General features: G+C 64.8%; 37 protein-coding genes (2 of these 37 cut by a window edge). 22 read left to right on the top strand and 15 right to left on the bottom strand.

Going from position 1 to position 57,671, the window contains the following annotated elements:
• Nucleotides 1-143, bottom strand: partial view of an energy transducer TonB gene (locus tag F2P44_RS00500; protein ID WP_167084035.1) — the beginning only. It extends 526 nt beyond the left edge of the window; the window shows 143 of its 669 coding nt (coding positions 1-143); it begins with the start codon at nucleotides 141-143; the stop codon falls past the left edge of the window.
• A 311-nt stretch (nucleotides 144-454) separates the two neighbouring features.
• Here F2P44_RS00500 and F2P44_RS00495 point away from each other — a divergent pair, with 311 nt between their 5' ends.
• The 4 genes from F2P44_RS00495 (at nucleotide 455) to F2P44_RS00480 (ending at nucleotide 5,414) form a co-directional block, all read left to right on the top strand.
• Entirely contained in the window at nucleotides 455-1,111 is a 657-nt protein-coding gene (locus F2P44_RS00495) for a response regulator (protein ID WP_167084034.1), read from the top strand.
• Between the two features lie 134 nt (nucleotides 1,112-1,245).
• The gene (locus F2P44_RS00490) at nucleotides 1,246-2,187 is read left to right on the top strand and encodes a hypothetical protein (protein WP_229423310.1); all 942 of its coding nucleotides are present in this window, start codon (nucleotides 1,246-1,248) and stop codon (nucleotides 2,185-2,187) included.
• Nucleotides 2,184-3,677, top strand: coding sequence for a sensor histidine kinase (locus tag F2P44_RS00485; RefSeq protein WP_167084033.1), 1,494 nt, complete (start codon nucleotides 2,184-2,186; stop codon nucleotides 3,675-3,677). The genes F2P44_RS00490 and F2P44_RS00485 overlap by 4 nt, the downstream gene beginning before the upstream one ends.
• 48 nt (nucleotides 3,678-3,725) lie before the next feature.
• Nucleotides 3,726-5,414 (top strand): M14 family zinc carboxypeptidase, encoded by a 1,689-nt coding sequence (locus tag F2P44_RS00480; protein WP_167084032.1) that lies wholly within the window; start codon nucleotides 3,726-3,728, stop codon nucleotides 5,412-5,414.
• A 234-nt stretch (nucleotides 5,415-5,648) separates the two neighbouring features.
• Here the strand turns inward: F2P44_RS00480 and F2P44_RS00475 are convergent, their stop codons facing one another.
• The 5 genes from F2P44_RS00475 to F2P44_RS00455 form a co-directional block, all read right to left on the bottom strand.
• Nucleotides 5,649-7,163 (bottom strand): DUF6630 family protein, encoded by a 1,515-nt coding sequence (locus F2P44_RS00475; RefSeq protein WP_167084031.1) that lies wholly within the window; start codon nucleotides 7,161-7,163, stop codon nucleotides 5,649-5,651.
• A 136-nt stretch (nucleotides 7,164-7,299) separates the two neighbouring features.
• Entirely contained in the window at nucleotides 7,300-7,674 is a 375-nt protein-coding gene (locus tag F2P44_RS00470) for a hypothetical protein (RefSeq protein ID WP_167084030.1), read from the bottom strand.
• Between the two features lie 130 nt (nucleotides 7,675-7,804).
• Complete coding sequence (locus F2P44_RS00465) at nucleotides 7,805-9,613, bottom strand: DUF885 domain-containing protein (RefSeq protein WP_167084029.1); 1,809 nt, start codon at nucleotides 9,611-9,613, stop codon at nucleotides 7,805-7,807.
• 299 nt (nucleotides 9,614-9,912) lie between these two features.
• Complete coding sequence (locus tag F2P44_RS00460; protein WP_167084028.1) at nucleotides 9,913-10,245, bottom strand: DUF3817 domain-containing protein; 333 nt, start codon at nucleotides 10,243-10,245, stop codon at nucleotides 9,913-9,915.
• Between the two features lie 64 nt (nucleotides 10,246-10,309).
• Nucleotides 10,310-10,966 carry a helix-turn-helix transcriptional regulator gene (locus F2P44_RS00455; RefSeq protein WP_167084027.1) on the bottom strand — a complete coding sequence of 219 codons (657 nt, stop codon included), beginning with the start codon at nucleotides 10,964-10,966 and terminating at the stop codon, nucleotides 10,310-10,312.
• A gap of 82 nt (nucleotides 10,967-11,048) precedes the next feature.
• Between F2P44_RS00455 and F2P44_RS00450 the strand changes: the two genes are divergently transcribed.
• Together F2P44_RS00450 and F2P44_RS00445 are read left to right on the top strand one after the other, a co-directional pair.
• A complete protein-coding gene (locus F2P44_RS00450; RefSeq protein ID WP_167084025.1) occupies nucleotides 11,049-12,455 on the top strand; it encodes an MFS transporter in 1,407 nt (468 codons plus the stop codon).
• A 12-nt stretch (nucleotides 12,456-12,467) separates the two neighbouring features.
• Entirely contained in the window at nucleotides 12,468-12,773 is a 306-nt protein-coding gene (locus F2P44_RS00445; RefSeq protein WP_167084023.1) for a tetratricopeptide repeat protein, read from the top strand.
• A gap of 3 nt (nucleotides 12,774-12,776) precedes the next feature.
• Here the strand turns inward: F2P44_RS00445 and F2P44_RS00440 are convergent, their stop codons facing one another.
• The 3 genes from F2P44_RS00440 to F2P44_RS00430 all read right to left on the bottom strand — a co-directional run bounded on the left by F2P44_RS00440 (nucleotide 12,777) and on the right by F2P44_RS00430 (nucleotide 16,277).
• Nucleotides 12,777-14,591 (bottom strand): DUF885 family protein, encoded by a 1,815-nt coding sequence (locus F2P44_RS00440; protein ID WP_167084021.1) that lies wholly within the window; start codon nucleotides 14,589-14,591, stop codon nucleotides 12,777-12,779.
• Nucleotides 14,591-15,724, bottom strand: a complete 1,134-nt coding sequence (locus F2P44_RS00435; RefSeq protein ID WP_167084019.1) for a branched-chain amino acid ABC transporter substrate-binding protein — start codon at nucleotides 15,722-15,724, stop codon at nucleotides 14,591-14,593. The genes F2P44_RS00440 and F2P44_RS00435 overlap by 1 nt, the downstream gene beginning before the upstream one ends.
• Before the next feature lie 67 nt (nucleotides 15,725-15,791).
• Nucleotides 15,792-16,277 carry an Lrp/AsnC family transcriptional regulator gene (locus F2P44_RS00430; RefSeq protein WP_167084017.1) on the bottom strand — a complete coding sequence of 162 codons (486 nt, stop codon included), beginning with the start codon at nucleotides 16,275-16,277 and terminating at the stop codon, nucleotides 15,792-15,794.
• 150 nt (nucleotides 16,278-16,427) lie between these two features.
• Here F2P44_RS00430 and F2P44_RS00425 point away from each other — a divergent pair, with 150 nt between their 5' ends.
• The 3 genes from F2P44_RS00425 (at nucleotide 16,428) to F2P44_RS35305 (ending at nucleotide 30,602) form a co-directional block, all read left to right on the top strand.
• A complete protein-coding gene (locus tag F2P44_RS00425; RefSeq protein ID WP_167084015.1) occupies nucleotides 16,428-18,527 on the top strand; it encodes an aminotransferase class V-fold PLP-dependent enzyme in 2,100 nt (699 codons plus the stop codon).
• Nucleotides 18,528-18,764: 237 nt separating this feature from the next.
• Nucleotides 18,765-27,512 (top strand): glycoside hydrolase family 94 protein, encoded by an 8,748-nt coding sequence (locus F2P44_RS00420; RefSeq protein WP_370662613.1) that lies wholly within the window; start codon nucleotides 18,765-18,767, stop codon nucleotides 27,510-27,512.
• 318 nt (nucleotides 27,513-27,830) lie between these two features.
• Nucleotides 27,831-30,602 carry an Ig-like domain-containing protein gene (locus F2P44_RS35305; RefSeq protein WP_229423309.1) on the top strand — a complete coding sequence of 924 codons (2,772 nt, stop codon included), beginning with the start codon at nucleotides 27,831-27,833 and terminating at the stop codon, nucleotides 30,600-30,602.
• A 267-nt stretch (nucleotides 30,603-30,869) separates the two neighbouring features.
• Here the strand turns inward: F2P44_RS35305 and F2P44_RS00410 are convergent, their stop codons facing one another.
• Nucleotides 30,870-31,448, bottom strand: a complete 579-nt coding sequence (locus tag F2P44_RS00410; RefSeq protein ID WP_167084013.1) for a TMEM165/GDT1 family protein — start codon at nucleotides 31,446-31,448, stop codon at nucleotides 30,870-30,872.
• Nucleotides 31,449-31,607: 159 nt separating this feature from the next.
• On the opposite strand from F2P44_RS00410, the gene F2P44_RS00405 reads away from it, so the two are divergent.
• Both F2P44_RS00405 and F2P44_RS00400 read left to right on the top strand, forming a co-directional pair.
• Complete coding sequence (locus tag F2P44_RS00405; protein WP_167084011.1) at nucleotides 31,608-33,473, top strand: M1 family metallopeptidase; 1,866 nt, start codon at nucleotides 31,608-31,610, stop codon at nucleotides 33,471-33,473.
• Between the two features lie 21 nt (nucleotides 33,474-33,494).
• Nucleotides 33,495-35,123 carry a serine hydrolase gene (locus F2P44_RS00400; RefSeq protein WP_167084617.1) on the top strand — a complete coding sequence of 543 codons (1,629 nt, stop codon included), beginning with the start codon at nucleotides 33,495-33,497 and terminating at the stop codon, nucleotides 35,121-35,123.
• A 7-nt stretch (nucleotides 35,124-35,130) separates the two neighbouring features.
• On the opposite strand, the gene F2P44_RS00395 is transcribed toward F2P44_RS00400, so the two are convergent.
• From F2P44_RS00395 to F2P44_RS00380, 4 genes are all read right to left on the bottom strand, one after another.
• On the bottom strand, nucleotides 35,131-36,291 hold the full coding sequence (locus tag F2P44_RS00395) for a hemin-degrading factor (RefSeq protein WP_167084009.1): 1,161 nt from the start codon (nucleotides 36,289-36,291) through the stop codon (nucleotides 35,131-35,133).
• Nucleotides 36,292-36,320: 29 nt separating this feature from the next.
• The gene (locus tag F2P44_RS00390) at nucleotides 36,321-38,654 is read right to left on the bottom strand and encodes a TonB-dependent receptor domain-containing protein (RefSeq protein WP_167084007.1); all 2,334 of its coding nucleotides are present in this window, start codon (nucleotides 38,652-38,654) and stop codon (nucleotides 36,321-36,323) included.
• Between the two features lie 148 nt (nucleotides 38,655-38,802).
• Entirely contained in the window at nucleotides 38,803-40,341 is a 1,539-nt protein-coding gene (locus tag F2P44_RS00385; protein WP_167084005.1) for a S1C family serine protease, read from the bottom strand.
• A 128-nt stretch (nucleotides 40,342-40,469) separates the two neighbouring features.
• The gene (locus F2P44_RS00380; protein ID WP_167084003.1) at nucleotides 40,470-41,267 is read right to left on the bottom strand and encodes a class I SAM-dependent methyltransferase; all 798 of its coding nucleotides are present in this window, start codon (nucleotides 41,265-41,267) and stop codon (nucleotides 40,470-40,472) included.
• Nucleotides 41,268-41,643: 376 nt separating this feature from the next.
• Here F2P44_RS00380 and F2P44_RS00375 point away from each other — a divergent pair, with 376 nt between their 5' ends.
• The 11 genes from F2P44_RS00375 to F2P44_RS00325 all read left to right on the top strand — a co-directional run bounded on the left by F2P44_RS00375 (nucleotide 41,644) and on the right by F2P44_RS00325 (nucleotide 55,709).
• Nucleotides 41,644-43,281, top strand: a complete 1,638-nt coding sequence (locus F2P44_RS00375; protein ID WP_167084001.1) for a TldD/PmbA family protein — start codon at nucleotides 41,644-41,646, stop codon at nucleotides 43,279-43,281.
• Nucleotides 43,282-43,296: 15 nt separating this feature from the next.
• A complete protein-coding gene (locus F2P44_RS00370; protein WP_167083999.1) occupies nucleotides 43,297-44,634 on the top strand; it encodes a TldD/PmbA family protein in 1,338 nt (445 codons plus the stop codon).
• A 131-nt stretch (nucleotides 44,635-44,765) separates the two neighbouring features.
• Nucleotides 44,766-46,403 (top strand): TldD/PmbA family protein, encoded by a 1,638-nt coding sequence (locus F2P44_RS00365; protein WP_167083997.1) that lies wholly within the window; start codon nucleotides 44,766-44,768, stop codon nucleotides 46,401-46,403.
• 12 nt (nucleotides 46,404-46,415) lie between these two features.
• A complete protein-coding gene (locus tag F2P44_RS00360) occupies nucleotides 46,416-47,753 on the top strand; it encodes a TldD/PmbA family protein (RefSeq protein WP_167083996.1) in 1,338 nt (445 codons plus the stop codon).
• Between the two features lie 9 nt (nucleotides 47,754-47,762).
• Nucleotides 47,763-48,383: a DUF4159 domain-containing protein gene (locus F2P44_RS00355; RefSeq protein WP_167083994.1), complete on the top strand. Its 621-nt coding sequence runs from the start codon at nucleotides 47,763-47,765 to the stop codon at nucleotides 48,381-48,383.
• Between the two features lie 2 nt (nucleotides 48,384-48,385).
• Nucleotides 48,386-49,396 (top strand): AAA family ATPase, encoded by a 1,011-nt coding sequence (locus F2P44_RS00350; RefSeq protein ID WP_370662612.1) that lies wholly within the window; start codon nucleotides 48,386-48,388, stop codon nucleotides 49,394-49,396.
• A gap of 7 nt (nucleotides 49,397-49,403) precedes the next feature.
• Nucleotides 49,404-50,291, top strand: a complete 888-nt coding sequence (locus F2P44_RS00345) for a DUF58 domain-containing protein (protein WP_167083992.1) — start codon at nucleotides 49,404-49,406, stop codon at nucleotides 50,289-50,291.
• Nucleotides 50,288-51,271, top strand: a complete 984-nt coding sequence (locus tag F2P44_RS00340) for a BatA domain-containing protein (RefSeq protein ID WP_167083990.1) — start codon at nucleotides 50,288-50,290, stop codon at nucleotides 51,269-51,271. Before F2P44_RS00345 ends, F2P44_RS00340 begins: the two co-directional genes overlap by 4 nt.
• Complete coding sequence (locus F2P44_RS00335) at nucleotides 51,255-53,210, top strand: DUF4175 family protein (RefSeq protein ID WP_167083988.1); 1,956 nt, start codon at nucleotides 51,255-51,257, stop codon at nucleotides 53,208-53,210. The genes F2P44_RS00340 and F2P44_RS00335 overlap by 17 nt, the downstream gene beginning before the upstream one ends.
• Nucleotides 53,207-54,736 carry a hypothetical protein gene (locus tag F2P44_RS00330; protein ID WP_167083986.1) on the top strand — a complete coding sequence of 510 codons (1,530 nt, stop codon included), beginning with the start codon at nucleotides 53,207-53,209 and terminating at the stop codon, nucleotides 54,734-54,736. The genes F2P44_RS00335 and F2P44_RS00330 overlap by 4 nt, the downstream gene beginning before the upstream one ends.
• A gap of 94 nt (nucleotides 54,737-54,830) precedes the next feature.
• On the top strand, nucleotides 54,831-55,709 hold the full coding sequence (locus F2P44_RS00325; RefSeq protein WP_167083984.1) for a DUF817 domain-containing protein: 879 nt from the start codon (nucleotides 54,831-54,833) through the stop codon (nucleotides 55,707-55,709).
• 323 nt (nucleotides 55,710-56,032) lie between these two features.
• On the opposite strand, the gene F2P44_RS00320 is transcribed toward F2P44_RS00325, so the two are convergent.
• A protein-coding gene (locus F2P44_RS00320; RefSeq protein ID WP_167083982.1) for a TonB-dependent receptor plug domain-containing protein crosses the window boundary here: on the bottom strand, nucleotides 56,033-57,671 show its 3' portion. The gene runs 839 nt beyond the window's last position; only the last 1,639 of its 2,478 coding nucleotides appear in the window; the start codon falls outside the window, past its right edge; its stop codon occupies nucleotides 56,033-56,035.

The raw sequence follows: 57,671 nt of genomic DNA, 5'->3' as shown, positions 1-57,671 counted from the left end.
GGCCCCGATTCGGTACCCGTAAACGCCGGAACCCGGTTCATATTGTGAATCAGCGCCGCGCCAACGAGGACGTGCAGCGCGGTGACGATGGCCATTTTGCTGAATTTGTTGCCGCTGCCAATATGCTGTTGAGAAAAATGCATGGTGTGCTCCGTATTGTTGTGTTCACGAAATGGCTCGCATGGTGGAAGTCCGCACCGCTATTTCCAGTCCATGGATCAAATATATGCTATGTCATAGCAATTAAGAAGGGTTTTCGTAGTAATTTTATTGCCGTGCTTGCTTCCATGCGGGTGATTCTTCTGGCAAATCCTGCCGGGTGGGCGATGGCTCGCGTCAGGGGCGGATGTGTGAAATAATCTGGTAGGCGCGGCGTGCCTGCGGTCGGGTCGCACATATTGGTGCGATTCAATGGCAAGGCGGGGTAAGTCAACGCAGCCTTTACCCGTGGAGAATGAAAGTGCAGACTGAGCAAAAATCGATTCGGGTCTTGCTGGCGGACGACCATCCGATTGTGATGACCGGTTTCGCCATGTCGCTGGCCGGTGTCGGCATGGATGTGGTGGGGCAGGCCAAGACGCCCGATGAAGCCGAAGAGATGTATGCCGCCCTCGATCCGGACGTGCTGGTGCTCGATATCCGCTTCGGCACCGAGCTGACCGGGCTGGATGCGGCCAAGAGCATCCTGCAAAAGTTTCCGGCGGCGCGCATCGTGTTCCTGAGCCAGTTCGACCAGGATAGCCTGATCAAGGAAACCTACCGCCTGGGCGCGCGCGCCTTCGTCACCAAGGATTGCGACCCGGCCGACCTGGCCACGGCGGTGCGCCACGCGCATGAGGGCAAGCTGTATTTCCTGCCGCAGATCGCCGAGCGCCTGGCCAACCTGTCGGTGCGCGGCGACGCCTCGCCGCAGTCGCAGCTCGACCAGCGCGGCCTGGAGATCTTCAAGCTGATGGCCGAAGGACTGACCAATGCCGAAATCGCCGAAAAGCTCAATCTGTCGACCAAGACGATCAGCAATATCAGCCAGTCGGTCAAGGAAAAGCTGGGCGTGCACCGGCAGGCGTATATCACCAAGCTGGCCGTCAAGTACGGCTTGATCGAGCCGTAGTGGGAGGTCGCGTGTTCGCAGGCTTGAGCAGATGGATCGCGAACGCGCGCTTTCGCCCGACCGTCGTTTCCGCGCCAAGGCGGCAGTTGGCGGGAAGGCAGGTGGCATCTTCAGCCGTTGGCTGCGGCACGAACTTGGGCCCCCGCCGTCGCGGGGGCGACGGCGGTTGGCGTGCGCTGCCGGCCATCGCCCTGGTCCTCGGCCTCACGTTCGCCAGCGCCGCCGGCGCAGCCGGTGTCGCCAGCCCGGCCAACGCTACCGACCCCACCGGCTTTCGCTTCCAGATCGTCACCGCCGACGATTCCGGCGTCACGCGCCGCATCGCCGACGACTTGTACAAGCAGCTGGTCCCCATCTTCGGCGGCTTTCGCACCGAACTGGCCCAGCACCGGCGCATGGTATACGTCGCCATCGGCCCGGTCGCATTGCGCAACGTGGCCGCGCGCAAGTGCGACTGCGTCGTTATCGCCGCCTTCACCTCCAGCCAGGTCTGGCGCTCCGTCACCGAAGGCCTGCTGCCCGCGCGCGCGCTGTCCATGACCGCCATCTACGCCGAGCCGGCCCCGGTCGACCAGCTGCGCCTGATCGAGCTGCTCTACAAGCGCCCCGTGCGCGTGGCCGCCATCGTCAGCAGTAATACGGGCTTTCTGAAACCGACGCTGCAAGGCATCGCCGAAATCGAACATTACGACCCCAGTGAGGATATCAACGTGGTCCTGAACCGCATCGGCAAAACCGAGGTCCTGCTGGCCATGCCCGACCGCAGCGTCTACAACACCGAAAACGTGCGCAACATCCTGCTCTCGACCTACCGCCACAACCAGGCGGTGATCGGCTTTTCGGCCGACATGGTCATGGCCGGCGCACTGGCCACCACCTATTCCACCATCGAGCAGATCAACGCCCAGGTGGCCGACGTGGCCAACGAATTCGTGGCCACGGGCGAACTGGCGCCGCCCCAGTTCCCGCGCTACTTCAGCACCGTCATCAACGAAGGCGTGGCGCGCTCGCTCGACGTGGCGGTCGACGACGCCGCCCGCCATTTCACGCGCCGTCCACCGGTGAGGCGCCGATGAAGCTGCGATTCTGGCAAAGCTGGAGCATCGGCACGCGCATGGCCTTCATCACCATGCTGCCGGTGGTGTTCCTGTTCTCGTCCTTCGTCGGCTACTCCTGGTACTCGCACCGCGCCCAGGTGGCGCTGGAGCTGGAAGAGCGCGGCCGCATCCTGGCCAAGGCCCTGGCCGAAACCAGCGAATACAACGTCATCTCGGGCAACCTGTCCGACCTGCGCCTGACCATCAATGGCCTGGTCCAGTCGGACAAGAGCATCCACCGCATCGAAGTGGTGGACGCCAACCAGAAGGGCGCCATCAGCGTCGTCTCGCAGAACTCCGCCGTCGGCGAAGACCGTTTTTACGAAGCGCCGATCAAGAAGCAGATGATCTGGATTAACCTGTTCTCGGACAACGGCGTGCCGCACGTGTCGGGGTCGAGCGACACCAAGCCGACCACCGTGCCGACCGAAGTGGTGGGCTACGTGCGGGTGACGATGTCGCCCACGAACATGCTGCACAAGCAGGCGCGCCGCTTCCAGGTCGAGCTGGCGATGGCCGCGCTGGCGCTGGTGGTCAGCGGCGCGCTGGCCTACGTGCTGGCGCGCAGCCTGACCATTCCGCTCAAGTCCTCGATCGGCGCGCTGCGCGAAATCCGTGGCGGGAACTACCAGGTGGCGCTGCCCGTCACCACCGGCGGCGAGGTGGGGGAACTGCAGGAATCGATCACCGAAATGTCGGTGGCGCTGGGCCGCTCGCGCCAGGACCTGGAAAACAAGGTCGCCGAACGCACCAAGGACCTGGTCGAATCGCGCAACGAAGCGCTCAAGGCCGATGCCGACAAGCGCAAGCTGATCCAGAAAGTGAACTCGATCGTCGAAGATGAGCGCAAGAGCATCGCCATCGAGATCCACGACGAACTCAATGCCTCGCTGATCGCCGCGCGCCTGGAATCGCAAAGTATTCTGCACCTGGCCGGCAAGGTGGAGCAGGGCCCGATGATCGACGAGATCAAGCAGAAGTCGCAAGCGATCACCAAGCTCACGCTCGACCTGTACGCCAGCGGACGGCGCCTGGTGCGGCGCCTGCGCCCCGAGGTGCTCGACATGCTCGGCCTGCACGGCGCGGTGGAAGAAATGATTCGCCACTACGACACCAGCCATCCGGAATGCCACTTCCAGTTCCACTCCGACGGCGATTTTTCGGGCCTGGAGAGCGAACTGGCCATTTCCGCTTACCGCATCGTGCAGGAAGCGCTGTCGAATGTGCTCAAGCACGCCGGCGCCACGCATGCGCAGGTGGCGATGACCTTGTCCGAGCAGGATGACACGCTGCATATCGAAATCGCCGACGATGGCGCCGGCTTCAGCACCGCCAGCGCCTCGTCCGGCATCGGCATTATCGGCATGCGCGAACGCGTGTACGCGCTGGGCGGCACCATCGACTTCAGCTCCGAGCCTGACAAAGGCACCGTGATCGGCATCGCCCTGCCGATCGCACAAGCGGCCTGACTGCTGTATCGTATTCCCACTGTATTAACCTTCATCGCACAACACATCATGTCGAACGAATTGAAAACGCCCTACGAACAGGGCAACCAGAATCAGACCACGACCTGGGCTGACTGCATCGCATGGTACGAAGAACTGGCGCGCCGCTTCCCCCGCGTGCTGCACTTCGGCGTGGTCGGCACCTCGGACGCCGGCCTGCCGATCCACGCCGGCGTCATCACCGCCGACGGGGTGTTCGACCGCCAGCGCCTGAAAGACGAAGGGCGTCCGGTCTTCTTCAACAATAACGGCATCCATCCGGGCGAGCCGGAAGGCGTGGACGCCTGCATGGCGCTGGTGCGCGACTTCTGCACCGAGCCTGCGCGCCTGGCCGCGCTGGGCAAGACCGTATTCCTGTTCGTCCCACTGTACAACGTCGACGGCAGCATCAACCGCGCCAACACCTCGCGCGTGAACCAGGACGGTCCCGAGCAGTTCGGCTTTCGCGGCAACAGCCGCCACCTCGACCTGAACCGCGATTTCGTCAAGTGCGACAGCCTCACCGCGCAGGTGTTCAACAAGCTGTTCACCGCCTGGGACCCGGATGTGATGGTCGACACCCACACCTCCAACGGCGCCGATTATCCATACACGATGACCCTGATTCACACCCAGGCCGACAAGCTTGGCGGCGCGCTCGGCGAATTTTTGCGCGGCACCATGCTGCCGCATATGTTCGGCGAAATGGCGCGGCGCGGCTGGCCGACCTGCCCGTATGTCAATCCAGTCAAGGACAGCCCGGACCACGGCATTGCCGAATTCCTGGAAACGCCGCGCTTTTCGACCGGCTTCGCGGCGCTGCACCACACCATCGGCTTCATGCCCGAAACGCACATGCTCAAGCCTTATGCCGACCGCTACGACGCGATGCGCGCGCTGGTCGAAACGGCGCTCGATTTCACGGCCGCGCAGGCGGCCACCATCCAGGCACTGCGCCGCGCCGCGCGCGACGAGGGCAAGGCGCGGCGCGAGTGGCCGGTGCACTGGTCCATGGATGCGGACAATCCTTCCACCTTCCCGTTCCGCGGCTATGCGGCCAGGTACACGCCTAGCGTGATCGGCAATTACACGCGCCTGTCGTACGACCGCAACGAGCCGTGGGAGCGCGACATCGCCTACTTCAACAGCTTCCCGGCTGATATCGTGGTGGCGACGCCGCGCGCGTATGTGGTGCCGCAAGCCTGGCGCGAAGTGGTCGAGCGCTTGCAGTGGAACGGCGTGGCGATGCAGCGCATCGAGGCCGACCGCATGCAAGAGGTGCGCTGCTACCGCATCGTGTCGGTCGGCTCGCGCGCGAATGCGTACGAAGGCCATATGTTCCATGACGACATGCAGCTGGAGACGGTCACCCAGGCCGTGACCCTGCGCGCGGGCGACTGGTGGATTGCGCTGGACCAGGACATGGCGCGCTACGTGGTCGAAACGCTGGAGCCGCAGGGCCACGACAGCTTCTTGCGCTGGGGATTTTTCAACAGTGTGCTGGAGAAGAAGGAAGCGTTTTCGGATTACGTGTTCGAGGACCACGCGCTCGAACTGCTGCGCGACGAACCGGCCTTGCAGGCGAAGTTCGAGGCCTGGAAGGCGGCCCATCCGGCCTTGTTGTCGGACCAGTGCGCGGTGCTCGACTTCATCTTCGCCAATTGCGCGCGCTATGTGGAACCGGAGTGGCGGCGCTATCCGGTGCTGTCGGTGATGTAAATGGCGTTCGGCGACTTCAAGATCCGCGATTGGTGCGGATCCACCTAGCGTAAGTTGGCCGTTCGATACAGGGAAATCGGCTGCCGTGGCTTGACTTTAGATTGCCCATGGCCGGCGGTGCAAGGAAGGTGGCTGCCTCCCTCCAGACGCCGGGTATTTTCTTGAACGCCAAGGGGGCGTATGGTGCATTACAGCTTGGCCCATGGGCGATCACGACGCGCGGCGTGCCAGATGTCATGGACGAGCATGACTAAGATACGTGTCCCAAGCCTTATGGAAATCTGTCTGACCACCAAATTCCCTTGCGTAAAGTGCATTGAGGTCCGTAACAAGCTGTCCGACAGGGGCACCCGATGGAATAGATAAATATTTCTCCGTTATCCTCATCAAGTCGTTGTGCGGCAGGCAAAGGCGGCCAATTTCCTTCTCCCGCTTGCGCGCGATAGATAAGATCCATACGGGTAAAAAATCATATCCTGGCGCATGTATTTTACTATCGCCCCGAATGGCAGCATGACACTGGTTGAGGTGCCAGTCACATAAGCCATCAAGCGCTTCCGTAAAATAATCGTCATCAGCCCATGCTCCAAATAATGATCCGAATGGTTCAATTTTGGAAAGTTCATTCAAATCCTCATGCGTCGCACAATCCTTTGCGAGAAAGCGTATCAAGGCCCATTGCATGCGTTCAAAATCTTCCTCGTATGAATTTGTCATTACATTCCGACGTTCAAACATCGTGTAGTAGGCAGCACAGGATTTCCACTCTTCTTCGTATCCAAAATAGTAAAATCCGGCAGCCGCAATCGTTAATCTCCAATATATACATGCATCAAAAAGGCTGACATTTCCCGTCAAATCTTCAACACGTGGAAATTCTGTAAGCGCTTGCAAATAGCTTTGCTCCAGAAAGCCGCGATGTAAAAGATCAAGCCGCCAACTATCCACGATGAATGGCAGGCAAGCTGTTTCTCCATCAATGATTCGCTGGGAAGCACGGCGTGCCGTCCAAGTCGCATATAAGGAGATGGCGGAACTTATTGCCCACGCGTTATTGTCTTCGCCCAGTTTTTCCGGAACGGAAAAACGAGCATACGCAGGGGCAAGTGAATGTTTTTCCTCACCAGGCGCCATCGCCGCTTCATCGTTCAGCAGTTTTCGAAGCGATTTGATCTTTCGTTCTTTTTGCTCATGCTCCAAAATAGCGGCGTCAGGGCTCATTCCCGATTGCGAAAAGCCCGTTTTCTTTAAATGGAGTTTACCTAAGGAATAGTACGCATCAGGTTCAAAATCATTACTAATAGAAATATGATTTTTTTTGAACATGTTATCAATTTTTAAGAAATTCTCATCGCTCAAAATCGAAAATCTGCATGCGTCATCGAAGCGGTTGAAATAGGCCAGATTCAAACCGATTGATTTGAGCTGATCCCTTGTATGGCAAAGGAAATTGTTATTTCTTAGAACCTCCCCTTGATCCATGTCTGCAAGATGGTCGATAAAGGTCCAGTCGAAGTCATGTATGCCGAGGTCGCTCAGCATCCGGTCGATTTCACTGGTAGTTTCATCCGGCCCGGCTCGCCAATCTATGGCCCCGATAGTTCCATTATTTTCAGCGGCTTCAAATAGGCGATATAATGCGTCATCTTTTTTGTCGGCACCATCCAGCTGCGTATTTACGCCGCCGCCTGGCTCCGAAAAGAGGACGGACCGAAGAATTTCAACATCCAGCTTTTTCGTTTTGCTCATGGAGTGCCATTGGTTAAACTAATTCTTGTGACAGTTCGCTGACGATTGCACACGGCTGGCCGTATGGCCTCAACTGCTGCGATTCGCGGGTCTAGCCTGGCGCCTGCATGCCGGTGTCGGCCATGCAGGCGAGCCATCAGCACAGGGAGCCGCCGATGCTCTTTCCGCTTTTCAGATCGAACCCGAAAGCGCAGGAATACACACCCTGCTTGCTGCGGCTGCACCACAGGCGTTCTTGATCTTTCGTGCGCACGCGCGTTCCGCTACCCTCGGTACACGCGTCCTTGACGTCCTTGCCCAGGGCATCGAACATCTCGCGTGCAGCCTTGCCGTCGATGGAAAACATGATCTTGGTGTCAGCAGCGGTGGGGGCGCCGGGATCTCCCATGCCACGCGAATAGGTTCGGTACGCGCCCTTCAATGTGGTGAAGCCGGAAGCGTCTTCCTGGCTGTTTGCTGGCGACGTGCTGGCGAGTGAAAAGAGTAGGCCGAGCAAAACGATGGTTTTCATTGCGTCACTCCCTGGTTTCGTCGTCCGGCGACGAACGCCCCGATTCAGGATCGGGAGGCTGCCGCAAATACGCTGTCAATGACTGGATGGGCCGCCAAAACATGCCACGGGGCGGCAGCCATCCATTCCCTTACTGGTTCTTCTCGATCCAGCGGTTGATCTTCCCTTCCAGCAGCGACAGCGGCAAGGTACCGTCTTCCAGCACGATCTCGTGGAACTTGGGCAGGTTGAATTTATCGCCCAGCGCCGCTTGCGCGCGCTGGCGCAGCTCCGTGATCTTGAGCGCGCCGATCTTGTAGCCGAGCGCCTGTCCCGGCCACACCATGTAGCGCTCCGTTTCGCTGCGGGCCGTCGATTCCGGGTAGCCCAGGGTATCGCGCATGTACTGGATCGATTGCTCGCGGGTCCAGCCTTTCGCGTGCATGCCGGTGTCGACCACCAGCCGCACCGCGCGCAGCATTTCGTCGTTCAGGTGGCCGAAGTAATCCTCCGGCTTGTCGAACAGCCCCATCTCCTTGCCCAGGGTTTCGGCATACAGCGCCCAGCCTTCGGTGTAGGCGGTGTTGCCGCTGAACTGGCGGAACTTGGGCAGGTTCAGCTCTTGCAGCAGGGCGATGTGGAAGTGGTGGCCGGGCTGTCCCTCGTGCAGGAACAGGGTCACCATGCCGGTGCTGCCGTACTGCGTCGGATCGGTCACCACCGACCAGAACACGCCCGGCCGCGAGCCGTCGATGGCCGGCGCCGAGTAGTGGTCCGAGGCCGTCGCGCGCGACAATTCCGGCTCCAGGCGCAGGTCCAGCGGCGCTTTCGGCATCAGCGTAAACAAGGCCGGCAATTTGGTGCGCAGCAGCGCATCGAGCTTGCGGTAGACGTCGATGACTTCCTGGTCGGTCTTGAACGGCTTGTATTTATCCTGCTGCGCTACCCACCCCGGCAGAGCGACCGCCGGCCCGGTGTAGCCCATCTTCGGCCCCACCACGGCATACTCGCCCTGGATGCGCGCCACTTCCTTCAGGCCGATCGCGTGGATCTGCTCCGGCGTCAGGCTGGTAGTGGTCTGGAGCGCCACGCGCTTTTCATACCACTCCTTGCCCTCGGGCAGGGCGCTCCAGCCGGTGCTGGTGCGCGCCGCCGGCAGGTAGTCCTTTTCGATGAAGCTGGCCAGGCGCACCAGCGCCGGCGCCAGCCTGGCGTCGATCGCCTTGCGGTAGCCGGCTGCCAGCGCGGCCTTGTCGGCCGCCGAAAAAGAGGCCGGCATGTTGCGGATCGGGGTGTAGTAAATGCTCTCTTCCGCCTTGGCGCTGACCAGTTTCTGGAATTGCGGCAGCATCGATACCACCGCCGCGCGCGGCAGGGTCACGCCCACGCGCATCCCCTCGCGCATATTGGCGATGGCCTGGTCGATCCATGCCGGCAGCTGCGTCAGGCGGTTCAGGTACGCCTTGTATTGCTTGACCGTGGTCAGGGGCTGGGCGCCGTCGCCGCTGGCGTAGTTGGCGATGGTGACCGGGATGCTGTCCATCTGGTTCACGGGCAGCATCAGTTCCGGCAGGTTGGCGAACGACAGGAGACCGTTCAACTCGAATTCGAGCACGTCGTAGTTGGTCTGCGAGCGCAGGTCGAGCGCGCGCCGGTCCAGCGCGTGCAGGCGGTTGAGGAAGACGTTGTAGTGCGCATTCTGGCGCGCATGCTCCTTGGGACCGATGCTCAGGCCGATCTGGTCGTCGAAGCGGTTGTCGCCACGGTCGGTGGCGTCGACCGGGTCGAAGCGCGCCACCGCTTCGTAATACTCCAGCGCCAGCGCATCAAGCTGTTTCTTGGCCTGGGCCGAGACCACGCCGGACACTTTTCCGGCCGGCGGCGCGGCAAGCGCCGCAGCGGGCGCGAAGGTCACGGCGAGCGCCGCCCACAAGGCGGTCCGGGCAAGACTTTTATGCATGATGTATATCCGGTGGAAAAGTGAAATCGGCCATCAGGATACGCGATTTTCAGATCGCTTACCGCCCGTCAAGTGCGCGATAGATTTGCCATATCGGCCACGTCCGCACGAGTGGGAATTTGTATTGTCGCGCTCGCGCGCTCGCGCGTATGATCGACGCCAGACGACGTGCTTTCGCCGAGCCAGCAAACTGCGAGATGCTGACCGGCCCAGGCAAGCCCGGCTTGCAGCGCCTTGCGCCGAGTCCGTGGCCGCTGCCATTCAAGCCGCTCACCGATTCACGTGAGCGGCTTTTTGTTTTACGATTGCGCGGCTGGCTTCTCGGTGAGAAATCCGCGCCGCTGGAACCAGATTTCCACCGGAATCGTCACCAGTGGCGGCACCGCGGCGAGCACGGCGATGGCGCTGGCCCACCACGGCCAGCGCAGGCGCAGCGCGGACAGCACCGCCACGACCACGTAGAACATGAAGGCGACGCCGTGCAGCCGCCCGAACAGCCATACGCCCAGGTCGGTGGTGTCGGTGACGTACTTGAGGAACATGCCGATCAAGAGGCCGGTCCAGGTCAGGCCTTCGATCAGGCAGGCGACGGCGAACAGTTTTCCGATGCCTGTTGGTGTTTGTGTGGTCATGCCAGCTCCGCAATAGTCAGATGCGCGAAGCATAGTCAATCTGGCTGAGTCTATCAAGCAACTTTCATACAGGAGCGATGCGGTAAGCACAGCGCGTGGCCCCGGCCAGCACATGCTGTTCGCGCGTCACCGTCGTGCCGGGACCGGCGATCTCGGTGAACAGTTGCAGCTCGGAGCGGCAAAAGCCCTGGCAGGTGCGCGCCGCGGCGCAGATGGGGCAGTGGTCTTCGATCAGCAGCCAGCCCTGGGCATCGGCCTCGATGCGCGCCATGTAGCCTTCGCCGGTGCGGATCGCGGCCAGCTGTTCCAGCCGCTCGGCTACGCTGGCGCCGCCGCAGGCCTGTTGGTACAGCGCGCGCGCTTCGCTCTCGCGCTGCGCCACCAGCTTGTCCAGCCCTTCCTCGCCAAACAACTGGCGGATCGATCCGATCAGCTGCACCGTCATTTGCGCATGCGTGTCGGGAAAGCGCCGGTTGCCGGCCTCGGTCAGCACCCAGTGCTGGCGCGGCCGGCCCACGCCCGCCGCATCCTGCTGCCGGCCTTCGATCAAGCCCGCCGCGGCCAGCTTCTGTACCTGCTGGCGCGCCGCCTCGGGCGTCATCTCCAGCATCTGCGCCAGGCTGGCCGTGGCGCTCGGCCCCCTGGACTTGATGAAGAACAAGATGCGGTCGGCCGTCTTGCCATCGGCCGAATTATCCAACGATTTGCTTGCATAAGTCATGCTGCCGCCTTATTATCCACTTATTAATCCAACCAATTGCTTGCATATTAAGCCAATCCAGCCCTCCTGTCGATCACCCGCCATGTCCACTGCCTTCCCTTCCACCGCCTCCTGGGGCGCACTGTTTTCCGGCCAAAACGGTCTGCTGGCCCTGGCCCTGACCGGCGGCGTGGCGCTGCATGCGATCAATGTCCACATCGTCACCACCGTGCTGCCATCGGTGGTGCGGGACATCGGAGGCCTGGACTGGTATGCCTGGAACACCACCCTGTTCGTGGTCGCCTCCATCCTCGGCGCGGCCCTGTCGGTGCGCCTGCTGGCCGCCGCCGGTGCGCGCGGCGCCTGCCTGGCGGCGCTCGGCATCTTTGCGCTGGGGTCAAGCGCCTGCGCCAGCGCGATGTCGATGCCGTGGATGCTGGCCGGACGCAGCGTGCAGGGCCTGGGCGGCGGCGCCCTGGCGGCACTGAGCTATGCGCTGATCCGCGTGGTGTTCCCCGCGCCCCTGTGGCCGCGCGCGGTGGCCCTGGTATCGGGCATGTGGGGCGTGGCCACCTTGTGCGGGCCGGCCGTGGGCGGCCTGTTTGCCCAGGCCGGGCACTGGCGCTGGGCATTCTGGACCCTGCTGCCGGTCGCCTTGCTGCAAGCGCTGCTGGTCGCGGGGCGATTGCGTCCGGCCGCCGCCGCATCCGCGCAGCCGCCGATCCCGGTGCGCCAGATCGCGCTGCTGGCCGCCTCGGTGCTGGCGGTGGCCGCCGGCGGCTTGTCGCGCATGCTCGCCTGGCAGGGCGCGGGCGTCGCGGCCGGGATCGCGCTCGGCGTGGCGGCGATCGCCGTCGAGCGCCGCTCGCCGGTGCGCCTGCTGCCTGCCGGGACCACCGCCCTCAAATCGCCACTGGGCGCGGTGTATGCCAGCGTGGCCTTGCTCCTGGCCGGCACCACCACTGAAATCTACGTACCGTATTTTTTGCAGACGCTGCACGGCTACACGCCGCTGGCCGCTGGCTACCTGAGCGCGGCCATGGCGGCCGGCTGGAGCGCCAGTTCGATGCTGTCGTCAGGGCGCGAAGGTGCGAGTGCGGTGGCGATGCTGCGCGCCGGCCCGGTGCTGGGCGCAGGCAGCCTGCTGGCCCTCGCGCTGCTGGTGCCGGGTGGCGACGTCCTCTCGCCCGCCATGCTGATGCTCCTGTGCGGCCTGGCGCTGGCCGGCGCCGGGGCCGGCGTGGGCCTCGGCTGGCCGCATCTGCTCACGCGCGTGCTGACGCTGGCGCCGGCGGGCGAGGGCGGCCTGGCATCGGCGGCGATCACCACCGTGCAGTTGTACGGCATGGCGATCGGCGCGGCGGTGGCGGGACTGGTGGCCAATGGCGCCGGATTGACCGCGCCGGGAGGCAAGGCGGGCGCGCAGTCGGCGGCCATGTGGCTGTTCGCCAGCTTTGCGCTGGCGCCCGCACTGGCGGCGCTGCTGGCGCGCGCGCCCGGCAAACGATAGGAGAAGACGATCATGCGCGAACAACTGGAAAAACTATTGGCAGCGGGGCGCGATAACGCCCTGCTGCGCTTCGGCCTGGGCAACGCCTGCCTCAAGGAGGGCGACGCGGCGGCGGCGGCGCTGCACCTGCAACAGGCCACGCAGCAAAATCCCGCTTACTCGGCGGCCTGGAAGCTGCTCGGTAAAGCCTGGCAAGCGCTGGACCGGCCGCAGGAGGCGGAAGCGGCCTGGAACAAAGGACTGGAAGTCGCCGTGAAGCAGGGCGACCTCCAGTCCTCGCGCGAGATGACGGTGTTCCTCAAGCGCTTGCGGCGCTGACGCCTATTTGTAGAAGCGCCAGCCCGCCTTGAAGTCGCGCGCGACCTTCTCGTTCTTCAGGCGCGCGCGTACCAGTTCGATGGGCAGCACGCCGCCTTCGAGAATGCGGTCGTGGTATTCGAGTAGCGTCATGTTGCCGCCGTCGACCAGCTCGCGTTTCAGTTCGCGCAGTTGCAGCGCCCCGACCATGTAGCCGGCCTGGTACAGCGGCGGATAATCGCCGTTGAACGAGCGCCGCACCTCGGCGCGCGCGTTATCCGGCTCGTGGCCGACGCGGGCAATCAGCATCTCGACCGCCTGCTCGGGCGTGACTTTACCCATGTGGAAGCCGAGCGAAAACAGGATGCGCGCCGCCCGGTGATTACGCCAGAACATCATCCCGATCCGGTCTTCCGGCCTGACGGCGAATTTGCGCTCGTACAGCAGCATTTCCCAGTACACGGCCCAGCCTTCGGTGAAGAAGGGCGAATCGAACAGGCGGCGCTGCGGCTGGTAGCGATCCGCCATGAACCCTTGCAGGTGATGGCCTGGAATGAGTTCGTGCTGCACGGTCGCGCGCGAAAAGTGCGGGTTATTGCCGCGCATGGACATCAGCTTTTGCTCGTGCGTCATGTCGGCCGTGGGGTAGGACACCAGGATCGTGTCGCCGCCCAGGAAAAAGGGGTTGATCAGCTGCGCCTCGGGCGAAAGCATGTCCATGCGCCAGCTGCGGCGCGCCACTTCGGGCACCGTCACCAGCTTGTTGGCCGCCATGTAATCGATCGCTTCCTTGGCCAGGCCCAGCACCATGGCCGGCTGTTCGCCCGGCGCCACGTACATGGTCTTGACCTTCTCCATGGCCGCATGCCAGTCGCTGCCGAAACCCATTTCGGCCGACGCCTTGCGCAGTTCGGCCTCGCCCCAGGCCAGCTCCTTTTCGGCCAGCGCCATCAGTTCTTCCGGCGTGTACGGGATCATCTCGCGCCGCAGGGCGCTCATCAACCCTTCGCGCCCGATCGGGTCGCCCGTCACATTGAGCAGCTTGGCCGACGCCTTGCCCACCAGCCGTTCGTTCAGGCTGGCCGCGTAATCGCTCATGGCCTTGTCCAGGTCGGCGTAGGGGCGCTTGACCCACCACGTGAGCTGCGGATCGTAGCCTTCGTAATACGCGTACCAGGCTTTCAGGTCCTTGGCGGTGGCCGCCAGCACCTGCGCCGCGCGGTTGGCCACGCTGCGCGAGGCCATCGGCTTGGGCGCATTGATGTCGGCGCCGGCCAGCAGCGCTTCCTGCGCCTTGCGCACCGCCACCAGCGCCTGCTGCAGCACGGCCGCACTGGCCGCGCCATCCTGCGCCTGCATCACGCGGCGCGCTTCGGCCATGTCGATCAGCGGACGCACGAACGGCGCCAGCGGCTCGGCCTCGGCGAAGCGCTTGCGCTGGGCTGCCAGTTCGCGCAGCTCGAAGTCGATCTGGTTGCGCATCATGACCACGTCGATGCGGTCTTCCACGCCGAAGCTGTCGAACGGCAGGGCGTCGAGGGCGGCGCGCCACTGCTCGAAAAACTCCTGCATCTGGCGCGCGCGCGCGCTGCCGTTGGCCACCGTGTACAGTTTGTCGAGGCTGGCGTAATCGAGCTGGTAGCGCTGGATGAAAGCCGGCATGGCTTGCTGCGCGATGCCGAAGTGCGACAGCGGCGGCGTCAGTGCGGGCGTTGGCGCGGTAGCCGGCGCGGTAGCCGACGCGGTAGCCGGCGCGGTAGCCGGCGCGGTAGCCGACGCGGTAGCCGATGCGAAGGCCGGCGCGGCCAGCGCTGCCGCCAGGATCAGGGAGGCGCGCATCAGTTGGTGGCCAGCGCGAAAGGCGCGCCGTTCTTGAAGGTGTAGATGGTGACGGCCGACTGCTTCATATTGCCGTTCGCATCGTAGGCATAGGTGCCCACCACGCCCTTGTAGCTGCTGGCGCGCATGGCTGCGGCCACCACCGACGGATCGAGCGAATTGGCGGCCTTCATCGACTGCACCATGAACATGGTCTGGTCGTAGAACGCGGCCGCGTACACATCGGGCGCCTGCTTGAAGCGTGCCTTGTAGCGCGTCTGGAAGCCCGGGCCGTCGGCCTGCTTGTCGAGGATCGCACCACCCTGCGCGCACAGCACATTGTCGCCGACCGCATCGCCACCGAGCTTGGCCATTTCGGGGCTGCACAGGGTGTCGCCGCCGAGCAGCTTGACATTCAGGCCGAGCTGGCGCATCTGGCGCGCCATCGGCGCGCCCTGGGGCGCGTAGCCGCCGAAGAAAATCGCATCGATGTTCTTCGATTTGAGCTTGGTGAGGATGGCGGCGAAGTCGCTCGCCTTGTCGGTCGTGAACTCGTGGCCCGCCACCGTGATGCCGGAAGCCTTGGCCTGCTTGACGAATTCGGCGGCGATGCCCTGGCCGAAGGCGGTGCGGTCGTCGATCACGCCGATGGTCTTGAGCTTGAGCTGCTTGGCCGCATAACCGGCCATCGATCCGCCGAGCTGGGTGTCGCTGGCGACGATGCGGAACACGCCCTTGTAGCCGCTCTGCGTCACCTTGGGATTGGTGCCGACGGTCGACATGATCGCGCCGGCGTCGTTGTAGATGCGCGAGGCCGGAATGGCCACGCCGGAGTTGTAGGGGCCGAGCACGAAGTGCACGCCGGCGTCGACCAGTTTTTGCGCCACCGCCACGCCGGCTTTCGGATCGCCCTGGTCATCCTCGGACTTGAGTTCGAACTTGATGGTCTTGCCGCCGATGCTGACTTTTTTGGCGTTCAGTTCTTCCAGCGCGAGGCGCACGCCGTTTTCGTTATCCTTGCCGGCGAAGGCGTTGGCGCCCGAGAGCGGCCCGGTGATGCCGATCTTGACGACCTGCTCCTGCGCCAGCGCGGCCTGGGATGCGAGCAGCAGGGACGCTGCGGCGAAAGCAATACTCTTATTGTTCGATGCCATACGATGTCTCTCCTCTGATCTGGACAGCGGCATCATCGCACGATTCGGCACAATTTTATATGCCGTTTTAGGCAGGAAGACGCTTCAAAATCAGATCGAGCGGCAGCGCCGTGGTGTACTTGATCTGCTCCATCGAGAAGGCCGACGACACGCCGCTCAGGTGCGCCGTCTTGATCAGCTTTTTATAAAAACGGTCGTAACCGCCGATGTCGGTGGTGACGACCTTGAGCAGGTAGTCGACATCGCCGCTCATGCGGTGAAACTCCATCACCTCGGGCAGGGCGATGACGGCGGCGGCGAAGCGGGTCAGCCATTTTTCGTCGTGTTCGGTGGTGCGTATGCTGACGAACACCGTGACCGGCAGCCCGACCTTGTCGCGGTCGATGATGCTCACGCGGCTCTGGATATAGCCTTCTTCCTCCAGCCGCTTGACCCGCTTCCAGCACGGGGTGCTGGACAAGCCGACCTTCTCGCTCAGGGCCGCGATCGACAGGGTGCCATCGGCCTGCAGGGCCGCGAGGATGGCGCAATCATGCTTATCGAGATAACTCATTCTGATTTCCGCTGAAATTTGGTATGAATTTGCTTAATGAGCGCGAATGCCAGCAAATTTTGGCATATTTTCTCACGTTTAAGACGATAACATATCACGCAAGAATGACATTACCGTTTCCCCCTCCTGTTGCCGCTGCCCGGACCTGCCATGCACACTGAAATCTACCTCGACGCCAATGCCACCTCGGCCGTTCATCCGGCCGCCATCGCCGCCGCCGCCCTGGCCATGCGCGACTGCTACGGGAACCCGAGCAGCAGCCATGCCACCGGCCTGAAAGCCAAGGCGATGCTCGACGGCGTGCGCGCACTGGCGCGCCGCGCACTGGGCGCGGGGCAGGGCAGGCTGACGTTTACCAGCGGCGCCACCGAAGGCATCCAGACCGCCGTGCTGTCGGCGCTGTGCGAGCTGCGCGCGCGCCGCGCCAGGGGCGAAGCGACCGGCGACCTGCTGCTGTACGGCGCCACCGAGCACAAGGCGGTGCCCGAAAGCCTGGCGCACTGGAACGCGCTGCTCGGCACCGGACTGGAACTGCGCGCGCTGCCGGTCGATGCCGACGGCCGCCACCGGCTCGACGTGCTGCGCGAGCTGGCGCCGCGCGCGGCGTTTGTCTGCACTATGGCCGCCAACAATGAAAGCGGTGTCATTTCGGACCTGGCCGCCATCGACGCCGTATTGCGCGAGTGCGCGCCCACGGCGCTGTGGATGGTCGACAGCGTGCAGGCGCTCGGCAAGCTCACCCTAAACCTGGCCGCGACCCGCATCGATTACGCGCCGTTCTCGGGCCACAAGCTGTACGCGCCCAAGGGCATCGGCATGCTGTATGTGCGCGAGAGCGCGCCCTACACCGCGCTGATGATGGGCGGCGGGCAGGAAGCCGGCCAGCGCTCCGGTACCGAAAACATGAGCGGCATCGCCGCCCTGGGCGCGGTGCTGGCGGCACTGGACGATGGCGTGAGCTTTCGCAGCCACGCGCAGCTGGTGCACATGCGCGAGCGGCTGGCCGCCGCCTTGCGCGCGGCGCTGCCGGGCATCGTCTTCAATGCGCCGTTCGCACACAGCTTGCCGACCACTCTCAATTTCTCCGTGCCCGGCCTGGCCGGCAAGGAATTGCTCGACCTGTTCGACGCCGCCGGCGTGCGCGTGAGCGCCGGGTCGGCCTGTTCGGCGGCCAAGGCCGCCCCCAGCTACGTGCTGGCGGCGATGGAGCTGGACGCGTGGCGCTGCGCTTCGGCGGTGCGCATGTCGTTCGGGCCGATGGCGGACGACGCCCTGATCGACGCCGCCTGCGAGCGCATCGCCCGCTGCGGCGCTGCCTTGCGCGCCAGCTGCCTGATCCCGTCGGCGGCGCCCGCGCCCGACAGCGACGGCGTGGTGCAACTGGGCTTCGAGGGAGCCAGTACCTGGCTGGTGCTCGACGCGGCCAGCCGCACCTGCGCCATCATCAATCCGCTCGCCGCGCTGGCCGCGCGCATCGCCGACCAGGTGCGCTGCCAGGGCTACCGGGTGCGCGCCGTGATCGATACGCATGGCGGCGCCGGTGGCGGGCGCGCAGCCCTGGTGGCGGCGCTGGGCGGCCAGCTGGCCGGCGGCATCAGCCACGAAGCGCTGGGCTGGCCCGTGCTGGCCGACCAGGCCACGCTCGAAAACGGTGACGTCGCCAGTGCCCTGATGTTCGGCACCCGCGTGCTGGCGCGCGTGGCGCACGCCGATGGCGCCTGCTACCTGTTCGGCGAGCGCTCGGCCGCCGGCCTGGCCGCCGCCGACGTGCGCTTTGCCTTCACCGGCCCGGGCGCGGACATTGAACAACTGGCGCAGCTGGTGTCGCGCCAGGCCATCGTCTGTCCGGCCTGCGAAGCGGGCAACCTGCCGTGCACCACCCTGACGGCCGAATGCGGCGGCGCCACCCCGGCCGCCAACCCCTTGGCGATGCAGCTCGAGGCCCATGGCCTCGAGCGCTTCTTCAACGACCATCCCGACGCGCTGCTGATCGACGTGCGCGAAGCCTACGAGCACGCGGCGGCGTACGCTGGCCACTGGCACGGCCGCACGGTGCACAGCGTGCCCTTGTCGCGCCTGGCCGACCGCCTGTCGGACTGGCTGCGCGCCGAGGAGCGCCCGCTGGTGTTCTTTTGCCGCAGCGGCGGACGCAGCATCAAGGCCGCGCAGTGCCTGCACCGTCTGGGCTACCGCAATGCCTGGCATGTGGCGGGCGGCGTGGCGGGCGGCAGCTTGCCGCTGGCCGCTTGACGGCATTGACGTCGTTCATCGGTTGATGCTTCGTATCATGTGCCATGCTACGAAGTGCAATGTTGCCAGCGGCGTGAGGCCACACTGCCGTGATTGCTTCTGACTGACAACCCTCAAATGTTCGCTGGCGCACAGTCATTTCCATAGCACCGTTATAAGATTGCAACAGCCGTACGACCCGGTCGCAACTCGCTGTCCAGCAGCGTGTTGGCTACTTATGCCCACGCGAGGTCTCTGTTGAATCAAGAAAACACCAAATTAGCGGACACGCTCTATGCCTGGCGCAATGTCCTTGACGGCGAACGACGCGTCGACGATGAATTTCCCCTGCGCTCGGAATTGTTCAGTGCCGCCCAAATGGCGATGCACGGCAAGCATCTTGCCTCCTCCCACCAGCTCAGCGAGCGCGGCGGCCCCGACCGCCTGCTGCCGCGCCTGACCGACAACGCGGCGGTCATCACCGACACGTGCACGGAACTGACGACGGCGATCAAGGCCGGGCGGCAGATTACGCCCGCCTCCGAATGGCTGCTCGATAACTTCTACCTGGTCGAAGAGCAGATCCGCATCGCCCGCCGCCACTTGCCGAAGAATTACTCCAAGGAGTTGCCGCGCCTGGCCAACGAAGATGCCGACGGCAATCCGCGCGTGTACCAGATCGCGCTCGAAATCATTTCGCACGGCGATGGCCGGGTCGATCCCGAAAGCCTGTCGCGCTTCGTCGACGCCTACCAGGAAGTGGCGACGCTCAAACTCGGCGAACTGTGGGCCATCCCGATCATGCTGCGCATCGCGCTGATCGAGAACCTGCGCCGCGTGGCCGCGCGCGTGTACGACAACCGCGTGCAGCGCGACCGCGCCAACACCTGGGCCGACCAGATGAGCGAGACGGCCGAAAAGAATCCGAGCGACCTGATTTTGCTGGTGGCCGACATGGCCCGTTCCGGCCAGCCGATGAACAGCGGCTTTGTCGCCGAACTGGCGCGCCGCCTGCAGGGCCAGAGCCCGGCCCTGACCCTGGCGCTGCAATGGGTGACCACGCGCCTGGCCGACGCCGGCCTGACCATCGAACAGCAGATCCAGGCTGAAATCGGCCAGCAGGCCGCCGACCAGGTCTCGATCAGCAACAGCATCGGCAGCCTGCGCTTCCTCGGCACCATGGACTGGCAAGAGTTCGTCGAGACCATGAGCGCGGTCGAACAGACCTTGCGCCTGGACCCGGCCGGCACCTACGGCAAGATGGATTTCTCCACGCGCGACAATTATCGCCACGTGATCGAAAAGCTGGCCCGGCGTAGCGACTTCACCGAGGTGCAGGTTGCCGAAATCGCGCTCGAACTGGCGCTGGCGAACCGCTCGCCGGCCGCCGGCGGACTCGATGAACGCACCCGCCACATCGGCTACTACCTGGTCGGCAACGGCCAGGCGCAGCTCGAAAAGCGCCTCGCCGTGCGCAATCCGCCGCTCGAAGCGCTCAATAAAAGCGGGCGTGCTGCGCCCCTGTCGACCTACCTGGGCGGCATCGTCGTGCTCACCCTGCTGTTTACCGGCACCGCCATCATCCACGCGCGCGCCGACGGCGTCGACGAGCCGATGCTGGCGCTGCTGGGCGTCTTCGCCCTGCTTGGATCGAGCCAACTGGCGCTGGCGCTGGTCAACTTCATGGCCACCCAGCTCACGCGCCCGCACCCGCTGCCGCGCATGGACTTCAAAGAGGGCGTCTCGACCGACGCGCGCAGCATGGTGGTGGTACCGACCTTGTTGTACAGCCGCGACAACGTGGCCTCCCTGTGCGAAGCGCTGGAAGTGCGCTACCTGGCCAACCGCGATCCGAACCTGCGCTTTTGCCTGCTGACCGATTTCGTCGACGCGCCCAAGCAGCACATGCCGGGCGACGAGGACCTGGTCGAGCAAGCCCGCGCCACCATCGCCGAACTCAATGAGAAATACGGCTGCGATGTCGACGAAGAGATCCTCGGCGCCGACGGCGAGCCGGCCATGTCGCGCTGCCACCTGCAACCGTTCCTGCTGCTGCACCGCCCGCGTGTATGGAGCGCCAGCGAAAACGCCTGGATCGGCTACGAACGCAAACGCGGCAAGCTGGCCGCGCTCAACGCATTCCTGCGCGGCGGCGCGCGCGAGCAGTTCTCCATGGTCGCCGGTGCCACCGACGGCCTGGCCAACGTGCGCTACGTGATCACGCTCGACACCGACACCCAGCTGCCGCGCGACGCCGCGCGCCAGTTCATCGCCACCATGGCGCACCCGCTGAACCGCCCGACGCTCGACAAGGCTGGCAAACGCGTGGTCGAAGGCTACGGCATCCTGCAACCGCGCGTGGCCGCAGCCTTGCCGGGAGACACCGCCTCGCGCTACGAGCACCTGTGCGGCGGCGAACCGGGCATCGACCCGTACACCCGCACCGTCTCCGACGTGTACCAGGATGTGTTCTACGAAGGTTCGTTCGTCGGCAAGGGCATCTACGATGTCGATACCTTCGAGACGGTGCTGGGCCAGCGCCTGCCCGACAACCAGATTCTCAGCCACGACTTGCTGGAAGGCTGCTACCTGCGCGCCGGCTTGCTGAGCGACGCCCAACTGTACGAAGAATACCCGGCGCGCTACAGCGACGACGTGAGCCGGCGCCACCGCTGGATCCGTGGCGACTGGCAGCTGGCCGGCTGGCTGCTGCCGCGCGTGCCTAGTGCGCACGGCAAGCGCGAATCGAATCCCTTGAGCGCGCTGTCGCGCTGGAAGCTGTTCGACAACCTGCGCCGCAGCCTGATCGCCCCCACCCTGACCGCCTTGCTGGTCTTTTGCTGGGCCCTGATGCCAACGCCGCTGTTCTGGACCCTGGGCGTGCTGGCGGTGATCTTCCTGCCGACCTTCTTCAGCGCCATGTTCGACATCATCGAAAAACCGCACGACGTCCTGTGGCGCCAGCATCTGGCGACCGCGTTCAAGAGCGCGCGCCTGATGTTCGGCCACTCGGCGCTGCAGCTGGCCTTTTTGCCGTACGAAGCGTATTTCAGCCTCGACGCCATCGCGCGCGCCTCGTGGCGCATGCTGGTCACGCGCCGCCGCCTGCTGGAATGGCGTCCCTCGAGCCTGAACCGCTCCAGCACCGACATGGAGAGCAACTGGAAGAGCATGTGGATCTCGCCGCTGCTGGCCGTGGCCACCGCCGCCCTGCTCGGCTACTTCCAGCGCGCAGCGCTGCCGATCGCCGCGCCCGTGCTGCTGCTGTGGTTCTTCGCACCGGTGGTCGCATGGTGGATCAGCCTTCCGCAGGCCCGCGCCGCGACCGAGCTATCGTCGCCGCAGACCATGTTCCTCGAATCGCTGGCCCGCAAGACCTGGAGCTTCTTCGAGACCTACGTCACGGCGGAAGACAACTGGCTCGCGCCCGACAACATGCAGGAGCACCCGGTCAAGGTGGTCGCGCACCGCACCTCGCCGACCAATATCGGCATGGCGCTGCTGGCCAACCTGACGGCGTGGGACTTCGGCTTCATCACCACCGGTCGCCTGCTCAAGCGCACCCGCGACACGCTCAACACCATGGCGCGCATGGAGCGCCACCAGGGCCACTTCTATAACTGGTACGACACGCTGACCTTGAATCCGCTGCACCCGATGTATATTTCGGCGGTCGACAGCGGCAACCTGGCCGGCCACCTGCTCACGCTGGCGCCGGGCCTGACCCAGCTGGCCGACCAGCCCATCGTCGGCAAGCAGACCCTGGCCGGCATTGCCATCACCCTGAACGTGGTGCAGGAACACGCCGTCGATGCCGGAGCGGCCGTCAAGGCCGCCATCGACACCATGCGCAGCCACCTGTCGACCGACCGTGTGCGCGAAACCGAAAGCCTGCCCGGCATGGCCGCCGAACTGGCGCGCCTGGCCGGCTGCGCCGACGCGATCCTGGCCGCCATGCATCCGGTGGGCGAACCGAACCTGCAAGGCTGGGCCGACAAGCTCGCCGAGCAGTGCCACGGCGCGCGCGACGAACTGCTGCAACTGGCGCCGTGGATGCGCGCGGCCCAGGAGTACGTGGTCGACACCAGCCTGACGCGCATTCCGACCCTGCGCGAACTGGCCAACTTCGCCCTCACCGGCAGTGCCAGCACCGACCTCGCCCCGAGCGAGCGCGAACGCCAGCAAACCCTGACCGACCTGGTGGCCCAGGGCAGCACCCGCGCCGCCCAGCGCATCGAAGACATCAACCGCATGGCGGCCGAGGCGCGCGAGTTCGCGAACATGGACTTCCGCTTCATGTACAACACCACCACCAACCTGCTGGCGATCGGCTACAACGTGTCCGACCGCCGCCTGGACGCGGCCTGCTACGACTTGCTGGCGTCGGAAGTGCGCCTGTGCAGCTTCGTCGGCATCGCGCAGGGCCAGTTCCCGCAAGAGCACTGGTTCGCGCTGGGACGCCAGCTGTGCATCATCGGCAACGAGCAGCTGCTGCTGTCGTGGAGCGGCTCGATGTTCGAGTACCTGATGCCGCTGCTGGTCATGCCGACCTACCAGAACACGCTGCTCGACCAGACCTATCACTCGGTCGTCAACGCGCAGATCGAGTACGGCAAGCAGCGCGACGTGCCGTGGGGGATTTCCGAATCCGGCTACAACACCGTCGACGCCAGCCTCAATTACCAGTACCGCGCCTTCGGCGTGCCGGGCACGGGCCTGAAACGCGGCCTGGCCGACGACCTGGTGATCGCTCCGTACGCCACCATGATGGGTTTGATGGTAAGCCCGGACGCCGCCGTGGAAAACCTGCAGCGCATGGCCGACCTGGGCTTCATGGGCAAGCATGGCTTCTACGAAGCGATCGACTACACCGCTGCGCGCCTGCCGCGCGGCCAGACCTTTGCCGTGATCCGCTCCTTCATGGCGCACCACCAGGGCATGGGCTTCCTGGCCTTGAGCTACCTGCTGCACGACCGTCCGATGCAGCGCCGCTTCGAGTCCGACCCGCTGTTCCAGGCCACCTTGCTGGTGCTCCAGGAACGCGTGCCGCGCGCCGGCGCGTTTTACTCCAACACCGCCGAACTGGCGGTCATGCGCGCCCCGGCGCAGGAAGTGTCGACCGCCGCCACCCGCATCATCACCCAGACCACCACGGTGCAGCCGGAAGTGCAGTTGCTCTCGAATGGACGCTACCACGTGATGGTCACCAGCGCCGGCGGCAGCTACAGCCGCTGGAAAGACCTGGCCGTGACACGCTGGCGCGAAGATGGCACCTCCGACAACTGGGGTAACTTCTGCTACGTGCGCGACGTCGACAGCGGCCATTTCTGGTCGACCGCCTTCCAGCCAACGCTGGTCGAACCGAAGTCGTATGAAGTCATCTTCTCGGAAGGGCGCGCCGAATTCCGCCGCCACGACCGGGGCCTGGACCTGTACACCGAAATCGTGGTGTCGCCGGAAGACGACATCGAACTGCGGCGCACCCGCATCACCAACAAATCGAACGTCAAGCGCACCATCGAGTTCACCAGCTACGCCGAAGTGGTGATGGCGCCGGCCGCTGCCGACAATGCGCACCCGGCGTTCAGCAAACTGTTCGTGCAGACCGAAATCCTGCGCAACGAAAATGCCATCCTGTGCACGCGCCGTCCGCGCGCCAAGGACGAGCAGATGCCATGGATGCTGAACCTGATGACGGTGCACGACGGCTTGCTGGTGGACGTCTCGTACGAAACGAGCCGCAGCGAATTCCTCGGCCGCGCCAACAGCACGGTCGCCCCGCGCGCCATGCTCGAACCGCAGCCGCTGGGCGGCAGCGAAGGCTCGGTGCTCGATCCGGTGGTCGCAATCCGCTACAAGGTCACCCTCGAACCAGACCAGGTGGTGGTGCTCGATGTCGTCACCGGCATGACCGACACGCGCGAGCAGGCCGTGCACCTGATCGACAAATACCAGGACCGCCACCTGGCCGACCGTGTATTCGAACTGGCATGGACCCACAGCCAGGTCGTGCTGCGCCAGCTGAACGCCACCGAATCGGACGCGCAGCTCTACAGCCGCCTGGCCAGCACCGTGATCTACCCGAATGCCTCGCTGCGGGCCGACGCCGGCATCTTGATTCGCAACCAGCGCGGCCAGTCCGGGCTGTGGGCGTATGCGATTTCGGGCGACCTGCCGATCGTGCTGATGCAGATCAAGGACCCGGCCAACATCGACCTGGCGCGCCAGATGGTGCAGGCGCACGCCTACTGGCGCCTCAAGGGCCTGGTGGTCGACCTGGTCATCTGGTACGAAGACCAGTCGGGTTACCGCCAGCTGCTGCACGACCAGATCATGGGCCTGATCGCCTCCGGCATCGACGCGCAAGCGATCGACCGTCCGGGCGGCATCTTCGTGCGCCTGCTCGACCAGATCGCGCAGGAAGACCGGGTGCTGATGCAATCGGTGGCGCGCGCCATCATTTCCGACAGCCGCGGCACCCTGGCCGACCAGGTCAAGCGCGCCGTTCCGGTGGCGCCGAAACTGCCGCCGCTGGTGGTCGAAGCGCGCGCCGAGGAATATCAGCCAGGCGCCGGAATTCCTGTTGAAGCGCGCGACCTGATCCTGCACAACGGGCTGGGAGGCTTCAGCGCGGACGGCACCGAATACGTTATCCGCACCGATGGCCAGAACCGCACGCCGGCGCCGTGGTCCAACGTGCTGGCCAACCCGAACTTCGGCAGCGTGGTGTCGGAGAGCGGCCAGGCTTACACCTGGAGCGAAAACGCGCACGAGTTCCGGCTCACGCCATGGGCCAACGACCCGGTGTCGGACAGCAGCGGCGAGTCGTTCTACATCCGCGACGAGCAGACCGGCCGCTTCTGGTCGCCGACCGCGCTGCCGGTGCGCGCGGCCGGTGAGTACATCACGCGCCACGGCTTCGGCTACAGCGTGTTCGAGCACAGCGAAGAGGGCATTCACACCGAACTGTCCACTTTCGTGGCGTTAGATGCCTCGATCAAGTACTCGGTCATCAAGATCCGCAACGACAGCACCGTGCCGCGCCGCCTGTCGGCCACCGGCTACGTGGAGTGGGTGCTGGGCGACCTGCGCGCCAAGTCGGCCATGCACGTCACCACCGAGCAGGACCCGATGAGTGGCGCGATCTTCGCGCGCAACGCCTACAACACCGAGTTCACCGGCCGCGTGGGATTCTTCCACGTCGACGCGCAGCAGAAAACGTTTACCGCCGACCGCAATGAATTCATCGGCCGCAACCGCACGCTGGCCAGTCCGGCGGCGATGGGACGCGCGCGTCTGTCCGGCAAGATCGGCGCCGCGCTCGATCCGTGCGCCGCGCTGCAGGTGATGGTGGAACTGCAGCCGGGCCAGGAACGTGAACTGGTGTTCATGCTGGGCGTGGGTGGCCGCCGCAATGCGGACGCCAGCGGCCTGGTTCAGAAATACAGCGGCAGCGTGGCCGCGGCGGCGTCGCTGGCGATGGTGCGCAAGCACTGGGACCACACGCTCGGTGCGATCCAGGTGCAAACCCCCGATCCGTCGCTCGACGTGATCGCCAACGGCTGGCTGATGTACCAGACCATCGCCTGCCGCCTGTGGGCGCGCAGCGGCTACTACCAGTCCGGCGGCGCCTTTGGCTTCCGCGACCAGCTGCAAGATGCCATGTCGATGATCCACACCGAGCCGCACCTGCTGCGCGAGCACCTGCTGATGTGCGCGGCCCACCAGTTCGTGGAAGGCGACGTGCAGCACTGGTGGCATCCGCCATCGGACCGCGGCGTGCGCACCCATTGTTCGGACGACTATCTGTGGCTGCCGCTGGCGGCGCACCGCTACGTCATCGGCACGGGCGACCGCAGCGTGCTGACCGAGCCGGCACCGTTCCTGGAAGGGCGCATGCTCAAGCCCGAGGAAGAGTCCTACTACGACATGCCCGGGCGTTCCAGCCAGACCGGCGACCTGTACGAGCACTGCGTGCGCGCCATCAAGCGCGGCCTGCGCTTCGGCGAACATGGCTTGCCGCTGATCGGCACCTGCGACTGGAACGACGGCATGGACCGGGTCGGCAACGAAGGCAAGGGCGAGAGCGTGTGGCTGGCCTTCTTCCTGTACGAAGTGCTGCAACGCTTCGCCGAAGTGGCGGTGGTGTACGGCGACCCCGCGTTTGCGGAAACCTGCAAGCGCGAGGCGGCCACGCTGGCGGCCAACGTGGAAGCGCATGCCTGGGACGGCCAGTGGTACCGCCGCGCCTATTTCGACGATGGCACGCCACTGGGATCGCACACCAACGACGAATGCCAGATCGATTCGATCTCGCAGAGCTGGGGCGTGATTTCGGGCGCGGCCAATCCGCAGCGCACGGCGTCGGCCATGAAAGCGGTCGACGAGCGCCTGGTGCGGCGCGACTATGGCCTGGTGCAGCTGCTCGATCCGCCGTTCGACGATGGCGTGCTCAATCCGGGCTACATCCGCGGCTATGTGCCGGGGGTGCGCGAGAACGGCGGGCAGTACACGCACGCCGCGATCTGGACCGCGATGGCGTTCGCCAAGATGGGCGATACCGAGCGCGCCTGGGAGCTGCTGCGCATGATCAATCCGGTGCAGCATGGCAGTACTCCGGAAAGCGCGGCCCTGTACAAGGTCGAGCCGTATGTGGTGGCCGCCGACGTGTACGCGGTCGCGCCGCACATCGGCCGGGGCGGCTGGAGCTGGTACACCGGTTCGTCGGGCTGGATGTATCGCCTGATCGTCGAGTCGCTGCTGGGCGTGAGCCTGGCCGGCGACAAGCTGACCATGACCCCGCACCTGCCGGCCGACTGGCCGGGCTTCAAGCTGCAGTACCGCTATCGCGAGACGGTGTATGCGATTTCGGTGCAGGCCGCCGACGCCGATGCGATGACGGTCGATAGCGTGCCGCAGCCGATGAACGTGATCCAGATGGTCGATGACGGCCGCCCGCACAAGGTGGAACTGCGGGTGCGCCGCCAGTCGTCAGCCCCGGCTTGAACAGCGCCGATTCCCGCGCGCGGCTCCGGCCCCGCGCGGGATTTTTGTCCTAAATTAGACATTTTCGTGTTTCATACAACAAATGTTTAATTTAGTTTTCCACAGGCGCGCCGCGCTGCTCCACGGCAACAAATCCCATTCTCCCTGCTAAGGACGCTTACGGTGTATTGACTGTAGGAAAAATACGTGTTGATTCACGTAACAAAATACCACTTCTGCAAATAAATTATTTCAAAATGTAAATACTCTGTCATGTTTACGTCATGCATAGTTGCGAGACTTCATTTGTCTGTAACTATCAACGTAAACGGGATTCCCATGCGCCACCTCACGACATTCAAGCTGTTTCGCCCGCTCGCCATCGCCCTGGCGCTTTCCGCCAGCCACGCCGTCATGGCATCCGAAGCGGACCACCAGGAGTTTGAAGCGACCCTGCATGTGCCGTATGCCAGCTCGACCCAGGCGCGCGTGTTTACCCTGGCCTTCGAGTATCCGCACGTCGAGCGCTTGCAGGAAGTGAGCTGGAAGGTGGAGCTGGTCAGCCCGTCCGGCCAGGTGGTCCAGCGCTGGCATGGCGTGCAGCGCATGTTCCAGAAACCGGTCGAGGTCAAGGTGCGCTGGGCCGGCCGGGCCGGCTTGGCCGACGGGGTCTACCAGGTGCGCATGCAGGCCGTCTCCAACGATGCCGCCGAGCGCGGCCGCGAGCCGGATCTGTCGGAAGAATCGGTCGACCGCCTGCTGGCGGCCGGTGCCGGCGAGCTGGTCGAGCAAAGCTGGGACCTGGCGCTGGGCAAGACCGCCAAGCCGGCCATGCCCGCCTTCCGCGCCCTGCAGACCAACAAGGCCGAGAGCCGGGTTGAGAGCCGCGCCGACAGCAAGGCCGACAGAAGGTCAGGCGAGCTGTCCTCGGTGCAAATGGCCGCGCCGGCGCCGGGCGCGCTGCCGTACACCATTTACTTCGCCAATCTGCACAGCCAGACCAACCACAGCGATGGTGGTGGCACGCTCGGCAGCTGCTCCGGTGCCCAGGCGCCGCAAAGCGCCGCCCACGGCCCGGCCGAGGCCTACGCCTACGCCCGCAACAAGGGCCTGGACATCCTCATGACGTCCGAGCACAACCACATGTACGACGGCTCGGACGGCACCGACACCTCGGCCAGCCCGGCCACCGCCAAGGCCCTGTTCAAGTCGGGCCTGACTGCGGCTGCCGACTTCAATGCCGCCAACCCCGACTTCCTGGGCGTGTACGGTCTCGAATGGGGCGTCATCAACAACGGCGGCCACTTGAACATCTTCAACACGCCGGAACTGCTGGAGTGGGAGCTCAACAGCAGCGGCCAGGTGATCGGCGACACGCTCACGCCCAAGGGCGACTACAGCGGCCTGTACACCCTGATGCGCCAGCGCGGCTGGGTCGGCCAGTTCAACCATCCATCGTCGAGCGGGCAATTCCTGGTCGGTGGCGTGCCGCTCGGCTACACCGCCGACGGCGACCAGGCCATGGCGCTGTGCGAAGTGCTCAACACTGCGGCGTTCTCGAACAACACCACCGAAACGGAAACCGGCCGCAGCAGCTTTGAAGGCGCTTGCAACAAGGCACTCGAAGCAGGCTTTCACGTTGCGTTTGCCACCAACCAGGATAATCACTGCGCCAACTGGGGCGCTTCCTACACCAACCGCACTGGCGTACTGATTCCCAACGGCACGCCGCTGACGCAAGCCAGTTTCATCGAGGCACTCAAGGCGCGCCGCGTGTTCGCCACGATGGACAAGAGCTCGCAACTGGTGCTCACTGCCAACGGCCGCGTCATGGGCGAGCGTTTCAGCAACAGCGGCCCGCTCAACCTGATCGCCAACTTCGCCAGCACCAGCGGCAAGACGGTATCGACGGTGTCCATCGTCGAAGGCGTACCGGGGCGCAAGGGCACGGTCAGCCAGCTGTCCGGTACCGCGAACACCACCGTCACCCCGTCCGTTGGCGAGCATTTTTACTATGCCAAGCTGACCCAGGACGACGGCAAGATCTTGTGGTCGGCACCGATCTGGGTGACCCAGACCGATGGCGGCGGCGACACCACGGCCCCGCGCGTGACGGCGGGCGAATCCGGTGGCAGCGGCATCATCAGCGTCAGCGCCAATGCCAGCGACGACGTGGGCGTGACCCGGGTCGAGTTCTACGTCGACAGCCAGCTCAAGGCGACCAGCGGCGCGGCGCCGTTCAGTGCCACGATCGACTCGACCACCCTGAGCAATGGCAGCCACAGCCTGGTGGCCAAGGCTTACGATGCCGCCGGCAATGCCGGTACCTCGGCCGCGGTGACGTTCAGCGTGAATAACGCCAGCGGTGGCGACACTACGCCGCCGGTGGTCAGTGCCAGCGCGAGCGGCAGCAGCGGCACCATCGGCCTGGCGGCGACGGCGAGCGACAATGGTGGCATCAACCGGGTCGAGTTCTATGTCGACAACGTTCTCAAGGGAACGGATACGACGTCACCGTATTCGCTCAGCCTGAACTCGGCGACCCTGAGCAACGGCAGCCACCAGTTGACGGCCAAGGCCTTCGATGTGGCGCTCAACAGCGCGGTCTCGGCGCCGCTCAGTTTCAGCGTGAGCAATGCCGGCGCGGCGCAGCAACTGCTATTAAATAGTGGCTTCGAGTCGGGAGCGAGTGCGTGGGTGGCCACCAGCGGCGTGATTACCTCGTCGGGGCAGGCGGCGCATGGCGGTAGCTGGAAGGCTGCGCTCAATGGCGCGGGCTCGGCCAATACCGACAGCGTGTACCAGCAGGTGACGATCCCATCGACGGCGACGAGTGCGAACCTGGCGTTCTGGCTGAAAGTGGTATCGAGCGAAACGACGACCACGAATGCCTACGACAAGCTCAAGGTACAGGTACGCAGCGGCAGCAATGCGGTGCTGGCGACCTTGGCCACGTACTCCAACCTGAACAAGGGTAGCAGCTACGTGCAAAAGACGTTCGACCTGTCGGCCTACAAAGGGCAGACGGTGCGGATCTACTTTGAAGGCGTGGAAGGCTCGATGGTCCCCACCGCCTTCCTCATCGACGACGTGACCCTCACGGCCCAATAACTAAACGCAACAATTTCCTAACCGGGGTCAGAGCTCTGACTCGCAACTTTTTTTGTTGTAAAAACGGCGGCCGGCGAGCGGGGGGGCAAACCCGGTTCGACGGGCGCCGTTTTTACAACAAAACGTCGTCTTGATAACAGCACTGGAACAATCGTCATCAAAACTGCACGACTGCAGACTGTCGCCGGCGCGCCCGGCCGCCGGTTTTGTAATGTTTCACTTTAGAGCTCTGACCCCGGTTGTGGGAATTGTGGGGCTGTCTTAGGACTAAAAGCCGAAGCGGGCGCCGGCGCCGAGGAGGGCGGCGACGCCGAGCACGGCAAAAATGGCGGCGGCGATGCCGTGCACCAGTTTCAACGGTACTTTGTTGGCAATCCGCTCGCCGAAATACACCGCCGGCACGTTCGCCAGCATCATCCCGAAGGTGGTGCCGGCCACCACCGCCAGCATCGAGTCGTAACGCGCCGCCAGCGCCACCGTGGCGATCTGGGTCTTGTCGCCCATCTCGGCCAGGAAGAAGGCAATCAGGGTGGTCAGGAAAACCCCGTAACGCCCCATGCCCGGCTGGTCGTCGTCATCGAGCTGGTCCGGCACCATGGTCCACGCGGCCATCGCCAGGAACGACACCCCCAGCACCCAGCGCATCACATCCGGTCCCAGCAGAGCGCTGATCGAGGCCCCCACCGCCGCCGCAAACGCATGGTTGGCGATGGTCGCCACCAAAATCCCCAGCACGATCGGCACCGGCCGCCGGAATTTGGCCGCCAGCAGAAACGCCAGCAACTGCGTCTTGTCGCCGATTTCGGCGAGGGCGACGATGCCCGTTGAGACGAGAAAGGCGTCCATACTGTGCGATCCGATGCGGAAAGCGCGGATCATAGCAGAGCCGCCGCTGTGGCTGCGCGCGCCAGCGCGCCGTCAATACGCGCCTGCGCGCTTTCGTCCGGCCAGCGGAAGTGCTATTCTGCCTGCGCCAATTCACACGCCACCGAACCCGGAAAGACCATGAAGACATCGACCCTCCTGCGCGCCGCCGCCTGCGCCCTGTTCGCCCAATTGAGCGCCCACGCGTACGCCCTCGACCCTCTCAGCTACGCGCGCTACGACCAGGTAAAAACCAGCGCCGTACACATGGACCTGAAGGCCGATTTCGCGAAGAAGACCTTGTCCGGGCACGCCGAACTGACGCTCAACTGGCTCGATAAGTCGGCCCGCATCCTCGATCTCGACACGCGCGCGCTGACCATCTCGAAGGTGCAGGCGCAGGTCGCCGACGGCAAATGGGTCACCGTGCGCCACACGCTCGACAAGGCGGATGCTGAAAAAGGCCAGGCCATGCACATCGACCTGGCCGCGCTGCCGGCGCAGCCGCAGAAGGTGCGCATCTATTACCACACCTCCCCGAAGTCGACCGCGCTGCAGTGGCTCGCGCCGGTGCAGACCATGTCGGGCAAGCGCCCGTTCATGTTCAGCCAGTCCCAAACCATCGAGGCGCGTTCCTGGGTGCCGCTGCAGGATACGCCGGCCGTGCGCTTTACCTACAGCGCGCACATCGAAGCGCCCAAGGACCTGCGCGTGGTCATGAGCGCCGATAACGATCTCAATGCCACCGGCAAGGGCGGCTGGGACTTCAAGATGCCGCAGCCGATTCCCTCCTACCTGCTGGCCATCGGCATCGGCGAGATCGACGTGCGCGCACTCGGTTCGCGCACCGGCGTCTACGCCGAGCCAAAGCGCATCGGCGCGGCTGCCTATGAATTCGTCGATACCGAAAAAATGGTCGCCGCTGCCGAATCCCTGTTCGGTCCTTATCGCTGGGGGCGTTACGACATGCTGGTGCTGCCGCCATCGTTCCCCATCGGCGGCATGGAAAACCCGCGCCTGACTTTCCTCACGCCGACCATGATCGCGGGCGACCGCAGCCTGGTGGACCTGATCGCGCATGAACTGGCGCACAGCTGGTCGGGCAACCTGGTCACCAACGCGTCGTGGAAGCACTGGTGGCTCAACGAGGGCTTCACCACCTACGTCACCACCCGCATCCTGGAGTCGCTGTACGGCCCCGAAGTGGCGGACATGAACCTGCAGCTGGAGCAGGAAGAAGCCATCGCTTCGCTGGCCACGATCCCGGCCGCCAAGCAGGCCTTGCTGACCAAGGATCCGGACACCTCGTCGGCCAACTACACCGATGAAGGCCTGGCTTACCCGAAAGGCGCGTGGTTCCTGCGCACCCTGGAGCAGCGCGCCGGCCGTGCGGTGTTCGATCCCTTCCTGCGCGGCTGGTTCGACCAGCATGCGTTCCAGAGCGTGACCACCGGGCAGTTCGTCGATTACCTGCGCAAGAACCTGCTGGCGCAGCATCCGAAGGTGCTGAGCGAGGCCGAACTGGAAGAGTGGCTGCACGGCGCCGGCATCCCGGCCGGCGCGAAACGCGTGGTCTCGACCCGCCTGGCCGCGCTCGACGCGACCCGCGCCAGCTGGCTGTCGGGCGCCACCCCCACCGCGAAGCTCGATACCAAAAAATGGAATGCCACCGAGTGGATGAAGTTCCTGAACGATATCGACAACAAGGCGACCGCCGCCCAGCTCAAGGAACTCGACCAGACCTTCGGCCTGGCCAAGAGCACCAATAACGAAGTCGCTTTCCGCTTCTACCGCGCCGCCATCAACGCCGGTTACAGCGAGGTGCGCGCACCGCTCGAAGCTTTTCTCATGAGCGTCGGCCGCCAGAAGTTCGTGCTGCCGCTGTACGCCGCACTGCGCGCCAAGCCGGCCGACAAGGTCTTCGCGGAGTCGGTCTACAAGAAGGCGCGCGAACGCTATCACCCGGCCACCCAGACCAGCGTCGATAAAAAAATGGCTGGCAAATAAAAGGACCGACACGTGCTCCATATGAACCGTATCGCGGCAGCGATCCTGCTCGCATTCACCAGCTTCGCGGCCGTCGCCCAGGCGCCCGCCACCCCGGTCAGCGCCAGTGCGCCGGCACGCGCCTACGACCTGGAGGCCGACGTCACCAGCGTGATGAAGACCTTCGATGTTCCCGGCATCGCCATTGCCATCGTCAAGGATGGCAAGGTAGTCGTCACGCGCGGCTTCGGCGTGCGCAAGCTGGGCGAGCCGGCGCCGGTCGACGGCAAGACTATCTTCGAGGTGGCGTCGAATTCCAAGGCGTTTACCGCCGCCGCGCTGGCAATGCTGGTCGACGAGGGCAAGCTGGAATGGGACGACAAGGTCACCAAACACCTGCCGGACTTCCAGATGTACGACGCCTACGTCACCCACGAGATGACGGTGCGCGATCTGCTGGTGCACCGCAGCGGCCTGGGACTGGGGGCCGGCGACCTGCTGTGGTGGCCGACCACGAATTTCACGACCGATGAAATCATCGCGCAGCTGCGCTACGTGCGCCCGGCGACGAGTTTTCGCAACAGCTACGCCTACGACAATCTGCTGTATATCGTGGCCGGCAAGATCATCGCGCAAAAGGCTGGCAAGCCTTGGGGCGACGCGGTGCGCGAGCGTATCCTCAAGCCGCTCGGGATGAATACGACCACCACCAGCCTGGCCGAGAATGTGGGCAATCCCAATGTCTCGGCGCCGCACAGCAAAATCAACGGCAAGGCCGCAGCGGTGCGCGCGCTGCCGGTGCCGAACGCTGTCGGCGCGGTCGGCATCAACACCAACGCCGAGGATATCGCGCGCTGGATGATGGTGCTGCTCGACGGCGGCGTCATCGCCGGTGCGCCGAAAGACGCGCAGGGCAAGGACGCGCGCCTGTTCAGCGAGGCGCAAAGCCGCGAGATGTGGACCGCGCAAACGCCGATGAAAATCAGCGAACCGAAACCGGCGCTGGCGGCGACCAGGCCGAATTTCTTCGCCTATGGCCTGGGCTTCCAGCTGCGCGACTACAAGGGCCGCAAGCTGGCCTTGCACGGCGGCGCGCTGCAGGGTTTTTATTCGCGCGTGGTGATGGTGCCGGAAGCGAAGCTGGGCATCGCGATCTTTACCAATGCCGAAAGCGGCGGAGCGCTGAGCTCCCTGCAATACCGCCTGCTCGATCATTATCTCGACGCGGCGCCGAGCGACTGGATCAAGTTGATCAGCGATGTGGAAACCGAGGCGCGCAACAAGGACCTGGCCAAGCAGAAGACCGCCGGCGCCACCCGGGCCGCCGCCTCGCGCCCATCGCTGCCGATGGCATCCTACGATGGCGAGTACAACGACGCCTGGTACGGCGCGGTGACCATCAAGCCGGTGGGCGGCAAGCGCGTGATGAGCTTTACCCGCACGCCCGACCTGACCGGGGAACTGGAGCACTTCCAGCACGATACCTTCATCGTGCGCTGGAAGGAGCGCAATTTCAACGCCGACGCCTACGTGACGTTTTCGCTGAACCCGGACGGCAGCATCGAGCGCATGAAGATGGCGCCGCTGTCGACCGAGACCGATTTCAGCTACGACTTCGCAGACCTGCTGTTCACGCCCGCGAAGAAGAAGGACGCGAAGGAAGCAAAGTAATCTCCGCTTAGCCTTTCGGCAGCGCGGCGGTCAGGTCAACCCAGCTTTTCGGCTGCGGTTGGCCGCGTTCGCGCACACCGAAGAAGCTCACCACCTGTTCGCCCTCGCTGTCGTAGAACTCGACCGAGGTGACGCCGGCGCGCCGCACCACCCAGCCGCTCTTGAAGGCGCTCTCGCGCAGGTGCAGGTTGAAGGCCGGATCGAGCACGTTGTACCAGCCCGGGCTCGCCGCCGTCTTGGTGATCTTGCCGCTGAAGATCTGGATCAGCGCGCCGTTGCCCAGGAATGACATGATCGGCAGCTGCTGTTTGGCCGCTTCATCGAGCAGGGTGCGCACCGCTTCGGGTTTGAGGCGCTGCACCATGCCGGCCGGCGCCAGGCGCATCGCCTGTTCGCGCGTGATCTTGAACTCGGTCAGCAGGCGGTTGAACTGGTGCACGTCGCTCATCTCGTTCCAGGCCTGCTGGAATTCCTTCACATCGACCTTGCTGTCGGCCAGTTCGGCGGCCTTGGGCGCGCGCGCCGCCACCTTCAATGCCGCGTTCTGCTCCGGGTGGCGGAAGTCGGCCACCAGCTTGTCGAAGACCGCCACGCCGGCGGCGTCTTTCGGATAAATCTTGTGGATCGCGGCGCCGCTCTCGTCGAAGAACTGGAGGCTGCGTTTGACCACGCCGTCGGCGTCCGGCTGCGCCACTGCGAAGGCGTGCTTCCACTTCGAGAACGTGAAGCGCAGGTCGATCTCGCCACCGAGGTAGCCGCCGGCGATGTTGCGCTGGCGCGCTTCGCGTTCTTCGTCCTTCACCGCTTCCTTCGCTTCCTTGTCGTCGTCCGGTTGCGGCTTGACCTTGGTGGCCACGCCGGTGCGTTCGATCACCCCATTCTCGTTGCGCGTCAGTGCCAGCACGGTGCCCAGGTCGAGCGCACGGCGCATGATCTCGCGCGGATCGTTGCCGTCGCTGCGCAGGCGGGTGACGGTGCTGCCGATGCCGGTTGCAAGCAGTTCGGCTTCCGATACGCCGAGCGTGCGCGCGGCGTCGCGAATCATCACCTTGGGCTGTTCGGCGCGCAGCGCGCTCCAGCGCTCGGACAGGGGGGCGGCGCCGGCGTGGCCCGCCAGGACAAGCAGGGCGCCGGCAATGGCCAGCGGAAGGGTGCGTAGGCGTTTCATGGAGTCTCCGGGGTGGTGAAAAAAAGGGGTTAATACTGGAACGTCAGCATGGCCGCCGCGTTGCGGCCGGGGCGCGCCTGGCGTTCGATGTCGGCTAGCGTGGCGGCGTCGACGCCGGCGGCCAGCGAGCGCGAGGTCGCGTAATCCCAGTAGCGCTTGTCGCCCAGGTTGTAGATGCCGACATGGAGCTTGACGTGCTTGCCGATGTTCCAGTACGCGGCAAGATCGGCCACGGTGGCGCCACCGATGCGCAAGCGCCGCGTGCTGACGTCGCCGACGGTATCCGGCGCCGGCTGCTTGCCGGCGGTGGCGACGGCGCTCAGCGAAACGCCGTATGCATCGTTCGGCGCATCGTAGGCGAAAGTGGCGCTGGCCTTGCGCGGCAGGGTGGAGGCCAGTTCGCCTTCCGTGCCGGTGCTGTTGTCGCGCGCCTTGCCGCGCGAGACGCCGGCCGCCGCGGCGATGCTGTAGCCGGCCAGCGGCGCCGACCACGTGCCCAGTTCCGCGCGCAGCGAGGCTTCGCCACCCCAGGTACGCGCGCTGCCATTGTTCTGCGGTCGGTACAGGCCGCGCGTGATGGTCGGGTAATTGACCGGGTCCGGTGCCTGCGCCACGTAGTCGATGAAATTCTTGTACTGGGTGCGGAATACCGATGCGCTGATCTGCATGCCCTTGCCCGGGCTGCTTTTCAGGCCCGCTTCGAAGGCCTGGCTGGTTTCCTTCTTCAGGTTGGGGTTGCCCAGCACAGCGTAGCCGACGCCCGATCCGGTGTAGCTGAACGAGTCGTAGGTACCGGTGCGTTCGGCCGCCGTGGGCAGGCGCGCGCCGCGATTGAGGTGCGCATACACCGACAGATCGGGCGCCAGGGCGACGGCCAGGTTCAGGCTCGGAGTGGCGTAGGCGTCGCTCTCGGTCTTGATTTCACCGGCAGCAGCGGGAACCGCGATCAGGTAGCCGGCCAGGTTCTTGGGTGTGAGCTTGCGGTATTCCACGCGCAGGCCCGGCGTGAGCGTGGCCGCGTAGCCGCCCAGCGCAAAGCCGAATTCGCCGCGCAGGTAGGCGCTGGCCTTATCGCTGTCCATGTCGGCCATGCGGTTCTTCATCATGACCTGGTGCGCGCCGCTGGCGATGACGGTGCGGTCTTCCAGCCACGGACGACGCGTTTCGGACTGCTCGTAGGCGGCCCCGTAGGCCAGGCTGAGCGACTGGCCCAGCTTCAGGGTGGCGTCGGCCCCCGCGCCGGCGCTCTTGTTGAAGTAGCCGGTGTCGATGTTGCGCAGGTAGGGCTGGTTGCCGGTGATGTAGCGTGCGCGGGTGCGGTCGTCGACGCTGGCGTCCTGCACATACACGCGGCTCTCCAGCGTGTCGAACAGGCCGTGGGTGGCGCCGGTCATGCGGTGTTCGAGGCTGACGCGGGTGCGTTTGGTGCGCGAATCCTGCAGCACGCCATTCGGGTACAGGCCGCCGGTCTTGTTGACGTAGCTGCGCGCATTGTCGCGTTCATAGCCGTCCAGGGTCAGGCCGATGCGCTGGCCTTGCATCGGGGTCCACTGGAATTTGGCCAGCAGTGCGTTCGAGTCCCAGTCGTCCGGATTGGCCGGCACGCTGCCCTTGTTGCCGGTTTCCTTGCCGCTGCGGTGCACGGCCACCGCCAGCGCATCGAGTGCGCCCATGCGTGCCGCACCGGCCAGGCTGTGCGAACGGCTCTTGTTGGCATCGCTGTAGCCGAGCGCATACGCCAGGTAGCTGCGCTTGTCGTCGCTCAGATAGTCGCCTGGCGACTTGGTGACAAAGGCGACGCTGCCGGCCAGGCCGGGCGTGCCGGCCGCCGCCGCGCCCGTGCCGGAGCCGATCCGCACTTCGCGGAACAGGGCCGGGTCGAAGTAGTCGCGCCCGATGCCGAAGGCGTTCATGGTGGTGCCGTCCGGCTTGGGCGCGGCGTCGGGCAGGGCGATGCCGTCGATGTCCAGGCTGACCCGGTTGCCTTCGACGCCGCGGATATTGAAGCCGGTGTTGCCCGCCCCATCCCACACGCTGCCGCTGCCGCTGAACGCCGCCGGCACGCCGACCAGCGGCTCGTAGCGCGCGATGGCGCTCATGTCGCCAGCGTTACGGCGCGCCAGTTCCTCGGCGCTGATGACGACCACGCTGCCTTGCAGCGCATCGGGCGTCTTCTCGCGCACTTGGGTGACGACGATGCCGGACAACTGCTGCGGCGCACGCAGGCTTTGCGCATGGGCCGCGCTGGTGCCGATCACGGCCAGCAGCGTGGCATTGAGGGTGGTGCCGAGAACACGGCGCAGTGGTGCAGAAGCGGGCCGGCGCGCACAAGCGCGTGCCGGCATCGGGGTCGGAGTGGTCATGGTGGTCCAGGTCGGAGAGTATCAGGCTGGCTCTCGGACCTGGCGACGCGGATGCGTCGGGAAGGAACACTTGCTGGCGGGTGTCAAATGATAACAAGAATCATTATCATTTGCAATGCATCCCGCTCAGCGGCTGATGAACGACGATTTACTTGCGGTTCCAGACATCCATCATGTCCTGGCTGCCCTGCAGGCGGATGCCGTTATCGGACAGGATGCCTTCGGTGGCGTCGATCATGTCCTTGCGCCGCACGACGATGGTTTCGCCGCCGCGCTGGTCGAAGTGCAGCACGATCAGCTCATCCTTGGAGTCGCGCAGCAGTTGCACCATGTGGGCCAGGCTGCGCACGGGGACCTTGTTGACAGAGTAGATCACCGAGCCGAAACGGTTGGAGTAGCCGGCCACCGATTTATGCGGGAAGAAGGGCGAACTGACCACGACCAGTTCCTGGCGCTCCGGCGTTGGCGGGTCGCCGCGGCGCGTCACCAGCGGGTTGGCCATGTAGCTGGCCGCCGCCATGTTGGTAACGTTCGAGTTGAGGAAGGCCAGGAAGTCGGTGCTGGCGCGCGAGAACACGATCGGCCCGTAGATGAAGTACGACGGGTAGCCGTTGTTCAGGTCAGGAATGAGCAGCTTGCGCCCGCCCACCGCCGGCACCTTGACGTTCATGCTCTTGCCGGCGCGGACAATCGTCAGCGGCACCGCGCCATCGTTCGTCACCTGCTGCACGCGGTACTGGAAGCGCACGCGCAGATTGGTGCCCAGCTTGACCATGCCCTGGTTGTCGATCGGCGTATCGCCGATATGGGTAATTACGTCCCATTCCTTGAGCGGATAGGCGGCGTCGTTCTGGTTGGGGCGCTGCACCACGGCGCCGGAGACGTCCTTGCCGAGCTTGAGGAATTCGCGCAGGACCGGGTTTTCCAGGGTCTGCACTTCGTCCGTCAGCGATGGCTTGCCTTCATACTTGCCGTCGGCGACATCGCGCAGGAACAGGTCCACTTCCTCGTTCGGGATGATGTAGCCGATGTTCTGCGTGTTGGCGGCGCCGCCGAAGGCCAGGCCCACCATCTTGTCGTTGGCGATGGCCGGGCCGCCGCTGTTGCCAGGGTTGATGGCGGCATCTACCTGGATGCGCAGGCCGGTGGTGCCCATGCTGTAGTTGGCGAATTCGATGCGCGAGATGATGCCCTTGGTGATCGACAGCGAGGTGCCGCCGGTCGGGTAGCCGTAGGCGAATACCTGGTCGCGCACCTCCGGCAGCACGCTGGCGCGCGCGACCGGCGCGTGGGTGTCGAAGAACGATTCGTCGTCGAGCTTGAGGATGGCCAGGTCGATCCCGCGCGCGACCGCCACCACCGTGGCCGACACCTTGCCGCCGGCCTGGCTGGCCTGCACCTGGACCTGGCTGGCATAGCCGACCACATGGGCGTTGGTCAGAATGCGCTTGCCGTCGATGACGACGCCGGAGCCGGTCACCTCGAGCGGCGAGGCCTTGGTCCACGGCTTGTACGGGTCGGGACGGCGCAGCGTGGCAAACACCTTGACGACCGAGTTTTCCAGATTGGCGGGAATGGCGGCCACCGGCGCGGCCGGCGACGCGGTGCTGGTGGCGTCTTGGGCGGCATGGGCCAGCAGGCTTGCCGCGGCAAGTGCAGCGGCAACGGCGATACGCGATATGTTCATTGGGTAATTTCTTGTTGGGGGAGGGAGCGATGAGCGTCAATCATACACGCGCATGGCGCGCCGCTCCAGCGCCCAGGAGGCGAAGCGGCAGACAAAAAAACGGCCCCTTGCGGAGCCGTCGTTACCTGTCAAGGCTTGACGAACTTGAGCGTCATGCGGTCGCTCTCGCCGATCGCCAGGTACTTCTCGCGGTCGACATCCTTGTTGGCCAGTACCGGCGGCAGCGCCCATACGCCATTATTGTGGTCGGCCTTGTCCTTCGGATTGGCATTGACTTCCGACTTGGCGGCCAGCTTGAAGCCGGCGCTTTCGACCATCTTGATCACGTACGCTTCCTGCAGATAGCCGTTGCTGCCGTCGACCGCCTTGCCGGCCGGCGCGCGGTGATCGACCACGCCGAACACGCCGCCCGGTTTCAGGCTGTCGTACACCTTCTTGAACACTTCCTTGACCTTGTCGTCGCCATTGCCGGTCCAGTTGTGGATATTGCGGAAGGTGACCACCATGTCCACGCTGCCCGGCTTGGCGAAGTCGTACGTGGTCGGTACTTCAAACACGCCGCGCTGGACCTTGTCGAACATGGCCGGATTCGATTCCAACTTCTTGGTCAGGTTGGCGGCGTACTTGCGCGCGCCTTCCTTGGCCGAGGTCGGCGATTCGCCGGCGGCGATCAGTTTGCCCTTCTCGCGCAGGTAGGGCGCCAGGATCTCGGTGTACCAGCCGCCGCCCGGCGACAGCTCGACCACGGTCATGGTCGGCTTGATGCCGAAGAAAGCCAGCGTTTCGTATGGATGACGGGCGCCGTCGCGCGCGACGTTGGCAGGAGTGCGGTCCTTGTTGGCGATGGCCGCCTTGAGGGCGTCATCGGCGTGGGCCGCGCCGGCCATGCCGGCGGCCAGCATCGTGGCCAGGATCAGTCGTTTCATGTGTTTTCGTCTCCGGTATTGGTGTGTACTGCGGGGGAAAGCTGCTGCGGGCGATACGGCATCGCCGGCTAGCGCGATGATCGAGTATGCGCGCTTGAAGGTCAAGCCGAATCTCATATGTACATACTGTCCGCCACTGCGTGCGGACACCGCTTCGGACGGTGCGGACACCGTCCGCCGGACACTCCCGGATTCCCGAATCAAGGACTTAGCCAGTGGCACAATCTTTGCGTATTCTTTTGGCCATTTTGCTGGTATGGTTCTTTCTGATTTTTTCATTCATATCAGTAGTTGAGATGGTTCAGTGAGCGGTAAAACAAGAGCGGGCGCTCAGTCCTGCGGGCCGCTACCTTCGTGGTGAGTGTTAGGAGATACTATGGAACGACGTGCTTTTCTCAATATCAGCGGCCTTGCATTGGGCACGATGCTGGTGCCGGTTTTCGGCAACGCCATCGCCGCTGAAGAATTACTCAATCCCCTCGCGGCAAAGTTCAAGAAAACCCTGGCGGACATCGCCCTCAATGCCGCCACCGGCGCCGGCGCCAGCTATTGCGACGTGCGCATCGGCCGCTACCTGAACCAGTTCATCACCACGCGCGACCTGAATGTCGAAAGCGTGACCAATACCGAATCGGCCGGCGTGGGCGTGCGCGTGCTGTGCAACGGCGCCTACGGCTTCGCCGCCACCTCCGACATGTCGCCCGACGCGGTGGCCGGCGCCGCGCGCCAGGCGGTCGCCATTGCCAAGGCCAACGCCAAGCTGCAATCCGAACCGGTGCGCCTGGCAAGCGTCAAGGGCGTGGGCGAAGTGGCCTGGGCCACGCCGATCAAGAAGGATTGGCGCACGGTCCCCATCAAGGAAAAAGCCGAGCTGCTGATCGCCGCCAACAAGGCCGGCATGGACGGCGGCGCGAGCTTCATGCAGTCGCTGATGTTCCAGGTGAACCAGCAAAAATACTTCGCTTCGACCGACGGCTCCTACATCGACCAGGACGTGCACCGCATGTGGATGCCGGTGTTCGCCACCGCCGTCGACAAGGCCACCAACAAATTCCGCTCGCGCCAGGGCTTGTCCACGCCGGTCGGGATGGGCTACGAATACCTGGATGCGCGCTTTGATGACAAGATAAAGGCCGCCGGCGGCGTGTGCACCCTGTACAAGAATTCGTATGACCTGATCGAAGACGCGCGCGCCTGCGGACGCCAGGCCAAGGAAAAGCTGACCGCCAAGTCGGTCGTGCCGGGCAAATACGATCTGGTGCTCTCGCCCGAGCACCTGTGGCTGACGATCCACGAATCGGTGGGCCACCCGACCGAACTTGATCGCGTGCTGGGCTACGAGGCCAATTTTGCCGGCACCAGCTTCGCCACGCTCGACAAGTGGGAAACCAAAAAATTCAAGTACGGTTCCGAACGCGTCAACATGGTGGCCGACAAGGTCACGCAAGGTTCGCTGGGCGCGGTCGGCTACGACGATGAAGGCGTGGCGTGCAAGCGCTGGGACATCATCAAGGACGGCATCCTGGTCAACTACCAGGCCACGCGCGACCAGGCCCACATCATCGGCGAAAAGGAGTCGCACGGCTGCTCCTACGCCGACAGCTGGAGCAGCGTGCAGTTCCAGCGCATGCCCAATATTTCGCTGCAGTCGGGGAAAGCCAAGCTCACGCCCGACCAGATGGTCAAGGACGTCAAGAAGGGCATCTATATCGTTGGCGCGGGCTCGTTCTCGATCGACCAGCAGCGCTACAACTTCCAGTTCGGCGGCCAGCTGTTCTACGAAATCAACAACGGCAAGATCGGTGCGCCGCTGGAAGACGTGGCCTACCAGTCGAACACCCAGGAATTCTGGAACGCCTGCAGCGCCATCTGCGACGAGAGCGACTGGCGCATGGGTGGCTCCTTCTTCGACGGCAAAGGCCAGCCTAGCCAGGTCAGCACGGTGTCGCACGGGTCGAGCACGGCGCGCTTTAACGGCATCAACGTCATCAACACCGCACGCAAGATCGGCTAAGCCAGGGGACCGCATATGAAAGTTCTGACTCAAGAAGAAAGCAAGCGCATCACCGACCGCATCATGTCGCTCACCAAGGCCGACGAATGCACCGTGCGCGTGACGGGCGGGCGCACGGGGAATATCCGCTATGCGCGCAACAACGTGTCCACTGCGGGGCTGGTGGATGACGCCTCGCTGGTAGTGCAGGTCGCGTACGGCAAGCGCCAGGGCACCGCCAGCATCAATGAATTCGACGACAAGTCGCTCGAAAAAGTCGTGCGCCGCGCCGAGGACCTGGCGCGCCTGGCGCCGGAAAACCCGGAGTTCATGGCGGCCGTGTCGAAGCAGGCGTACAAGGCGTCGGAGACGTTCAGCCGCGCCAGCGCCGCCATCGATCCGGAGTTCCGTGCCCAGACCGCGGCCTACAGCATCGAGGCTAGCCGCAAGAACAAGCTGGTTTGCGCCGGCTTCTTCACCGACAACCACTCGTTCCAGACCGTCGCCAATTCCAACGGCGTGTTCGGGCACCAGGAAGAGACCAATATCGACTTCACCTGCACCGTGCGCACCGAAGACGGGCGCGGGTCGGGCTGGGTCAAGCGCTCGGCCACCGACGTGGCGCGCTTCGATGCGCGCGAGGCGTCCGATGTGGCGATCGAAAAAGCCCTGCGTTCGGTCGAGGCCAAGGCCCTGGAGCCTGGCCGCTACACGGTGATCCTGGAGCCGGCCGCCACCTCGGACCTGATCGGTTTCATGCTGGGTGGTTTCGATGCGCGCCAGGCGGACGAGGGGCGCAGCTTTTTGTCGAAGAAGGGCGGCGGCACGCGCCTGGGCGACAAGCTGTTCGATGCGCAGGTCAATATCTGGTCGGACCCGTGGGACAAGGATGTGCCGGTGATGCCGTGGGATGCAACGAACATGCTGGCGCGCGAGCGCATGAACATGATCAAGGATGGCAAGGTGTCGGCGCTCGATTATTCGCTGTTCTGGGCGAACAGGAAAGGCGTGCGCGCCATTGGCGCGCCCGGGAATATGATCATGGGCGGGACCGATAAATCGACCGCGGAGCTGATCGCCGGTACCAAGAAGGGCGTGCTGGTCACGCGTACCTGGTACATCCGCGAGGTGGATCCGCAGTCGGTGCTGCTGACCGGGTTGACGCGCGATGGTACGTTCTACATCGAGAATGGCAAGATCAAGCATCCGATCAAGAATTTCCGCTTCAACGAAAGCCCGGTGACGATGTTGAACAATATCGAGGCGATCGGCAAGCCGCAGGTGATCGCGGGCGATGAAGTGCCGTATTCGATGCTGATTCCGCCGATGAAGGTCAGGGATTTCAACTTCACGTCCTTGTCGGACGCGGTTTAACCGTCACCTTCGTCGTTCCCGCGCCAAGGCGGCACTCGGCGGGAACCCAAGTACGTGCCGCATCTACCGGTCCGCGTGCAAATTGGGTTCCCGCCTGCGCGGGAACGATGGGGCGCAAGCAGGAGTACATAGTGGAACGACGCACCTTCCTCAAGATCAGCAGCGGCGCCGCCGGCGCCATCCTGGTTCCCGTCTTCGGCAACGCCATCGCGGCTGAAGAATTAATGAACCCGGTCGCCATCGCGTTCAAAAAGTCGCTGGCCGACGCCGCGATGAACGCCGCCACCAAGGCCGGTGCGAGCTACTGCGACGTGCGCATCGGCCGCTACCTGAACCAGTTCATCACCACGCGCGACCTGAGCGTGGAGAACATCGTCAACACCGAATCGTCCGGCGTGGGCGTGCGCGTGATCGCCAACGGCGCCTACGGCTTCGCCTCGACCAACGACATCTCGCTCGACAGCATCGCCGGCGCCGCGCGCCAGGCCGTGGCGATTGCGCGCGCCAACAGCAAACTGCAAAGCGAGCCGCTGCGCATGGCGCCGCTCAAGGGCGTGGGCGACGTGGCGTGGGCCACGCCGTTCACGCGCGACTGGCGCACGGTGCCCTTCAAGGACAAGGCCGACATGCTGATCGCGGCCAACAAGGCGGGCCTGGACGCCGGCGCCAGTTTCATGACCTCGACCCTGTTCCAGGTCAACCAGCAAAAATACTTCGCCTCCACCGACGGCTCCTACATCGATCAGGACATCCACCGCCTGTGGGCACCTTTGACCGCCACCGCCGTCGACAAGGCCAGCAACAGGTTCCGCACGCGCGACAGCCTGGCCGCGCCGGCCGGCATGGGCTACGAATACTTCGATGCCCGCCCGGCCGACAAGATCCAGGCCGCCGGCGGCGTCGCCACGCTCTACACCAAGTCGTACGACATCGTGGAAGACGCGCGCGCCGCCGGCCGCCAGGCACGCGAAAAACTCTCCGCCAAGACCGTCGAACCGGGCAAGTACGACCTGGTGCTCTCGCCGGAACACCTGTTCCTGACCATCCACGAGTCGGTCGGCCATCCGACGGAACTGGACCGCGTGCTCGGCTACGAAGCCAACTACGCCGGCACCAGCTTCGCCACGCTCGATAAATGGCAGACCAGGAAATTCAAGTTCGGCGCCGACCGCGTCAACTTCATCGCCGACAAGAACGAACCGGGTTCGCTCGGCGCGGTGGGCTACGACGATGAAGGCGTGCCGGCCAAGCGCTGGGACATCATCAAGGACGGCGTGCTGGTGAACTACCAGGCCACGCGCGACCAGGCCCACATCATCGGCGAGAAAGAGTCGCACGGCTGCTCGTACGCGGACAGCTGGAACAGTGTGCAATTCCAGCGCATGCCCAACATCTCGCTCGCCGCCGGCAAGGAGCGCTTGAGCCCCGACGAGATGGTCAAGGACGTCAAGAAGGGCATCTACATCCTCGGACGCGGCTCGTATTCGATCGACCAGCAGCGCTACAACTTCCAGTTTGGCGGCCAGCTGTACTTCGAGATCAAGAACGGCAAGATCACCGGCCCTCTGGAAGACGTGGCCTACCAGTCGAACACCCAGGAATTCTGGAACGCGTGCAGCGCCATCTGCGACCAGCGCGACTGGCGCATGGGCGGCTCCTTCTTCGACGGCAAAGGGCAACCCAGCCAGGTCAGCGCGGTATCGCACGGATCAAGCACCACCCGCTTCAATGGCATCAACGTCATCAACACCGCCCGCAAAATCGGCTAAGGAAAACGCGTAATGAAACAGCTGAACCAGGAAGAAGCAAAACGCATCTGCGACCGCGTGCTCGGATTTTCCAAGGCCGACGAATGCCGCGTGGTGATCAACGGCGCCCGCACCGGCAATATCCGCTATGCGCAGAACAGCGTGTCGACCGCTGGACTGAACGAAAACATGCAGCTGACCGTCAGCGTCGCTTTCGGCAAGCGCCAGGGCACCGCCTCGATCAATGAGTTCGACGACAAGTCGCTCGAAAAAGCCGTGCGCCGCGCCGAAGACGTGGCCCGCCTGGCGCCCGAAAATCCGGAATTCATGGCGGCGGTCGGGAAGCAGCAATACAAGGCGTCGAGCGCTTTTGCCCGCGACACCGCCGCCATCGATCCTGACTTCCGCGCCGACGTGGCCTCGCACAGCATCCTGGCGGGGCGCAAGAACAAGCTGGTGACGGCCGGCTTCTTTGTCGATAACACGGGCTTCGAGACCATCGCCAACTCGAACGGCGTGTTCGGCCACCACGAATTCACCAACGTCAGCTTCACCTGCACCGCGCGCACGGAAGACGGACGCGGTTCGGGCTGGGTGACCCGCTCGGCCAACGACGTGCGCAATTTCGACGCCCGCGAAGCCTCGAACGTGGCCATCGAAAAGGCGCTGCGTTCGGTTGACGCCAAGGCGCTCGAACCTGGCCGCTACACGGTGATCCTGGAGCCGGCCGCCACGTCGGAACTGATCGGGCGCATGTTCGGCGCGTTTGACGCGCGCCGCGCCGACGAAGGCCGCAGCTTCCTGTCGAAAAAAGGCGGCGGCAACCGATTGGGCGAGAAGCTGTTCGACGAGCAGGTCAACATCTGGGCCGACCCGTGGGACAAGGACGTGCCGGTGCGCCCGTGGGACACGGTCTCGATGCTGCCGCGCGAGCGCACCGACATCATCAGGAACGGCAAGATCGTCTCGCTCGATTACTCGCTGTTCTGGGCCAGCAAGCAAAAGGTCAGGGCGAGCGGCCGCCATGGCAATATGATCATGGCGGGGGGCACCAAATCGCTCGACGAAATGATCGCCTCGACCAAGAAGGGCATTGTCGTCACCCGCACCTGGTATATCCGCGAGGTCGATCCGCAATCGCTGCTGCTGACGGGGCTCACGCGCGACGGCACCTTCTACGTCGAAAACGGCAAGATCAAGCATCCGGTCAAGAACTTCCGTTTCAACGAAAGTCCGGTGTCGATGCTTAACAACCTCGATGAACTGGGCAAGCCGCAGATCATCGGCGGCGATGAAGTGAACTTCCAGATGGTGATCCCGCCGATGAAGATCCGCGACTTCAACTTCACGTCGCTGTCGGACGCGGTGTAGGCAAGGCCGATGCGCAGCTACGATTTCTACTTCACGCGCCTGATGTACGAGTCGGGCGACTGGGACGTGGACATCCGCATGCCCAGCAACGTGCTCAATTCGCTGGTGGAGTACACCACGCTGCGCGTCGACCCGGTGGAGCGCGTGATCCCGCTGTCGGATGCGAAGATGCTCGAATCGCCCTTCTGCTACCTGGCGGGGCACAAACTGGTGCAGTTCACGCCCGCCGAGCGCAAGAATTTCGAGCGCTACGTGCGCGGCGGCGGTTTTGTGTTCGTGGACGACTGCAACCACGACATCGATGGCCTGTTCGCCAAGTCCTTCGAGGCGGAACTGGCACGCATTTTCGGCCCCAGGGCGTTGAAAAAGATCCCCAACACGCACCCGGTGTATTCGAGCTTCTTCCAGTTCGACGGCCCGCCCAACACGGGCAATGAGCTCAATGGCTGGGGCGACGACCTGGTTCACGATTACCTCAAGGCGATCGAAATCAATGGGCGCGTGCGGGTGCTGTATTCGAACAAGGACTATGGCTGCGAGTGGGATTACGACTTCCGCAACAAGCGCTGGCTGGTCGTCGACAACACCCGCTTTGCGGTCAATATTATTCAGTATGCTTTGGGAGCCTGATAGTGCAGGAACATGATGCGCAAGCGTGGAACGAAAAAGACATCGCCGATTTGACGGCAAAAATCGGCGCGCTCAAGGCGAGCATGTCGAGCGTGATCGTGGGCCAGGACCAGGTGATCGAGTCGCTCGTCATCTGCCTGCTGGCCGGCGGCCACGCGCTGGTGGAGGGCGTGCCGGGGCTGGGCAAGACCTTGCTGGTCAAGTCGCTGGCCCAGGCCACCGACCTGCAGTTCCGGCGCGTGCAGTTCACGCCCGACCTGATGCCGTCCGATATCGTCGGCACCGAAATCCTGGAAGAAAACCAGACCACCCGCCAGCGCCTGTTCCGCTTCCAGCCTGGCCCGGTGTTCACCCAGGTGCTGCTGACCGACGAAATCAACCGCGCGCCGCCCAAGACCCAGTCCGCCCTGCTCGAAGCGATGCAGGAGCGCGCGGTGACGTTTGGCGGCGTCACCCACGGCTTGCCGAAGCCATTTTTTGTGCTGGCCACGCAGAACCCGATCGAGCAGGCCGGCACCTATCCGCTGCCGGAAGCGCAGCTCGACCGCTTCCTGCTGCGCATCGACGTCGGTTATCCGACCGAAGATGAAGAGATGATGATGGTCTCGCGCACCACCCATGCCGGCCTGGCCGACGCGCCGCAGGTGATGGATGTGGACAGTTTGCTGCGCCTGCAAAAGCTGGTGCGCGACATCGAAATCGGCGAACACCTGCTGCGCTATGCCACGCGCCTGGTGCGCGCCACCCGCCCGCAGGAGACGCATGTCGCCGCCGTCATCAAGCACGTCGGCTGGGGCGCCGGTCCGCGCGCCGGGCAGGCGCTGGTGCTGGCCTCCAAGGCACGCGCGCTGATGCACAAGCGCCTGGCCGTCACGCGCGACGACATCGGCGCGATGCTGCTGCCGGTGCTGGCGCATCGCGTGCTGCGCAACTTCGAGGCCGAGGCCGACGGCGTGGCGATTGCCGACATCCTGCTCGCCCTGCGCGCCGAGATCAAGGCCGACAAGGATTAGCCATCGCATGCTGTCGACGTCCGCGCTGCTCGCGCACACCAATGACCTGAACCTGATCATCCGCCATGTGCTGGCGGGGCTCGGTCACGGCATCCATGCGGGCCGCGAGCGCGGCGCCGGCGTCGAATTTTCCGAGTACCGCGCCTACGCTCCCGGTGACGAATGGCGCCGCGTCGACTGGAAGCTGCTGGCGCGCGCCGACCGTTACTATGTGCGCGAAGCGGAGCGCGACAGCCACGTGGCCGTCTGGCTCTGGCTCGACGCCACCGCATCGATGGCGGAACCGAGCCGCAGCGGTGTGTCGGGGCTCGACAAGCTGTGGTACGCGCGCACCATCCTGGCCTGCATCGCCGCCATCGCCCAGCGCCAGGGCGACGCCTTCGGCCTGGTCATCTGCAGCGGGGAGCGCGTGCAGTTCACCCCCGCCGCGCGCGGGCCACGCCAGATGCAGCGCGTGCTGGCGCAATTGCAGCGCGCGCAAGCCGGCGGTGCCCTGCCAGACAGCGAAACCCTGCGCGCCAGCATGCCGTTCGTGCGCGCACCCAGCCTGGTGTTCGCCGCCAGCGACTTTCTCGACTGGCCGTCCGGCCAGGCCGAGGCGCTGCTGCGCCTGCGCCGCATGCGCCACGACGTGCGTCTGCTTTGCCTGCAAACCCGCGCCGAGTGCGATGCCAGCTTTCCTCCAGAGACCACGTACCGCGATCCCGAAAACGCCGACGGCGTATTCCGCTTCGCGCCCGACACGGTCGGCGTATACCGCAAGAACCGCGACGAACACTTCGCCCGCATGCTGGCGCAGTGCCGCCGCAACGATATCCCGGCGCTGGCCGCGTGCATCGAGCAAGCGCTGCCCGCCGTGCTGCGCGCGTGGCTGCGCCAGGGCGGACGCGCATGAACGCCCTGTGGTGGCTGGGATTGGCCCTGTTGGCGCTGCCGGTGCTGTGGCATCGCCAGCGGCGCCAGCGCATCCGCCAGGAGCCGCTGGCCACGGCGCGCTTCCTGCCGCGCGCCGATCCGCAGCAACTGCGCGAGTGGCGCTGGACCGAGCGCTTGCTGCTGCTGGTACGCTGCCTGCTGATCGTCGCCGTGATTGCGTGGCTGGCCGACCTGGTGCTGCCGTGGCGCCGCGACGCGGTGCTGATACTTGCCGGTACCGACAGCGTCTGGGCCGAGCGCCAGATCAAGCAAGCCGGCATGGTCGACGCCAGCTGGATCGCGGTGCCGGCGGGCGATCCCTTCGCCTGGCTGGCGCGCCACGAGCGCGAATGGCGGCCCGATTCGCGTTTGCTGGTGCTCGGGAACGTGCCGATGCCCGCCATGCCGCCACGCTCGCGCCACCGGATCGAGGTGCGCAGCAAGACGCCGCCGTTCGCAGCCAGCGGGCAGCGCGTGGTCATCGTCAGCAAACGCGCGGCGCAGTGGCGCGCCATGTTCGCCGCGCTCGATGGCCCGCGCCGCTACAAGGTTGACGAAGCACCTGACGGCACGGCCGAACTGGTCGTCTGGGACGTGCCGCAGGCGCCGCCCGCAAGCCTGCGCGCGCCGCTCTGGTGGGCCGCTGACAAGGCCTCCTTCCCGGAACTGAAAAAGCCGGCGCAGGCAGACGGCATCCGTTATGCCGACAGCGCGCGCGGGCGCGTCTGGGCGTCGAACGCGTGGCCGCCGGCAGGCCCGGATGCCGCGCGCCAGCTGTTCGAGAGCTGGCAGCGCCTGCATTACGCGCCCGTGCCTTACACGATGCCTTCGCAACTGATCGCACCCACGTCGTCGGCCACGCCGGGCCAGTCCAGCGGCGCCTTGCGCTATTTGCTGACGCTGATCCTGCTTGGCTTGTTTGCGGTGGAACGGATACTGGCCCATGCAAGCCGACGCTGACATCATCGACCAGTTGCAGTTCGCCGCCACGCGCCGGCGCACGCCGCTGTGGATCGCGGTAATCCTGCCATGGGTGCTGCTGCTGTCGTTCCCCGGCATCGCGCTCTGTAGCGCGTGGGCGGTATGGGATTGCCGGCGCTTGCGCGCGCGCGTGCGGCGCGACTGGAGCAGCTGGATCGATGCCACCGTGCCTGCGCTGGAAGACAGCAGTGCGCTGCTGGCGGGGGCCACCAGCGCCATCGGCCAGCTCCAGCGCCGGCGCCTGCTGGCGCGCATTGCCACCACGCTCACCGACGACGTGCTGGCGGCCATCGCCAGGGAGCGCGTACGCTTCGACGTGCGCTGGCTCGCGGCGAGCGTGTGCGCGGCACTGGCCCTGTTCGCATGGCGCCAGGTGCAGGCCATTCCGCCCACGCCGCGTGAAGTCAAGGCCCTGATTGCGAAGCAGACCAGCGAAATCACCGTGCGCGTGACGCCGCCCAAATACACGGGCGTGGCCATGTCGGTTGGCGTGCCGCGCGAGTTGCTGGTGCCCGAGCATAGCGTTGTCGAATGGTGCCTGCGCGCTCCGCAACCGGTGGACACGCCGATTGAACTGAGCGATGGCCAGTCGCTCGCGATTGGCCGCGCCTGCGCGCGCTGGAATGCGACTGAGTCGGTATTCTGGCGCTGGCGTGGCGCACGCTACAAGCTGCGCGTGATTGCCGACCAGGCGCCCGAGGTCACCATGTCCGCGCCGCGCGAGATGATCCACACGCTTGCGCGCGATGCCGCCAGCACCACCATCACGCTGGCGGTGCGCGACGATTACCAGGTGCGGCGCGCCACCTTGCACCTGACGCTGGCGCGCGGCAGCGGCGAAAACATCCGCTTCAGCGACCGCGAACTGCCGCTACCCGAGTCGAACGATCCGCGCACGCGTACCTGGCACAAGCAATGGACGCTGGCGGAGCTGGGCATGGAGCCGGGCGACGATCTGTATTTTTTTGTGCGCGCGACCGACAATGCCGAGCGAGCGCACACCACCGTCTCGCCCACCTACACCCTGCGCCTGCCCGGGCCGGTGGAAGAGAGCGACGAGTCGTCGGCGCAGCCGATGCTGGTCAAGCCCGAAAACCTGCGCAGCCAGCGCCAGATCATCATCGACACCGAACAGCTGCTGGCCGACGTGAAAGCGGCGCCCGGCATGAACCCGGCCACGGTGCGCTCGCGCAGCGAGGCCATTGCCGACGACCAGGCCCAGTTGCGGCGCCGTTACGGCCAGTTTCTCGGCGAGGAGTCGACCCTGTTCGGCGGCGAGGAGCATCACGACAAGGACGAGAAGCACGACGTGATCGCCGAATTCGGCCACATGCACGACCAGGCCGAAAACGCGACCCTGTTCGACGAGTCGACCAAGAAGGTCCTGCGGCGCGCCCTGAGCGCCATGTGGGACGCCGAAAAGGCCCTGCGCGCGATCACGCCGGCGGCCGCGCTGGCGCCCGAACACAAGGCGCTGGAAGCGATCAAGCAGTTGCAGCAGGCCGACCGCATCTACCTGCACAAGACCGCCTTCGTGCCGCCCGCGCTCAAGGAAGAAATCCGCATGACCGGCGACGTCGTTGGCGCCAAGAGCTACCGCCGCGAACAGGGCGCCCCGGCCGTGCCGATTCCCGGCGAGGTGCGGCGTCTGATCGAAGCGCTCGATGGCGATGGTGCCTTGCCGGCCCTGTGGAGCCGCGACGCGCACGCATGGATTCGCGAACGCATCGCCAACGAAGCACAGCGCCTCGAAGCGCAGCGCGCCGTGCAGGACGTGGCCGATGGCTGCGCCGCCTGCCGCCCGCTCCTGCGCGCCTGGCTGCGCGGCGCCATCACCCAGGCACCGGTACTGTTGCAGGCAAAGGTCGCCCCACAAACCCTCTTCACCCGCGCCTTGCGCAACGGAGCTCACCGATGATCGCTGCCGGCCTGATTTTCCTGATGGGGATCGGCAGCGCCGCCGTCTACCTGTGGCGGCGCCAGTGGGTCGAGGCGCTGCTGATCGTGGTCGCTGCGGTGGCGCTGGGTGTGATTGTCGGCGACTTTCCGATGCCGGCCGGGGCGGCTGGAACGCTGTCGATCGATTCGGAGGCCGAGGCCATCGACCTGAACGAAGCGGCGGCCGTGAGGCTCACCGGCGATGGCCTGAGCGCCGCGCAGTGGCACGACCTGCCGGCGCGGCCGTTGTTGTGGGAGGCGCCTGCGAGTGACGTGCTGCACCTGGATTTTCCGCGCGAACTGGCGCTCGGGCGCATGTTCGCGCTGACTGTGCGCCGCAGCCAGGCGTCCAGCTGGCGCCTGCAACTGCTGGCCGAAAACAAGCAGGTGATCGCCGATATCGCCGGCAACGGCGCGGCGCTGACGGTGCAGTGGCTGCCGCCGGTGGCCGAGACGCTGGTGCTCAGTGCGCGCGTGCTCGATGGCAGCGGCAAGCTGATGGCGCAGGGGCCGGTGCCGTTTTCGGTGTCGGCGCCGGTGCCGCTGCAGGTGATGGGGCGCTTCGGCGCACCGTCGTTCGATGCGCGCGCGCTCAATGACCTGCTGGTCGACAGCCATGCGGCGCTGGACTGGCAGGTCACCCTGGGCAAGACCGTCACGCGCAGTGAAAGCCCGGCGGCTACGCTTACCCAACCCAATCTGCTGGTGGCTGACGCCGCGCACATCGAGCATCTGGGCGACGGCGCGCGCGCGGCCTTGCTGGCCCAGGTTGCTGCGGGCACGCCGCTGGTGATCCTGGCGGCGAACGCGCAGGACAGGCAGGTGTGGGCACGCGCTGTGCAGCTGGAACTGAGGGAACAGGCCGACTCCCGGCCTTCCGGCACGCCGCTGGCGCTGGCGTCGGCGCCGCTCAATCCGGCGCCGGCATCTGGCCCGTGGAGCGCGGCGGGCGACAGGATCTGGACGCGGCCGTGGGAAAAGGGCCGCATCGTCTGGCTTGGCGTCGCCGACTGGCACCGCTACGCGATCAGCGAGCCGCAGGCGCTCGGGCTGTGGTGGCAGGGGGTGCTCGACCGCGCCGGCGTCGAGCGGCCGCAGGACGTTGCCTGGCTCGACCCGCGGGAGATGCCGCTGCCCGGCCGGCGGCTGGAAGTGTGCGCGTTCGGCGTGCAGGGCGAGGTCGCCTTCCCCGAACTCAAACAAACGCTTGCCTGGCAGCGCCGCCCGGACAAGGCCGACGCCTCCTGCGTGGCCGTATGGCCGCGCAAGGCCGGCTGGCTGGCGATGCACACCGGAGGCGCCAAGCCGCAGGCCGGCAAGCTGTATGCGTACGCCAAGGACGACTGGCCGCTGTGGCAACAGGCGCAGCGGCGCGACGCCACCGCGCGGTATGCGGCGCGCACGCCGGTGCCGGCGGCGGCGGGCACCGTGCCAGTGCCGGCATGGCCGTTTGCGCTGCTGTTCACGGCGGCGATGCTGCTGCTGTGGTGGCGCGAGCGGCGCTAGCGCCCGGCCGGTGGGGCGTCGGCTTGGGTTAAGATGCCGTTGCCAGCCTCGCAATCCCGCCTTCACTTTCGTCACCCTGGAGCTCTTTATTCGTATGGCCGCCCATATCCTGTCCCGGCTGTTTTCGTTGCGCCCAAGCGCGGTCGACGCGCAACTGCTGGCATTCCATCCCCGGGCCGGACTTAGCGGCCTGTCCCGCTTTGGGGTGGAGTTTCTCTACTTCGGCATGAAGGAAGCGCGCGCCTGCCTGTTCGTGGGCCTGTTCTTTGCGGCGGTGTTTTCGGTACCGCGCGCGGGCCTGTGGGGCATCCCGCGTTACGACGTGCTGCTGGTCGTCGCGCTTGCCATCCAGGGCTGGATGATGTGGGCCAGGCTGGAGACGCGCGATGAACTCAAGGCGATCACCTTGTTTCACGTGGTCGGCTTTGCGCTGGAAGTGTTCAAGACCTCGGGCAGCATCCAGTCGTGGTCCTACCCGGACCCTGCGTACACGAAGCTGTTCGGCGTGCCGCTGTTTGTGGGATTCATGTATGCGGCCGTCGGCAGCTACATCATCCAGGCATGGCGTTTGTTCGATTTGCGGGTGATCCATCACCCGCCGCACTGGATGGGCGTGGTGATCGCGCTCCTCATCTACGTCAATTTTTTCACGCACCACTACATCGGCGACTATCGCTGGAACGTGGCGGCGTGCGCGCTCGGGCTGTATGCCAGGTCGACCGTCATCTTTCGGCCGCTCGACGTCGAGCGCCGCATGCCCTTGCTGCTGGCCTTTGTGCTGATCGGGTTTTTCATCTGGCTGGCCGAAAACATCAGCACCTTTTTCGGCATCTGGAAGTACCCCAACCAGCTGGGCGCGTGGTCGATGGTGCATGTCGGGAAGTGGAGTTCGTGGTCTTTGCTGGTCGTGATGATCTTCACGATGATCGTCAACCTCAAGCACATCAAGGTGCGGATTCACGTGCCGGCATAGGCGAACGTGAGTCAGCCGATGTTCGCACTTCGAGCGCTCTGATGCACTCAGCGCGGTGCGCCGCGAATCTCGCTTCCAGCTCGTCGTGGGAAGTTCCCTTGCGCGCGCGCACGGAGTGACGTGCGGCTTCGACCTTCGCAAGCAAAAAATTGTCCCATGGCTGTTCCACAATGCCGGCCGTAAGAAGGACTTCCTTGCGCATGGGGTGTCTCGCTACATAAATGGGAGTGCATAAATTTTATGCACTGGGCGTCACTTTGGCCAGGCGAATAAAAAAAGCCACGCCGTCGCCGGCGTGGCCTCGTCATGCGACGTTGAAAAGCTTAGAAAGCCCAGTCAAGCTTCGCGTACATCTGGCGGCCGTTGATGCCGATCGGGCAGGTTTCCCAGCAATGGGTGAAGCCCAGTTGCGGGAACGGTGCGGCCTTGGTCTTGTCCCACTCGGTCGGGTAGGTGTCGAACAGGTTGTTCACGCCGATCGATGCGCTGATCTTCTTGGTGAAGGCATAGCGCAGCGACATGTCGACCAGCCACTTCGCTTCCCAGGTCTGGATGTACGGGGCGGTAAAGCCCTGGCCCTGCACGGCGCCGTAGTAGTTGGCGCGGGTGTTCACGTTCCATGGGCCGGTGGTGTAGTCGGCCGCGAGCACGTGCTTCTTGCGCGGCTGGCCGCGCTCGATCAGGGTCACTTGCGCGTCGTCGAACAACTGGGCGCCGGTCAGCACGGGCGACTGCGATTTGCGGGCCTTGACTTCGGTCTTGCTGAAGCTCATCTGGCCGGACAATACCAGGGTCGAGCCGCTCCACTTGGTGGTGTGCTCGGCCACCATGTCCAGGCCATCCGTGGTGGTGTCGATCGCATTGGTGAAGAACTGGGCCTGGCCGACCTTGAGCGGATCGAGGATCGACTTGATCGGGCACTTGGACGCCGGCACGCAGGCGCCCGATTCCGGTGCGATATTGCTCGAGAAGACGATGCGGTCGTCGATGTCGATGCGGTACAAGTCGGCGGTCACCGAGAAGTTGGGCATCGGGCGCACGATCATGCCGATGCTGGCGCTCTTCGAGGTCTCTTCCTTGAGCGGGGAGATGCCGAAGGCACGCGTGACCGGGCTGCCTTCGCGCGCGGTCAGCGTTTCGGTCAGCACGCCGGCCGAATTGAGGTTGGTCGACACGGAGCTGTAGAACTTCTGCTGCACGCTCGGTGCGCGGAAACCGGTCGACACGCTGCCGCGCATGCCGAACTGGCGCGACGGATCGTAGCGCATGCTCAATTTGCCGGTGGTGGTGTTGCCGAAGTCAGAGTACTTTTCAAAGCGCACCGCGGCGGCGACCAGCAGCTTCTCGGTGATGTTGTGTTCCGCATCGAGATACATGGCGATGTTGTGACGGCCCTGGTCAACTTCGGTGCCCGGGGTGTAGCCAGGGAAGCCTTGCGCGCCGGAGGCCGCGATGCCGCCGACCTGGTCGAAGATCTTGATGGCCGGGTTGTTGGTGCGGCCGTACTGGTACGACACCGGGTCGCCCGCTTCGATGGCGTAGTTGTCGCTGCGGTACTCAAAGCCGGTCGCCAGCTGCACGGTGCGGTCGCCAAACTTGATCGGGCCGCGAATGTCGGCGTTGAAGGTGGTCTGGTTGAATTTCAGCTTGCCGGTATCGGCTTCCAGCGGCGATTCGGCATAGATGCCGCCACCCGGTTTCGGCTCGTACCAGTAGCTGACGTTGATCGAATTGCGTTCATGGAAACCGAGTTCGCTGCGGCCGTGGTTCACGCTCACGTCGAACTTCCAGTCGTTGGCCAGCTCGCGCTTGTAGCCGACCGCGAACGAGACGTCTTTCACCGTCGTCAGGATGTTCGGCAGATAGCCGTTCGGGTACACGGCAGGCACGGTGCGGCCGTCGCCCGGCGAGCGGAAAAAGCCCGCCGAATCGCCGGTACGCTTGGAGATGCCGCCGAAGGAG

The sequence above is a fragment of the Massilia frigida genome (assembly GCF_011682175.1).
Lineage (GTDB): Bacteria > Pseudomonadota > Gammaproteobacteria > Burkholderiales > Burkholderiaceae_D > Telluria_A > Telluria_A frigida.
Note: the sequence above shows the minus strand (reverse complement) of the source record. Positions and strands in the feature narration are given on the sequence as shown.

Excerpts from the sequence above, each read along its gene's own strand:
- F2P44_RS00495 (WP_167084034.1), top strand. The coding sequence starts at position 455 with ATGAAAGTGCAGACTGAGCAAAAATCGATTCGGGTCTTGCTGGCGGAC.
- F2P44_RS00485 (WP_167084033.1), top strand. The coding sequence starts at position 2,184 with ATGAAGCTGCGATTCTGGCAAAGCTGGAGCATCGGCACGCGCATGGCC.
- F2P44_RS00480 (WP_167084032.1), top strand. The coding sequence starts at position 3,726 with ATGTCGAACGAATTGAAAACGCCCTACGAACAGGGCAACCAGAATCAG.
- F2P44_RS00475 (WP_167084031.1), bottom strand. The coding sequence starts at position 7,163 with ATGAGCAAAACGAAAAAGCTGGATGTTGAAATTCTTCGGTCCGTCCTC.
- F2P44_RS00470 (WP_167084030.1), bottom strand. The coding sequence starts at position 7,674 with ATGAAAACCATCGTTTTGCTCGGCCTACTCTTTTCACTCGCCAGCACG.
- F2P44_RS00465 (WP_167084029.1), bottom strand. The coding sequence starts at position 9,613 with ATGCATAAAAGTCTTGCCCGGACCGCCTTGTGGGCGGCGCTCGCCGTG.
- F2P44_RS00460 (WP_167084028.1), bottom strand. The coding sequence starts at position 10,245 with ATGACCACACAAACACCAACAGGCATCGGAAAACTGTTCGCCGTCGCC.
- F2P44_RS00455 (WP_167084027.1), bottom strand. The coding sequence starts at position 10,966 with ATGACTTATGCAAGCAAATCGTTGGATAATTCGGCCGATGGCAAGACG.
- F2P44_RS00450 (WP_167084025.1), top strand. The coding sequence starts at position 11,049 with ATGTCCACTGCCTTCCCTTCCACCGCCTCCTGGGGCGCACTGTTTTCC.
- F2P44_RS00445 (WP_167084023.1), top strand. The coding sequence starts at position 12,468 with ATGCGCGAACAACTGGAAAAACTATTGGCAGCGGGGCGCGATAACGCC.
- F2P44_RS00440 (WP_167084021.1), bottom strand. The coding sequence starts at position 14,591 with ATGCGCGCCTCCCTGATCCTGGCGGCAGCGCTGGCCGCGCCGGCCTTC.
- F2P44_RS00435 (WP_167084019.1), bottom strand. The coding sequence starts at position 15,724 with ATGGCATCGAACAATAAGAGTATTGCTTTCGCCGCAGCGTCCCTGCTG.
- F2P44_RS00430 (WP_167084017.1), bottom strand. The coding sequence starts at position 16,277 with ATGAGTTATCTCGATAAGCATGATTGCGCCATCCTCGCGGCCCTGCAG.
- F2P44_RS00425 (WP_167084015.1), top strand. The coding sequence starts at position 16,428 with ATGCACACTGAAATCTACCTCGACGCCAATGCCACCTCGGCCGTTCAT.
- F2P44_RS35305 (WP_229423309.1), top strand. The coding sequence starts at position 27,831 with ATGCGCCACCTCACGACATTCAAGCTGTTTCGCCCGCTCGCCATCGCC.
- F2P44_RS00410 (WP_167084013.1), bottom strand. The coding sequence starts at position 31,448 with ATGGACGCCTTTCTCGTCTCAACGGGCATCGTCGCCCTCGCCGAAATC.
- F2P44_RS00405 (WP_167084011.1), top strand. The coding sequence starts at position 31,608 with ATGAAGACATCGACCCTCCTGCGCGCCGCCGCCTGCGCCCTGTTCGCC.
- F2P44_RS00400 (WP_167084617.1), top strand. The coding sequence starts at position 33,495 with ATGAACCGTATCGCGGCAGCGATCCTGCTCGCATTCACCAGCTTCGCG.
- F2P44_RS00395 (WP_167084009.1), bottom strand. The coding sequence starts at position 36,291 with ATGAAACGCCTACGCACCCTTCCGCTGGCCATTGCCGGCGCCCTGCTT.
- F2P44_RS00390 (WP_167084007.1), bottom strand. The coding sequence starts at position 38,654 with ATGACCACTCCGACCCCGATGCCGGCACGCGCTTGTGCGCGCCGGCCC.
- F2P44_RS00385 (WP_167084005.1), bottom strand. The coding sequence starts at position 40,341 with ATGAACATATCGCGTATCGCCGTTGCCGCTGCACTTGCCGCGGCAAGC.
- F2P44_RS00380 (WP_167084003.1), bottom strand. The coding sequence starts at position 41,267 with ATGAAACGACTGATCCTGGCCACGATGCTGGCCGCCGGCATGGCCGGC.
- F2P44_RS00375 (WP_167084001.1), top strand. The coding sequence starts at position 41,644 with ATGGAACGACGTGCTTTTCTCAATATCAGCGGCCTTGCATTGGGCACG.
- F2P44_RS00370 (WP_167083999.1), top strand. The coding sequence starts at position 43,297 with ATGAAAGTTCTGACTCAAGAAGAAAGCAAGCGCATCACCGACCGCATC.
- F2P44_RS00360 (WP_167083996.1), top strand. The coding sequence starts at position 46,416 with ATGAAACAGCTGAACCAGGAAGAAGCAAAACGCATCTGCGACCGCGTG.
- F2P44_RS00355 (WP_167083994.1), top strand. The coding sequence starts at position 47,763 with ATGCGCAGCTACGATTTCTACTTCACGCGCCTGATGTACGAGTCGGGC.
- F2P44_RS00345 (WP_167083992.1), top strand. The coding sequence starts at position 49,404 with ATGCTGTCGACGTCCGCGCTGCTCGCGCACACCAATGACCTGAACCTG.
- F2P44_RS00340 (WP_167083990.1), top strand. The coding sequence starts at position 50,288 with ATGAACGCCCTGTGGTGGCTGGGATTGGCCCTGTTGGCGCTGCCGGTG.
- F2P44_RS00335 (WP_167083988.1), top strand. The coding sequence starts at position 51,255 with ATGCAAGCCGACGCTGACATCATCGACCAGTTGCAGTTCGCCGCCACG.
- F2P44_RS00330 (WP_167083986.1), top strand. The coding sequence starts at position 53,207 with ATGATCGCTGCCGGCCTGATTTTCCTGATGGGGATCGGCAGCGCCGCC.
- F2P44_RS00325 (WP_167083984.1), top strand. The coding sequence starts at position 54,831 with ATGGCCGCCCATATCCTGTCCCGGCTGTTTTCGTTGCGCCCAAGCGCG.